Raw genomic sequence first — 57,671 nt, 5'->3', positions numbered from 1 at the left:
CCTACATGAGAACCTATTTTTAACATGTATATTCCTTTCTAACAAACTTCTTAATAAAAATTCCTATTAGATTTTCTATTAGAAATTCTTATCAAAATTCTAATTCATTTACTGCTACATTATACTCTAACTAATTTTTATAAGATGCTTATATTTTTAATATTTACTTCATTTCATACAATATAAGCATTCTTATAAAATTCTACATATAACGAAGAATAAATACATATGTCTCTTCTTTCATTGATATTTCAAATTCTTTTTCAATTCTAAATCCATCTTTTGAGCCCAATCGCTTTACAAATTCACGATTATGGGTATACAGCACCATAATGCCTTCTTTTTTTAGATGCTCTTTTGCCTTATTAAAAAATCTCTTATATAAGGTAAATAATGCCTCTTCCTCTTGTTTAAATCTTGTACTTGGCATATTAGTTATAATTTCATCAAATAAATATTCGTGTTTGAAATCAAAGAAATCACGATTGATATAATTTATGACACGTCCTGCTGCCTTTGCATTAATTCTTGCCTTATCGATGCCTTCTGCATAAATATCAAGTCCATACATTGTTTTCGCAGGTACAATAGCATCTCTTTCAATTAACATTGTCCCTACACCACAGAATGGATCTAAGACTTGTGCACCTTCTTTTAAATAATGCTTGGCTAATTCTACCGTAAGTGCTGCATTCACTGGACGAATACTAGTAGCTATGACCTCTTTTCGATATTCGAATCGATTGTCTTCTAATGTATAAAGCTTAACTAAAACATTAAATTTTCCATCTTTATTTTCAATTAATCTTAACTCAACCTCATAATTTGTTGTAGAATTAATCAAAGTTCTCTTTGACAAATGTTCAATCTCTGCACTTAATTTCTTAACGAATGCTCCCTTATTCTCAATGGATTTACTCTTTAATTCCACACGAAAATAAAAAGGTGCTTCACCTTCATGTCTCTTTAATAAAAAGTCGAAAAATTTACCTTCTACAAGTCTTTTTGCAGCTTCATGCACATCCATTGGAACAGTTTTTACTTCTGGAAGTGCAAATAAAAGTTCTTGATACGTACGAATTTCCATTATTCTACGCAGTTCATTGGTTTTAACCATTACCCCTGCTGAAAATTCTTTTCTTGGTATATTTTTTAATTGTTCTAATGTAACATGAATATGATTTCTATTTGTTAATAAAATAAGCTCAGAAGTTACATCAAAGCCAGTAAACTTATGCTTTTTACTTCCCTTCATCGTAAGAACTAATTTTGTTAATTGCTTTAATTCCTCTGTCACATGTTTTTTATTTTCTTCCGTAATTGGCTCTTTTTTTAGCTCTTCAATTCGTTTTTCAAACTCTGGTAAAAGTTCTCTATAATCAAACTCTTCCATTGCTTTTAAATAATCACTCTTTACGAAACGTTGTGTCTCTTCTTGATATGCCAAATATAACTTTGGTAAAAAGCTTGGTACTGCTAATTCACCCATTATAATTGCTGTATTTTTACGAACTTTTGCATCTTCATCCTTAAGTAATTTATAAAATATATCAAAATTTCCACCAAGGAAATATAACAAAGATTCTTTGTTATGAGTATCATTTTTCTTATCTTCCCTGAGCTCTTCTTTTAATTTTATTAAATTTTGTCTAACATCTTTTTCATCTAAAATATTCTGAAAGGTTTCCCTAATCATATGGTTTATCCCCTTTTTTATTGTATTTTTTCATTATAACTTCTTTCATTGCAAAAGTAAACCTTCTGGTGGTATAATGAATTTCATATGAAATAACGTATATAAACGGTAAGAGAAAGGAAATGCTTATGAGTTCTATCATCTATGTTTCAAATGAAAATCCAGAAAAATATCCTAACGATTATCACACAGTTGCGGATGCAATTGCCTCTATTCCTGATGATAATAAAGAGCCAATTACAATTTATATTCGTAAAGGCACATATAAAGAAAAACTAGTCATCAATAAACCTTATATAACACTTGAAGGTGAAGATGTTGAAGAAACAATTCTTACTTATGATGATTATGCTGATATGATCATGGAAGATGGAAGTAAACGTGGAACTTTCCGTACTTCTAGTGTTTTTATTGATACTCATGACTTTACAGCAAAAAATATTTTATTTGAAAATTCTGCAGGCTTTGGCAAAGATGTTGGACAAGCGTTAGCACTATATGTGGATGGAGATCGTATCATCTTTGACAACTGCTATTTTATAGGAAGTCAAGATACTTTGTTTACTGCACCACTTCCTCCTACTGCATATCAAGCTGGTGGATTTACAGGACCAAAGGAATTTGCAGAACGTATCAATGGTAGACATTATTATCATAATTGTTTTATTCGTGGTGATGTTGACTTTATTTTCGGTAGTGCCACTGCTTATTTTGATCAATGCGAAATCTTTTCACAAAAGACAGATTCCTTACCTCCTGCTATTAAAGAAGAAGATCAAAAAGTATACGGTTATGTGACTGCTGCAAGTACTGCAGAGGGTCAAGAATATGGCTATGTGTTTAATAATTGTACTTTAACCAGCAACTGCCCAAAGAAGAGTGTTTACCTTGGTCGTCCTTGGAGAAGTTTTGCTAAAACAATTTTTATGAACTGCGATTTAGGTGCTCATATTAAAGACGAAGGCTGGCACGACTGGAATAAACTAGATGCTCATGATACAATTCTTTATGCAGAATATAATAATACTGGCGAAGGTGCAAAAGCTATCGCAGAAGGAAAACGTGCTCCTTTCTCTAAACAATTAACCGATGAAGAGGCTCTTCACTATACGAAAGAAAAAGTACTTGCTGGCAATGACGGCTGGAACCCTTGCCTTTAATTTCTATTTATAATATTGAAAATCAAAAAGAGTTATTCTTTCATATTGTAACCAATGAAAGGTTACCTTATAAAAGAATAACTCTATTATTTTACTCTATATCAACGTCCACGGAGTAATCTATGTTGTCATATTTGAATCCAAACATATGATAAAAGTCTTCCCAATACCCCTGAATATCTGTATAGTCATTCACGTTCTCGGTTGTTACTTTATTCCAGTATTCTTCAACCATCTGCTGCACATCATCTTTAAGCTCATAATCATCCAAACGAATACGTCCAAGTTCATCAAGCTCTAAATTATCTTTCGTAAGGCGATCACGGAACAAGCGGTCCATCTGCTCAATACAACCTTCATGTAGATTTTTATCTTTCATTACTTTATATAAAATGCTTATGTAAAGAGGTACAATTGGTATCGCTGCACTTGCTTGGGTTACCAAAGCTTTATTAATCGATACATAAGCTTTTAATCCACACTCTTTAAAGGCTTCATTTAACTGCACAGATGTATGATAAAGATGTTCCTTAGCCATACCTATGGTTCCACCATTGTAGATTGGATATGTTAATTTTGGTCCAAGATAGGAATAAGCGATTGTAATTGCATCCTTGGCTAATACGCCAGCATCATTTAGTGCCTGTATCCATAAATACCAATCTTCGCCACCCATTACTTTTACTGTTGCTTCTTCTTCTTCCTTTGTGGCAGGCATTATTGTTGCTTCAGAGATCTCATTCGTTCTTAAATCTAAAGACTTATTCGTAAAAGGTTCACCAACGGTTTTAAGTACAGAGGAATAAGTTACACCTTCTTCATCCGTTCTTCTTGGCGCAGCTAAACTATAAATAACCATATCTACCTGGCCTAAGTCTTCTTTAATACATGCAATAGTTTCTTCCTTCATTTCTCTAGAGAAAGCGTCTCCATTTAATGATTTTGCATAATATCCGTCTTTCTTAGCTGCTTTTTCAAACGCTCTTGTATTATAAAATCCTGGGGTTGCAGTACGTTTTTCAGTTGCAGGCTTTTCAAACATGATACCAAGGGTTGCAGCCCCATAGGTGTAAGTTGCAGCAATACGTGATGCTAAACCATACCCAGTCGATGCTCCAATAATTAAGACTCTTTTGGGTCCATTCGCGGTGCCTCGTTCTTTGATATAATTAATTTGTCTCTTTACACTTTCCTCACATCCTACGGGATGTGCAGTTGCACATATAAAACCTCTAACCTTTGGCTCAACTAGCATATCAATTTCTCCTTTTTTGTATATCCTATTCGCTAGTATTCTCTTCTGATTCCTCGCTACTAGCTTCTTTTAAATCCTGTTCACTTTCCTCTTGAATCTCTTCTAAACTTTCTTCAAAGCTCTCTTCTTCAAAAATACTATCTTCTTCATTTGTCTTTTCAGAATCCTTGCTTTGTTTTTTTCCAGCTTGAACAGCCAGACCACTTAACATAAGATTGGCATCAACATATACCGTTGGACCAACTTTTTCAAGGGCTTCTGGAACGGAACTATCCATACTACCAAGAACGCATTTACCGTCTAGTTCAACATTTACTCCATGTGGTACACGAATACTAATACCGCTCATGATACTTTTACATGTTATAAATATATCTTCTGTTATGATTGCATTTCTTAAATCTAAGTCAACTCCAGACATATACGCCTTAATAAAGATGCCTTGAACTTTTTCTCCATCTAACTTAATTTCGCGTCCAGTCATACAGGCCTTATAAACTTTAACTTCATTTCCTTCGTTTTTGCCTTTTTCATTATCTTTATTCTCACGATACATTGAATAAAGCTTAAGTGCGCCATTTATGGCTATAACTGCCATAACAGCTTTAATAACTTTGTGACCTTTTGACTTTTTCTTTGTTGGAATGAATTCCATGATAGTATTCTTTTTGCAATTTTTACACATAAAATACTCCTTTCCAAAACGCTTTTAATTGTTATATTTTACCATATAATGGTGATTGCTTCAATCATTAACTTCTAGCGTTTTGGAAAAGCTCTATTATTTCTTACACCAAAATACTAGAAATCTTGCATCTTATTTGTACTTTTTATTTTATTCAGAATTTTATGAGTTATTCCGTATACTTTGGAGTCACTCCAGTAATTTTTTTCACAATAGCTGTATGATGTACCCTTAACGTACCTGTACAATCCACGTGGTCAACTTCACAATTTTCACCGATTGTTATATTGGCACCATTTATTTCTCTTACTTGTGTATTATGAATCGTTACCGTTGTTGCCTCAATTAAATCAGCCTTACTACTACTTTTTTTAGCGTTTCCAAATATAGCAAAGGATTCATTGATATTCTTTAATAAAGAATTAATCTTACTAGTTACACTACTCTTTGAATTAATTATGATTTCTTCACCAAAGATTTCTTGTGCTTTGATACAACCATCTACGTATAATCGATCTGTGGAAATTTCGGACTTCGTATACATACAACCATCACAAATGATTTCCTCTGCTTCTAATTTAGCATTCTTAGATAACTTCATTACTCCTTCAATGATTAATTTATTAGCACGAACATCATCGGATAATTCAGCCACACCTTCACACTGAATAGAATCTGCTTTAATTTTCCCTGAACTCTTAAATACACCTTCAATATCTAACTCCTTGACAATGATATCTCCTTTACTATTGCCAACTCCTTCAATTCCTATACGGTCATATTCGCCACCTGAAATACTTCCAACACCTTCAATTGTCTGTGAATGCATACTAAAACCTCCCAATTTGCTTATACTTCATTTTAATCTGATTTGAAACATCATCCATTCTTAATTCTTTCACAATGGTAAAACGTTCATCTAATATCATCTGTGTCTGATCTTGATAAAGTACTCCGAAAAATGTATCTTTATATTTCATCAACAAAAATATCATTCCAGTAGATTTAAGATTCCTTAGTTGATCCCTAAGACCAAAGATGAGATCTTTTATATCTTCAAATGGTAGTAAGCCTTCATTATTTAACTTTGAAATAATCACCATAAGAAGCAACTCTACATAATCAAATTTCTCTTTTTCAAAGCAATTGATAAATATAGGTATTAAACCTTGATTTATCTCGCTGATGGTCGTTAATACCTCCAACGAAATGCTAATTGGTGCAACTTCAGGAGATAGCATCTTTGCCAATTCTTCTAAAGAATATTTATCTTTTAACTCTTGAATAGATTGTATCCTGCTTAATATTTGCTCCCTAGGGAAAAAAGTTTCTTGCCCAGTGTACGAAGATTGTTTTATAAACCATTCTTCAGGAATTAATCGCTCTCTCTTCCACCGATAGAGTTGCCCATATGATATCCCCGTAATAGCCAGCAGGTCTTTTTTTGAAATCAGCATTTAGTACTCCCTCCTAACAATGTAACATTGTTTTATTGAAAATAGTGTAACATAACAATGTTTCACTGTCAAATATTTTTTGATAAATTTTATTAATTAAATAGAAGCAAAAACTTGGAACGATTCAGGTGTCAAATCCTCTAAGTAATCAGGACCTACAGCTTAACCAGTGGTTTATTTTCATTGGGATACAAAAAAAGGAGTAGCTCAATTTCTTGAACTTGCTCCTTTATCTTGCCTATAAATTTTTATTTTGTAGAAAAAATTCTAAAATTATATCTTCTGTTAACATTCTCTTTATAAACTCAATACTCTCTCCTGCCTCACACACAGAAAAAATATAATCTTCATCTCTCCAAGTTTCAAATGCTATATTATCCTTTGGTTGTAAGGTGTTAAGACTTATTAAATCTTGAGCGATTCCCTTTCCATTCCATTTTCCATACGCTTCTTTTCTTGTCCAGATTTTATAGAAATTTTCATTTTCTTCAATCTTAGTGTCTACAATTTCGACTTCGTCTGATGTGAAACATTTTCTCATAATATCAAATGGTGCTTTCATAATTTTTTCTACATCTACACCAATCTCTTTATTAGAAAAACCACACATGACGGCACTCCGTGTATGAGATATATTAAAATAAAATTCCGGATAACCATCAAGCATTGGTTTTCCATCTTCTTTTTTTATAAAATTAACTTCTGAATTATTAATCTTTAACTGCTGCATCGCTCTCATCTGCACAATCAATGCAGAATATAAAGATAATTTTCGATCAATATCAAAACGATATCGTAATAAACGTTCTTTCCGTTCTTTGGCTACATACTCAAGAAGTATCTCATCTTGATTATTCCATTTTTCATTTGATAATATTAATGTATCAATAAACATGATAACCCCTTGTTTTTTTATTACTTTAGTATAAACCCGTATATATGCTACTTCTTTAAATACTAATCAGTATAAGTACCTAAAAAGAGCTAAGAGGAAATAATTTTTTTACTCACCATCCAATGAATGAATAAAAATACCACTTCTTAATTTTGGTTCAAACCAGGTCGACTTAGGTGGCATTAACTGATTTGCATCTGATACTGCAAATAATTCACTAATGGAAGTTGGATACATCGAAAATGCAACTTTCATATCCGTTTTAACTCTATATTCCAATTCAGCCAATCCACGTATTCCACCAATAAAATCAATTCTCTCATCGGTTCTTGGATCTTTAATACCTAAAATCGGATTTAACAAATAATCCTGTAAAATCGAAACATCCAACTGTTTTACCGGATCTTTCTCACCTAAAAGTTCATCACTAGCAATCAATTCATACCAGCCACCATCAAGATACATTCCAAAAGTACCTTTTTTCTTAGGTTCATAAGGATTATTTCCAACAAAATTCACTTTAAAATTCTTAGAGATTTTTTCTATAAACTCATCTTTTGAATTTCCATTCAAATCATGCACTACTCGGTTATATGGTAAAATCATTAACTCATCTTCTGGAAATAAAACAGATAAGAAATAATTAAATTCTTCTTTTCCAGAATATGTACCTTGTTTTTCACGTCTAGATAAACCTACTTTAACGGCTGATGCAGCTCTATGATGCCCATCTGCTATGTAAATATGATGAATATCTTTAAAAATTTCTTTTATTCTTTGAATTATGATATCATCATCCACAAGCCAAACATTATGAGTGACGCCATCCTCTTTTGTAAAAGCATACAAAGCTTCGTTCGTTTTAACCTTTGCGACAATATTATGAAGCTCTTCATTGGATCGGTATGCTAAAAAAATGGGTCCTGTTTGTGCATTACAGGTATCTACATGACGAATTCGGTCTATTTCTTTTTCTTCTCTTGTATTCTCATGTTTCATAATTACATTATTTTGATAATCATCAATAGAAGCACAAGCAACGATTCCGGTTTGAGAACGACCATTCATAATCAGTTCATATATATAATAACATTCCTTGTTCTCTTTGATATAGGTACCATCGCTTATGCGTCCATCCAATAATTCTTTTGCTTTTTTATACACCCTTTCATCATACATATCTATATTATCTTCAAATTGAGTTTCAGGGCGGTCAATATTCAAAAAGGAAAGAGCATCTTTTTTCGCTTCTTCTTTTGCTTCTTTACGGCTATAAACATCATAAGGAAGCGCTGCTACACGTTTTGCTACTTCTTTATTTGGTCGAATACAATAAAATGGTTTTACATCTGCCATATCTTTTCCTCCTGTACGCATTAAAAAGTTTCATAATCTTCTTGTCATTCATAGATAATTCATTCAGAAACAATTTCACTCATAAATAATTTCATTCATGCATATTTTCATACATGAACAATTTCTTATATGTACAATTTCTTTCATGTACAATTTCTATCATGTACAATTTCTTTCTTACGAAATAAACTAATTTCATTTATTCTACTATGAATTAGAAAAGTTTACAATGTGTAAAACCATTTTATAACAGAATTTACTATGTAATGTGTAATTATTGAAAATTGTAGCACACGCAAAAAGGACACTTTTCAATGATTACATCACTAAAAAATGTCCTCTAAAAATCTTTTCTATTGGAAAAGTAAATATACGCAATCTGTTTTATACTACTTATTTAGTCTTCATATTTAAAATAATCAAAATCCGCTGCTATTCTGCTACCACAACCGCCATTGTTGGCATAAATTCCGACCAATGTACCTGTATGTCTCTTAGGATCATCTGGAACGCCCTCATCACATAAATAAATGCAATTCTCTAAGACACCAGCCACTTCCCAAGTGTTTCCGTCATAGCTATAATAAAATGTTCTCGTAAGTTTTTCTACTTTAACTCTTAAATATACAGGGCCTTCTTTTACCTCATTTACTTCTGCAATTAATTCTTCCCCATGATTACGGTTAATCACTAGTTGTAACTTTCTACCCTCTTCATAGCAAAGACTAAATCTTGCATAAGTAGCTGTACTATAATAGCAAGTTAAACCAGCTTGCTCTCCATTTCTAGAAGGATTAAATTCTACCTTTGTCTCAGCTGTATAACTTAATTCTTGTTCTCTTCTTAGTAAGGTATTTTTTGCTCTAATTTCATTTAACTGTCCATCTCGAGTCCATATTCTAAAATGCCCCGGACGTTCAGTTAATGACCATGAACCATTATCCGGTAAACGAACAAATTCCCACTCAAGATTTAATTCCTCTTCATTAAAATCATCAAATAAATTTCTCTCAAATTTACATTCCGGAAGGTTCGGTGCCACCTGAACTGTACTTGGTCCTTTTCCTTCATTTACAATAAACCAGCCATCCTCTGTCCATGTTACTGGGTCTAATCCAGATTCTCTACCAATGGTTGTATAGTTGCCGCAATTTGGTCTGCCTAGTAAATAATACATCCACCAATCACCATTTTGTGTTTGTACCAACTTACCATGCCCTGCTCTTTGAATTGGCGCATTCGGATCTTTTTGACGAATCACTGGATTGTATGGGCATTCTTCATAAGGTCCAAAAAGATTTCTTGATCTTGCAACATTTATACCATGACCATATCCAGTTCCACCTTCTGCCACGATTGCATAATACCAACCATCTTTTTTCATAATATGTGGTCCTTCAGGACATCGTTCACCAGTACCTGGCCAAGCTACTTTTGGCTCGCCTATAATTGTTTTGCAATCATCACTAAGTGGGTATACCGTTGCTGCTCTTGCGATCACCATATAATGTTTTCCATCATCATCAATAAAATGAGACGGATCTATACAGTCGGCCTCTAACCAGGTTGGCGCAGAATAAGGTCCTTCTGGTGTTTTTGAAGTAACCATAAGCTGACGTCTTAATACATTGTTATCTCTAGTTCCATCCCCATTTAAACGCAAGGTAGCAAAAATATAAAATGTTCCATTATGATAAGAGATATCTGGAGCCCAAATACCATGGGAATCCTTAATGTCTTCGATTGGCAGATATTCTGGATTCGTTACTGCATGCCCAATCACATGCCAATTTACCATATCTTTTGAATGAGAAATTGGTATTGCTGGGAAATACTGAAAAGATGAATTAACCATATAGTAATCGTCACCTACACGAATTACCGATGGATCAGGGAAAAATCCTCTTTGCACAGGATTGTGATACTCTCTTTGTTGACTCATAATTATCTTCCTTTCACATGGTGTATTAGTTTTATGGGTTATCATATTAATGAAATGCCCGGAATTACAAGTAAGTGCTTACAAAAGCACAATTATTACTTTTTCTAATATAACTATTACTATAACTGATTATATTCGAAATACGCTAAAACATCGTGCCATAAGAAGATAAATTTTGTGCCATTTCTTGCTTTTCGCAATAAGACTTCGAAGATAAAAAGTGTGCTAAACATTACAATCCAAAATTAAGGATAACATTCAGCACAACATGCAACACACTTTTATACTTCTTTGGGACTAGACGAACAATCATAATTCTATCTAATTTGTTACCATAAATTCAGAAATGGCATAGAAAATTTATATATATCATGCTATAATTATTTTTAAATTCCGCATAAAATAAAATCGGTACATAATAGTGTTTTTATCAGTAATTCGTTTACATAGGTATCGACCGAACGAAGCAAACTTATAGCAAGAATAAATATCTCACGTAAAATATGGAAAGATACAGGTGCAACTATGTTTAATAAAAAAAATACCCCTTCTAAAAGTCAGAAGAATAATTTAATCACTGGTGACTGGTTTTTTATGAGCCCAGAAGAAATTAATGTTAGAACTATTTATGATATTTTAAAAGACAACTATACAATGGAAATTTGGGAAGCTGCTAATATTCTAGAAATAGAATTAACAGAAAAAGAAAGTATCGATTTCGAACCATTAAAACCATACTTTAAAGATAAGGAAGGCGATGCCTTTTTAAAGAATAATCAAATTCAAACACTTTTTATGGTTACTTTTCCTCCAGAGCAATATGATACAGTCAAAAAAATTATGCAAGCTATTTTAAGTCATTGTGATGGTTTCTTTTGTGCCGATAGTGAAGATTTTACGCCTATGGTACACCGTGCTTAATATAAGGTTCTAAAAATTAGATATAAACGATAACATTCTATATTACAATAAATAGCGAATGTCATGTATGTAAACGTATGACATTCGCTATTTTTATATATATCAACCTTATACACTTACCTTTTTATCAAGCATAAATGAAGTGGCTAAGTATGAAATGACAATCACTACTAATATTGCTATATCCGTTACAATAAAATCATTGGTTGTAAATGTAATGGTTGGTATTAATAATCCATATATCTTAGATAAAATAAAATTCAATCCAAAGAAAATCGCAACGCTAACAAATCCTTTAAATTTATTGTTTGCTAAAAATGTTGCACTTAAAGTAATAGATAACATTGCAATGATTACAACGCTTAACCAATTAAGAGCTAAGAATATAAGAACTGCTATAATATATCCTAAGTCTATGTTGGCACCTAGTATTTGATTGATTAATTCATTCACCGTTTTCATTAAATTTCCCAGTTCATCATATCGTACCGTTAAAAAGATAATATTTCCGATTATGATTGCAGCAAATGCCACTCCAGTTAATAAAATCTGAGTTATCGCTGAAAGAATCTTAGCTCCAACGATTGAATACGTTGAATTTGGTGTTAAAAACAACATATAACTTTGTTTCGTTTTAAGATCATTTGAAAATGTTAAAATACTTTCAAAGGAAACAAACACAGTTGCCGCGATAGCTACAAATACGAATAAACCAACAAAAGTTGCTATTGTCTTTTCACTATCCGCTATGACTCCGTATGCAAATCCACATTCTAAGATTCCTAACGTAATAAGAATAATGATTTTTGAAAGCATCTGTTTTTTTATTTCATACTTCATTAATTTAAACATATAATCCTCCTTACTGTCGGCCGAAATATTTTTTGCAACCGACTCCTCCCCATCTAGGCATAAATTTCTTTATACAACTCAACAATAGATTTTCCACGTTCCATTCGAATACTCTCAGCTTCACCTTCTAATACAAGATTACCATTCTTAATGAAAACAGCGTTATCTATAATCTTTTCAAGCTCATCAACTAAATGACTTGATATTACGATTGAGGTATTCTCCTCTGCTGATTCTAAAATTGTATTAATGATATGTTCTCTAGCAATAATATCAATACCATTTAGTGGTTCATCCAGAAGATAAAGTTCTGCTTTTCTTGCTAATGTAGCAGCAATCTTTAGTTTCGCTGCCATACCAGAGGATAAATTCTTTGCCTTATCACTCATATTAAGTTCCATACGAGACAATAATTCCTCATAACGTCGCATGCTAAAATCTTCAAAGAAATCTTGATAATACTTTCCTACATCTTTAATTGTCATATAATTATAAAAGAATGGTTCCGTTGACATATAAGCTATCTTTTTCTTAGATTCGATTCCAATTGGATTTCCTTTAAATAAGATTTCTCCACTTGTTGGTTTTATTAAGCCAGCAACCATCTTCATCCATGTTGTCTTTCCGCTTCCATTTGGTCCTAACAAAGCATAAATCTTGCCTGCTTCCACATCAAAGCTAACATCATTCACGGCAGTCTTACTCATATAACGTTTTACAACTTTTCTACTTTCTAACATACGCTCTCTCCTTAAATATCATATTTATCGTTTAACACCCGAATTACTTCTTCCTTGGTATAGCATAAATCCTTCATACCTGTGATAAAAGTTTCTAATAATGATTGCGCCATCTCTTCTTTTAGTAACACAATCTTATTGCTATCCTCTGTTACATACGTTCCTAGGCCTCGTTTTGTAGTACAGATTTCTTCAATTTCAAGTTCTTTATAAATTCGATTCGCAGTGTTAGGATTGATTTGATATATAATTGCCAAATCTCTTGCAGATGGTAGTTTACTACCAAGTTCTAAGGTTCCATTTACAATCTGCTTTTTAATATCTTGAATTACCTGTACGTATATTGGCATATTATTATTAAACTCCATAAATCTCTCCTTCCTAAAGACTTTTACTTTTACTTTTACTTTTGCTTTTGCTTTCATGCAACTATTTCTTAGTGAACTAGTTATATAGTACACTAAGAAATAGTGTATGTCAATATATTTTTCTAATTTTTTCTATAGATTAATGAATTTATGTATGGAAGTATTTATCTTGATATAATAAACTAATAATATAAAAGGAGGGATACAGATGCACAAATCAATTTTATTTATTTTATCATTTGTTATACTTATTTCTACTGTAGCCTGTGGAAATAACACTACCAAAGAAAAAAGCACTGGTGATATGTATTCAACAATGTATGAAGCATCAGGTCTTGAGGAAAAATATTGGAACTCCTATGCAAATTGCATCAACTATATTGAAAACAATTTTCCAAATAGTGAAATTGATTTGGAGACAGTAAGTGTATTAACTCTTAAAGAGGAAGAAAAAGAAAGTGTATTTATCGTTGTAGAAGGAGTAAAAGATTATTTTGCAAATTCAGAGGATAAACACTGGAAATTTACTATTGGAGACACCTCGGGACATAACTTTTGTATATTGATATGTAATAGCAAAAATAATGATGTTATTGGGTATATCCCAATTGAATAAGTTTTTAAAAAGAATACACTTCAGAGTACTCATACCCCAAACCTTGACGTAGATCCAAAACTTTGACATAGGGCCAAAAAAATAAGTCCCTCGTTTAAAAAACGAGAGACTTATTTTTTAAGATTATATTATCTTTTATTTCTAATAACTTTACCATTTAATACATCAGTATGCTTTCCATGTTCAACCGCAACTTTTCCGTTGACAATAACATATTCAATGCCTTCTGGGAATTGTATTGGATCTATGAAAGTACCTTTATCTGCGATTGTATCAGGGTTAAAGATTGTGATATCTGCGTAATATCCTTCTTTTAATAAACCTCTATCTTTAAGGTTCATTGCTTCTGCAGCTTTAGAAGTCAATTTCTTTACAGCTTCTTCTAATGTCATTACTTTTTCTTCACGAACATATTTACCAAGAATTCTTGGGAAACTTCCGTAAAGTCTTGGATGTGGTTTTCCAGGTGCTAATAAACCATCCGTACAAGCATTCATTTCAGGGCGAGCCATAAATAATTTTACATGATCTTCTTTACCGTAAAAGTCTACCATACCAACTGCATTTTCTTCTTCCATAAGAAGATCAAATGCTGCTGTGTAAGGGTCTAAGTTACGAAGTTCTGCAAGCTCTGTAATACTTAATCCTACAGCATCTTTATTTTTCTCAGTTACAACGCTTGTAACAAAGATATTTTCAAATCCTGCAAAATCAACGAAATTATCCCAACCATGGATACCATTTTCCATATCATGACGCATTTTCTTACGCATTTCAGGGTCTTTTAAACGTTCGATAACTTTATTTGTACCGCCATCGTGTACCCAAGGTGGTAAAATAGCACCCATCATTGTGCTTCCTGCAACATATGGATATTGATCAAAACTTACAATGATTCCTTCTTCACGAGCTTGTTCTAACTGTTTTAAAACTGTATCAATCTTATCCCAGTTTTTCTTTCCAGCAACTTTAAAGTGAGACCAGTGTACTCTAACACCAGATTTTCTACCGATTTCAATTACTTCGTTCATGGAATCAACAATTGTATCTGCTTCACTTCTTTGGTGAATTACAAATACACCATCGTATTCAGCTACAACTTTACACATTTCAATGATTTCTTTGCTTTCAGAATATGCACAAGGAATATAAATTAATCCTGTGGATAAACCAAATGCACCAGCTTCCATTTCTCTACGTGTAATTTCTTTCATCTTTTCGATTTCTTCATCCGTTGGCTGACGGTTATCAAGTCCCATAGCTTCCATACGGATATTTCCGTGAGGAACTAAGTAACATTCATTGATACCAGGGCCTACGTTTTCGATCATCTTAAGATAATTATCTGTTGTTTCATAATTCCAATCGATTTCATCGCTTACGCCATCAAGACCAGCGATGTTTTTACGCCAATCTGAGATATATTTCTTTGGAAGGGGTGCCATAGAGACACCATCCTGTCCAAGAAATTCAGTAGTAATACCTTGCATAACCTTTGGCATAACGTGAGGACGTAATAATACATCCAAATCACTGTGTGAATGTGTATCAATGAAGCCAGGAGCTACAACAAGTCCCTTTGCATCAATTGTTCTTTCTACATCAGTGTCACCAATTTGACCAATTTTTTCAATTTTATCATCTTTTATCAATAAGTCAGCTTCGTATGCCGGTTTTCCACTTCCATCGACAATAGTAGCATTTTTAATTAATGTCTTCATATTATCACAGCTTTCTTTAAACTAATAATGCTTTCATTACTCCGTAGTAGCATTCACAAACTTTTGTTAACTGTTCAACTTCGATGTATTCATCTACTGTATGAGCTAAGCTTTCAAGAGATGGTCCAATACCTAATGTCTTGATACCAGCTTCTCCAGCATAGTGAGATCCGTTTGTACAGAAGTTGTATTGAGTAACTTCTGGATTAAATCCAGCGTTCTTTAATTCAGTAAGAACTGCCTGAACCCATGGTTCATCTTTATCATATAACCAACCTGGGAAGAAACGTTCTCCTTCGATCTTGTTTCCAGTGTAGCAAACTTCTTCACCAACTGCATAAGATACTTTTACTTTTAATTCTGGATCTTCAGCCATTAATTTATCAAGTAAATCTTGAATTGGTTTGATAACGGATTCTTTAGTTTCACCAACTAAAAGACGACGGTCATATGTTGCACGGCAGTATTCAGGTACTACAGATGCTCCTGGGTATGGTGCAGATTTGATATCTGTAAGTTCTAAGATACCTTTTCCAAGTACTGGGTGTTCTGTTGGAACTAAAGTTTGAATTGCATTGATAACTTTACTCATTTTATAAACTGCGTTGATACCTTTTTCTGGGTTTGCAGAGTGAGCTGGTTTACCAAATGTTTCAACAACGATTTCACCACGTCCACGTTGACCAATTTTAACGTTTAATTGGCTAGCTTCACCGATGATTACATAATCTGGTTTGAAGTTCTTGGAGATTTCACGAGCAGCAACACCTTCGAAGCATTCTTCATGAACAACACCAGCGATTAAGATTTCACCAGCAAAATCACGGTTTGTATCTTCTGCGAAGTATTTAGCAGCAGCTGTAAATGCAGAAACTGCACCCTTCATATCAGAAGTTCCACGTCCGTATAATTTACCATCTACGATATCACCTTTGAATGGATCCTGAGTCCACTTTGTTGGATCAGATACAGGTACAGTATCGATATGTCCATCGAATAATACCTTAGGACCTGGACGGTTACCTTTGATTACACCGATAACATTACCATATTTATCATATGTAACATCATCAAAACCATTTGCTTTGCAGAATTCACCAATTGTTTCTGCAGCTTGTTTTTCTTCTCCTGAATAGCTCTTTGCTTGAATCATTTTCTGAGCTAATTCGATTAATTCTTTTTCTCTGTTTGCGCTAAGCATACTTAAATCCTCCTAAAATGTAAATCTATATAATGTCGCTTTGCGGCATATTTAATAATAAAAACTACGCTTCGAAACGTGAAGATTTACCATTCCATACAACGTTACGATAATTTTCTTTGTCTGTATCACCTTCAGTGGAGATAAATAATAATCTTGAATTTTCATCAAGTCCTAATTTACCCTTTAAGTCAACTAAAGAGTCATCAGTAAGTACATTGTAGATACAACCAAGTGTTGCTGCACCACTTTCACCAGAAACAACTTTGTTATCGCCATCTAATGGACTAGCCATTACACGCATACCGTCAGCAGCTACATAGTCTGGGCAAGAAATGAATGCATCTGCATAATCTCTTAATACGTTCCAACCAATGGAGTTTGGTTCGCCACAAGCTAAACCAGCCATAATTGTATCTAAATCACCTGTTACAAAGTGAAGTTTTCCATCGTTAGCTTCTGCTGTACGATAAATACAATCTGCTTTGTTTGGCTCAATTACAACGATTTTTGGTTGATTTCCTTTGTAGTAGTTTGCAAAGAAACCACAGATTGCTCCTGCTAAGGAACCAACACCAGCTTGTAAAAAGATATGTGTAGGCGCTTCTGCCTTGCTTTCTTCTAATTGTTTAACGATTTCATAACCAAGAGTCATGTAACCTTGCATAATCCATGTTGGGATATCTTCATATCCTTCCCATGCTGTATCTTGAACAACAATCCATCCTTTTTCTTTTGCATTCTTATCTGCAAGACGAACTGCTTCATCGTAATTCATATCAGTGATGCTAGCTTCTGCACCCTCAGCACGAATATTTTCTAAACGCTCAATAGCAGATCCCTTTGGCATGTAAACTACGGATTTTTGATTTAATTGGTTTGCTGTCCAAGCAACACCACGTCCGTGGTTACCATCAGTAGCTGTTACGAATACCATATCTCCTGTTTTATCTTTTACTTCTTTGGAGATCATTTTTGTAGCTGGTAAATTTTTAATGTCTTCACCGATCTTATCTGCAATTAAACGGCCGATTGCATAAGAACCACCTAATACTTTAAATGCATTTAAACCAAAACGGTAAGATTCATCTTTTACATGGATGTCTTTAACACCAATTGCCTGTGCTAAGTTCTTTAACTCTACTAATGGAGTTTCGCTGTAAACAGGGAAGCTTGCATGGAATTCATGAGCTGTTTTAGCTTCTTCAAAATTTAAAAAATCAATGTTTGATTTTTCTTTGTTTGTTCTTGGATAAAATACACTTTTAAATGTCTCTTTCATATTAACCTCTTTCCTGGAGATTTTACAAAATAGTTATAACATTTTTTTCTCTATTTTGCAAAATCTTCTTATAAATTTGTAGTTGATACGTTTTTATTACTGTTTTTCTTTTGGTAAAATAAGATTTAAAATAATTGCTACAAAAGCAACAATTACAATTTCGCTTCCACCAAAAATTGTCCTAATAATTTCTGGACATTTTTCAAATGCACCAGGTGTTCTAGATAAACCTACTGCTAATGCAACAGCAAGACCTGATATTGATAAGTTTCTTGGAGTTAAACCAGCGCTTGATAACATTCTTACACCAGTCATTGCAATACTACCAAAAACAGTGATTGTCGCACCTCCAAGTACTGGAAGTGGGATTGTTAAAAATAACTCTGCTAATTTTGGAACTAAAGCTGTTACCATGATAATAAAAGCAGCTACAATAAATACAATTTTATCTGTAACACCTGTGGTAACAACAATACCAACGTTTTGACCACAAGTCGCATTTGGTGTACCACCAAAAATTGCACCTAAAGCACTGGAAATGTTATTTCCAATGATACCGCCTGATAATTCTTTATCTGTAGCCTTACGATTAAACGCTCCAGCAGTAGTTGCTTCAAATTGTCCGATATCTTGAATCGAATTGATAACAAAGATAATGATCATGGATACGATTGCGCCTGCTGAGAAGCTGATACCAAAGTGAAATGGCTTTGGTAATGCAATAAAGGAAGCTTCAGCTACTCTTGTAAAATCAACCATTCCTAAAATTGCTGCTACAACATAACCTACGACAAGTCCTAGCAAGGTTGCTGATACTTTAAGGATTCCTTTGCAGTATTGTGAAAAGAATAATACAGAACCCAAAGTAATAAGAGCGACAAACCAAGCTTTTGGTGAACCAAATAAATCACTACCTTCTCCACCTGCCATGTATTTTACAGCAGTTCCATAAAGAGAAATACCTACTGTTAATACTACAGATGCAGTTACGATTGGTGGAAATAAGAAACGAATCTTCTTAAATCCAAGACCAACTAAAATACCTACAAGTGCACCAATTAACTGCGCACCTAATACGCCAGACATACCGTCTGTTTTTACTACACTTGTTAGTGTTGGAATAAACGCAAATCCACTACCTATAATTACAGGAAGATTTGAGCCAATTCCTTTTCTACCTAAAGCATGAATCAATATTGCAATTGCGGCACAAAAAAGTGAAGCTTGCATCATGATTACTAAATCATCGTTACCAATACCACCTGCAGTTCCAAGAATTGTTGGAACTGTAACGCAGCCTACTACCATGGCTACCACGTGTTGTAAAGCTAATGGAAATGCTTCTCCAACACCTATCTTTTTACTTTCTTTTGTCATGATTACACCCTTTCAACCAATTGTTTGGAAGAGTAATTCCTTCATAGTGAATTACTCTTCAGTTACAATTGCTTCTTATTTTTTATAAGCTGTATGTGCAATTGGCAATGAGAATCTTCTTTCACCATCAACACGATATGCAGCATGTGCTGCAGCTGGAGCAGTAGGTACGGTACAAATTTCACCAATTCCCTTAGCGCCATAAGCTAATCCATTTGGATCATTCTTTTCTATCATGATTACTTCGATTTCTGGCGCCTGAGTTGCTCTAAGTAAGCCAAGAGTTCCATATTTAGTTTTTACATAACCATCTTCCATAACGAAGTCTTCTGTTAATCCATATCCAAGACCCATAACAACTCCACCTTCGATTTGGCCAGAGCAAGCCTTAGGATTTACAACACGACCTACGTCATGAGCAGCAACTACTTTTGTAACTTTTTTAGTTTCATCCATAATTACTACTTGCACACCATAGCCATAAGCTACGTGGCTAACTGGGTTCTTCTTATCAGATCCCATTTTATCTGTAACACCGCTATAAACACCTTCAAAAAGTTTGCCTTCTAATTCAGCTAATGTTTTTGTCTTTAATGCTTCTTTTAATTGTTCAGCAGCTTTTCTTGTAGCTTCACCAGCAAATAATGTTTGTCTAGATGCCGTTGTTGTACCTGAATCAGGTGTTATTGCAGTATCTGCACGTTCATGCACGATTAAAGATGGGTGAATGCCTGTTGTTTCACAAACCATAGCAAGCATTACATTACCAATTCCTTGACCAATACATGCTGCACCTGTAAGAATATGAACCTTACCATCTTGAATTTTTAAATTACAACGTCCGATATCTGGTAAACCAACACCGATACCTGAGTTTTTCATACATCCAGCAATACCAGCATAAGGATTTGATTCATATACATCTTTTACTGCCTCTAAACATTCAACATATGCAGTATCATCTCCTGCAATTTGTCCATTTGGTAATTCTTGTCCTGGACGGATTGCATTTTTGTAACGGAATTCCCAAGCTGACATTCCAACTAATTCAGCAAGTTCATTTATGTTTTGTTCTTGAGCAAAACAGCTTTGTGTTACACCGAATCCACGGAATGCACCACCTGGTACATTATTTGTATATACACAGTATCCTGTAATCTCTAAGTTCTGGAAGTTATATGGTCCACCAGCATGTGTACAAGCACGTTGTAATACTGGTCCACCTAAACTTGCATACGCACCACAATCGGAGATGATTGTAGCTTTTGTAGCTGTAAGTTTACCATTTTCATCGCAAGCAGTTGTAATATCAATTTCCATTGCATGACGCTTTGTATGGATATTTAAACTTTCTTGTCTTGAAAATTTAACCTTAACTGGCTTCTTTGTGATATATGCCATTAATGCAGCATGATGTTGTACACTCATATCTTCTTTTCCACCAAAACCGCCACCAACTAATTTGGATTGGCAACGAACTAATTCTGGTGCAATATTTAACATACGAGAGATTTCATGTTGCTCATCATATACGTTTTGTGAAGCAGTATACATTAAAAGGCCATCGCCATCTGGAATACCAATTGCACATTCTGGTTCCATGAACGCATGGTCAGTCATTGGTACAGAATAGTGATTTGTTACAACATATTTTGAGTTTTTAATTGCTTCATCTACGTCACCACGAGAAATCATTTCTTTTGTAAGTAGATTTCCCTTTGGATGTAACTTTGGAGCATCTTCTTTCATTGCTTCTTTTGGATCTGTAAGAGGTGTTAATACTTCATAATCCACTTCTACTAAAGAAAGAATTTCATCTAAAGTTTCTTTTCTTGTAGATGCAACTAAAACGATTGCATCACCAATATATCTTGTGGTGTCCCCTTTTGCAATTAATACATCCCAGTCAGGAATGATATGACCTGTTTTATTAAAAGGTACATCTTCCGCTGTAAGGATACGTACACAATCAGGATGAGCTAATGCTTTTTCTAAACGAATATCTTTTACGATTGCACGTGGATATGCACTACGAAGTGCTTTTGCATAAATCATACCATCTACTGTGATATCATCTACGAATTCACCAGTACCAAGTACTTTTTCTCTAGCATCAATTCTTCCTAAATGCTCACCAACTTTACCTGTGCTATTGCTTTCAGGGATTGGTAAGTTTTCTCTAAACATTTTAGCAGATAAAAGAATTGCTTCTTCTATCTTGGCATAACCTGTACAACGACAGATATTTCCCATGATTGCTTTTTTAACTTCTTCTCTTGTTGGATTTAAGTTTGTATCTAGTAAGGATTTCGCTGAGATAACCATACCTGGGATACAGAATCCACACTGAACAGCTCCAGTATCTCCAAATGCATAAGCATAAACTTCTTTTTCACGTTCGCTTAAGCCTTCTACTGTAATTACTGACTTTCCATCAAGTTTAGAAAGTGTAAAAATACATGCTCTAACTTTTTTACCATCAACTAAAACGGTACAAGTTCCACATGCGCCTTCACTACATCCGTCTTTTGCAGATGTGATTCCTAAATCATAACGTAAGAAATCTAATAATTTCTTATCTTCCTCACGTTCGTACTTAACTCCATTTACGGTAATTTGATACATTATTTCGCACCCCTTGGTCCAAGGACGTATGTTCCTTGTCTTTCTTTCACAATTGCTGCGTTATCTACAACGCATTCACCATTAACAAACACAGTTTTTGCTTGACCTTTTACTTTAAATCCTTCATAAGGTGTGTAATCAACATTTTGTAATTGATTTTTCCATGTAATCTCACCTTCATAATTTGGTGTGAAAATTACGATATCTGCATCGCTTCCAACTTCAAGAACACCTTTCTCTGGATACATTCCAAAACGTTTTGCTGGATTTGTGGAAATTAATTCGCACATTCTTGAAACATCGATATGTCCTGCATCTACTAAATATGTATAAATGAGTTGTGGACGATGTTCCACTCCTGGTCCACCATTTGGAATCTTACGAAAATCATTTTTTCCTAATTCTTTGTCGTTTTTGAAGTTAAAACTACAATGATCGGTAGCTATTGTATCAATTTCTCTATCTACAATTGCTTGAATCAATGCTTTATTATCCGTAACTTTTCGCAAAGGAGGAGACATTACATATTTCGCACCTTCAAAGTTTTCTAAGTCATAATAATGATCATCTAATAAAAGATACTGTGGACAAGTTTCTACTGTAATTTCCTGTCCTCTTTTTCTAGCATTTCTAACTTCATTAAGACCTGCTAGAGAACTTAGATGAACTACATTTACTGGATGTCCTGCTAAGGAACTAATGTAAGCTAAACGATTAATTGCTTCTGCCTCAACATAGTCCGGTCTAGAAGTTGGATGAGCGCTTGGTGTTGTCTCTCCTGCTTCAATTTTCTCTTTTGTTAAAGCATTAATTAATGTTCCATTTTCGCAGTGTACACCTAATACACCATCAATTTCTTTGATTTTTCTTAAACACTCTAAGATTTCTTCATCATTAGAAATTAAATTATCGTATGCCATATACATTTTAAAGGAAGTGATTCCTAGCTCTGGCATCGTATTCATTTCTTCTTTTACTTTATCGTTCCAATCAGTAATTGCCATATGGAAACGGTAATTACATGAGCTTTTATCTTTTGCTTTCTTCATCCAAACATCGTATGCTTCTTTCAATGTTTGACCTTTTTCCTGTGTAGCAAAATCTACAATTGTTGTTGTTCCATTAATAACTGCAGCCTTTGTTCCACTAACAAAATCGTCAGCAGTATGTGCTGCTCCAGCATCCATATCAAAATGTGTATGACCATCAATGAATCCTGGGAAAACATAGCAACCTGTAGCATCATATACTTCATCGCTTGGTTTTGCTTCAATTGTAGGAGCAATTTCTACGATTTTATCATTTTCAATTGCGATATCTGCATTCCATGTTTTTGTAGAACTTACGAGTGTTCCATTTTTTATAATCTTCATATTTACTCCTTTCGCCTATTCAAATCTATGTAACAAATCAAAGTGGATATTTACAATCCCCTTACGCTACTTGTTAAATCGAATATGGCATAAACCCGTAGATTGAAAGAATCTTATTCTATCGCTCTAACTTCTTTTTCACTGGAAGCTGTTACAAAATATGCAACAGCTTCTTTATGAAAATGATTTATATTGTGTAATCCTATAGTAAATATGGTTGTTGTTCTTTAATTGCTGTAATAAAGTTTTGAATTACTTCTGGTGCTTCTGTAATAGCACATTCTTTTACTTCGCCTTCGTAACGATATACTACAGAATCATTATTAACTGCAAAACCTTGGTTTGTACTATCTTCTAATTCCTTTTTACCTGCAAATAATGTTAAACGATCTTTGTATGGTGTACATTTATCTGGACAGAAGATGTAGCAGTTTCCGCATTCATTACAGTAATCGTCAATGTGCATCATGCGTTTTGCGCCAGCTACATTAAGTGTTGTATTGGCACGGTTTGGACAGACATTAACACAGCTTCCACATGTTACTTTACAATCTACTTTTACGTTTACATTTTCACCGAATACAGCAAGTGGTTTCTTACGTGCTACTTCTGATTTTCTGTAATTCTTATCTTCGATTGCTTCTTTTGCAAGTTTTTCTAATGCAGCTACATCAACAGTTTGATCTGCTGGGAATGCACATTCATCTAATAATGTTGCTAATTTCTTAGTTACATTGTAACCTGTTGGTTTTAATAAGATTGTAGCTACTGTAATAGGCCAGATACCTGTATTAAAGATATTCTGAATGTTGTTTGCATCTGCTCCACCGGAGAAGGACATTGGTAATTTACCATCGAAATCTTTCGCTAATTTAGCAGCTACATTAATTGTTAATGGATAAAGAGCCTTTCCTGACATGTACATGTCTTCGCCAGGTAACTCGCTATTTTTAACTTTTACATGGAAGGTATTTGATAATTTAACACCAAATGCTAAACCATTTGCTTTTCCAAGTTCTTGCATCTTCTTGATTAAAGCAACTGCATCTGCATATTGTAAATCATGTTCAAAGCCTTCTTTTTCAAATGTCATGTAGTCATAACCCATTTCATCCATTGTTTTTCTTACGAAATCATATCCTAATAATGTTGGGTTACATTTTAAGTAAGTATTAATTTTCTTATTTGTTAATAAGTGTGTAATGATGCCTTCAATTTCATCACTTGGACATCCATGCATTGTAGATAATGTAATGGAATTACAAATCTTTGGAGAAATTGATTTAATGTAAGCTTCATCTACATTTTTGAATTCGTTTACGTGTGCTAAAGCCCATTCTTCACATTCTTTCCATGTGCTTGTATGAGAAGCATCTTTTAAACCTTCAATGAAATCATCAATTTTCTTTGACTGAATTCCTTCTAAGTTATATCCTACGGACATGTTAAAGATGAATTTTTCTGGATCACCAAAACCATACTCTTTAGCGATTAATTTGATTGCATACCAACCTTTTATGTACTCTTCTAACGCTTGAGTTACATAAAGTTCAGTTGACCATTCAACGTTATAACATTCATCGTCTGCACGAATACATGGTTTTTCAACATGTAAATCATGTCCATCTAATGTTTGAACAGTTTTAAGCTCGAAGAATCTACTTCCTCCAACATAAGCTGCTACTAAGTTCTGCGCTAATTGTGTATGTGGGCCTGCTGCTGGTCCAAAAGGATTCTCTAATTTTCCGCCAAATAAATTTAAATCTTTACTTCCATCATGAGTATATAAGTTACTTACTCCAAAAACGGTATTATAGTTCTCTTTCTCAAACATAACTCTTTCCATAATTTTATGAAAAGGAATTTGTACCATAATGTCGCTCATTTTTACACCCGTAAACCTTTCTTTTTTTATCTATTTGCATTTACTCGCTGCCATAAATCAGCTGCCTGTTTTCTACTTTCTTCCATAACCTTTTTCTTATCAATATGAAGTAATTCACGATCTTTCATTAGAACTTCTCCATTACAAATTGTTGTAGTTACGGAATATCCATTCATACCAAACATTACATGAGAATTTAAATTATTCTCATCCATTGGTGTTAAAGGATCATAATCTACAAAAATAATGTCTGCTGCATATCCTTCTTTAATCTTACCAAGTGGTGTAGAGAAGAAACGATTTGCAATTTTTGCATTATTTTCAAATAACATTGTAGGAATTTCACCCCAAGCACAGTTTGGATCTTTATGAATGTGTTTTTGTAAAATGTTCGCTACTTTATAGCTTTCTACCATGTCATTTGTATAACCATCAGTTCCTAATCCAATTAAGATTCCTTTATCAAAAATCTTTAATACATCAGGAGCACCAACAGCATTACCCATATTACTTTCTGGGTTATGAACTACCATTGTATCTGTTTCTTTTAAGATATCTAATTCTTTATCATCAATATAAATACAATGTCCTGCAACGGTCTTTGGTCCAAGGATACCCATAGAATTCAAACGTTCTACCGTACGAACTCCATATTTTGAAAGGCTGTCTTCTACATCCGCCATTCCTTCTGCTATATGTACATGGTATCCAGCATCTTTAGGATTTTGTTCTACTACATAACGTAATGTTTCATCACTTAAAGTAAAACTAGCATGTAATCCCATTGTTCCTTTGATCATGTCTGTTGTATCGTTATTTGCATAGTTAATGAAGTCTACATTTTCTTTTACTGCTTTCTTCATTTCTTCTTCGCCATTACGATCACTTACTTCATAGCATAAACAGGTACGAATCTTATAGTCTTTTGCTACCTTAGCAATTTCCATTAAGCTGCCTTCTGTTTTTTTATAGCTGGCATGATGATCAAATACGGTAGTTACACCATTTTCAATACAGTTTAAATATGTTACTTCAGCACTTACTTTATCGTCTTCTAATGTTAAGTGTTCGTCTAAGTTCCACCATAAACCTTCAAGAATTTCGATGAAATTTTTTGGATTATGATTTTTAATACTTAAACCTCTTGCTAATGCAGAATAAATATGATTATGCACATTAATAAAAGCTGGCATGATGATTTGATTCTTTGCATCAATCACTTCTACATTTGGATATTTTTCTTTTAATTCGTTAAAGTCGCCTACTTCTTTAATTAGGTTTCCATCAACTAAGATTCCACCGCATTCCATATATGGATGCTCTGAATCTCTTGTAAATAATCTACCGTTTCCTATTAAAAACATTTTTCTTCCTTTCTAATCAGCAATCCTTGATAACCGGATGAAATCATCCATCGTATCTGTATCTGCTAACTCGTACCTATGGTTTGCTTGCACTACAATCATGTTTTCGAAATGAGCTTTTACCACTGTAGAACCTTTTTGTCCTGGTTGTAATTGCTTTAATTCTTCATAATACCTGTTTGGAAATATAACAGGATTTCCAACGATTTCACGATACCCCAGTCGTACCATAAAATCTTGGTGATCGTTAAAATTAAGAATTAGCTTTCTTAACGACTTCTTAGTTCTTAGTGGTTGGTCACAAGTTAAAAACATACACCCTTTTGAGTCAGTAATATGATCCATACCTATTCGAATTGTATCACTTTGTCTAGGCAAATCATGTACAATACAAGTAAGTGGATAATTCTTAGAAATCTCTTCTACTTCCTTGTATCTTGTTACTAAAATTACTTCTTTTAACATGGTATACGGTATTGTATCTAGGATGTGTTCAATGAGCGTTTTCCCATTAAAACTAGCCAATAATTTATTGGAACCAAACCTAGAACCTGCTCCACTCGCCATAACAATGCAACTTACATCAAACGTTTGATTATCTAAATTGATAACATATGCATCTTCATATTGCTTTAAATACTCGAATAACGGTTTTTCTATATCGTTCCTAAAGGTAAGAATACAATGGCTCTCATGTAATTGCTTCTTAATAAGTTCCGTATATTCGCACTCATCTTTTTTTGTTAAAACAATTTCATCAATTGAAATCCATACATTTTCATTGTTTTTCAAAAAAGATAAGACTGCTTCCATAAATACTTCTTTTATTGTCAATAAATTCGCATTTAACAAAGCGCTTAATTCTCTGCATAACGTTGATTTCCCCATAGAACTGGATCCAGTAATAAAGATATGACGTTTTCCGCTCTTTTTAAATTCTTCAATGATTTTTTCCGCATTCATGCTTCGCTCTACCGTTCTAATTTATCGTTATAACACTTATCAGCTAAATTTATGTTCCCCTTATAAATTTAATTAGTAACTGTTATGCAATAATGATGTAGAAATTTAATATCCACTTACAATCTTATTATTTCAATCCGAACTTTTGCTAAATTGATTTATGATTGTCAATGGATATCTAGTGTTGTTCCATATTTCTCGGGTCTTATAAGTTTATTAATTGATCATTAAAATATTTTAGCATTCACTTAATTCTTATTTTTCCCAATTATATATTTGGTCCAGATATCGCAACTCTTATATCAAAGATTTGTAACACCTGAACCATATTGAAACTTCCCTGTAAAATGTTTAGATATTTTTCAGATACTATTTATAGAAGTTTCTTTATAAAAGCAATTATTTTGTTAAGGCAATTACTTCAACTTCTACTAATACGCCCTTTGGTAATTCCTTTACAGCTACGCAAGAACGAGCTGGGTTTCCTGTGAAATATTCAGCATATACTTCATTGAATGCTGCAAAGTTACCCATATCTGATAAGAAACAAGTTGTTTTAAATACGTTTTCGAAAGAAGAATTTGCTTCTTCTAAAACTGCCTGTAAGTTTTTCATTACTTGAGTAGTTTGTTCTTTAATTCCACCTTCAACTACTGCTCCGTTTGCTGGATCTAGTGGTATCTGACCAGATGTATATAACACTCCATTTACTACCATTGCCTGGCAATATGGTCCGATAGCTGCAGGTGCTTTTGTTGTACTAATTTTTTGCATAATTTTGTCCTCATTTCTATGTATTTTTATAGCTTTTCTCTATGTTTTGATTATATCACTAAAATATATTTCAGTCAATTATAAATTCGCATTATTTTATTTCATTCTTTTTCCATATGTTGTATGTAAACGCCTTATTTTAAAGGAATATTTGGATAACTGTAATGAGCTTATCACATCAGTATAACGATAAAAATTGAAATAAAAAAAGCTATTGCATATTGTCTACGTTTTTATAAAACGTTCCTTGCAACAGCTATTTATTTAATTTCATCATTCATTTTATTAATGAACTTTAAGCATAACGAACAATTAATTTTCTCTTCTTCTTTTTTCATCCGTTATTTTCAGTTTATGCTTTTCTCTATTTATCTTTAATTGATCTTAAGTGCATATAAACAGTATTCTTACTTACATCCATTACTTTCGCTACTTTTACTACTGCATCTTTCATTCTAAATATCCCTTGATTGTATAGAATATTGATAATCTCCTTATTCTTAAGAGTGTTTGAAATGCTTTCATCTGACATTACGCGGTGAAATGCTTCTGTATAAGCTTGTTCAATTAAATTATCTACATCATCAGCGAAGTTTTCATTCATTACAGTAGGGGTTGTAGTATTTTGAATTTCAAAAAACGGAAATGTTTCTGAAAGAGGTGTATCCTTATAAAAATTAATACAGATTAATCCAATGATACGATGGCGTTCTCCATAAACGCTTATCGTTGTTGAACGAAGAGGTCTACCTTTTTTATTCTTTGAATCATAAGAGACATACCCATCTAAGTTTTCTTCTTGAATTTTATTTAGCATATTAAGTGCTAAATCTGTGATTGGAGCGCCTAATTTCCGCCCTGTATGATGTCCATTAATAATTTTAATTACCGAACTTTCGTAATCTTCTAAGCTATGCAATACAAATTCAAACCCTGTTCCCAAATAATCAGCTAGTCCATCCAATAAGCTACGATAAGAATTTAAAATGATTCGATCCGTAGCTGTTAATTTTATATTTCCACTCTGCATGTTCCATCACCATCTTTTTTCTTTTGGATATTATGATATCAATAGAATTCATAAAAAGCAATAACTTTTTCCAAATCGTCACAGTGATTTTAGTTCTCTCAAGTTTGATTTCAAAAAACGCATGTAAGTTCTAAATGATGTATAAAATATTTTTCAATTAACAAATTCTTTTGAATCTAGAATTCTAAACTGACATTATCTTATATTACATTCTTGCTCACATGCGTTTTAAACTTTTTATTATAATTTTATTATATATGATACTTACGTCTATGGAATTTCTTTGCAAACAAAATACATATGCACATAACTAAAATACATCCACCTGAAACAATAAGTGCTTGTTGTGTATCTTGCGAATTCGACATTCCACTTCCTTCTATATTCGAGTTGTTTCCAGGCATATTATTTGGTTTTGTGTCTTGCATATTTCCTGGTTGCTTACCCTGCATACCACCTTGCTGCCCACCAAAAGCACCTGGTTGATTGCTCTGATTTCCTTGTGTATCACTTTGCTGATTGCTTTGATTTCCTTGTATGTCGCTTTGCTGATTGCTCTGATCCTGTTGCGAATTATTTTGTTGACCATCAACTTCATTTTGCTCATTACTTTGTTGATTACTCTGCTGTTCACCTTGATTCTCTTGCAAATTTCCTTGTTGCCCAGCCGTTACTCCTTGTGTATCACTCTGCTGATTGCCAGACACTCCTTGTGTATCGCTTTTTAGACCATCAGCTACTCCTTGCGTATCATCTTGTTCTCCACTAGGAATACCTTGCATATCACCTTGTTGTCCACCAGGAAATCCTTGCGTATTGCCTTGCTGTCCGCCTGGACCTCCTTGTATTTCACCTTGCTGTCCACCAGGAAAACCTTGCACATCGCCTTGTTCTCCACCTGGAAATCCTTGCATATCACCACGGTTTCCACCGCCTTTGTTTCCACCGCCTTGAGTTCCCATGGCTTGGATACTAACACTTGATGCATCTATAAGTGCATCCTCATTATTTTCTTGTTCTTCTTCCGTAGATGGAATTGTTCCATCTAGCTGCCCTCTGATACTTTCTGCTCGAAGTAAACAAAATTCTTTTAAATTACTAACTGCAGTTTTAAATTCATCATAAGTGTAAAAAGCAGTTGGATCATTTTCAACATAAGGTGAAATTAAACTCTCTATTTCTGTAATTGTTTTTTCGAATTGTCCACTCTCAAAATATCCAGAGATTAATTCATCCAAATATGCATGATACTGTTCTTTATATTCCTCTACCTCTAGCAATTTACCAATCATAGGACGTGCCTCTAGAGTAGTACCAGATACTACAGTATCGATTGGGCGATTTACTAATGAAGTCGCATCACTACTTTGGAATCCTCCAAAAGCTAGGTTATAATCCCAAGGAAGCATAGAAAGTTTTCCATTCTTTTCATAAAGATAGTAATTATGAAGCATTGTTCCAAAATAACTATCATCATTTGCTAAGAATACATTCGATGCAATATAACGCAATACCTCATCCACATCGATATAAGTTTCTAAATCTGTACCATTGGAAAGATTTTTTAAAGCTTCTATCACTCTTTTATAATCCTCGTCCGTCGTATCAAAGACGGAAGATTCAAAAATAGTACTGTAACTGCTAATCTCGTCATCCACATAGGCAAGATCTTCTCCACCACTGCTAGAGTTCATTCCACCTCCAAAACCGCCATTTCCTTTTTGAGAAAACTCTCCGTTTTGAGGGAATTCACCATTTTGAGTAAACCTTCCTCCTTGAGGGAATTGGTCTGTCGATTGATTTTCTTTATCTGTTTGTGGATTTTCTGACTGATTCTTCGAATCTAATGTCTCTCCTTGAGTTCCCGACTCTTTTTCAGAATCTGATGCTTCTGTTTGAATTCCCGACTCTTTTTCAGAATCTGATGCTTCTGTTTGAGTTTCTGACTGCTTTTCTGAGTCAGATGTTTTCTCTTGAATATCTGTGCCAGCTTCCGTTGAAAGGCCAGTCGGATTATCAGATTCTGTCATTACAGATGTGTCCGATGGAGCATCTGTTTTATTTCCTTGCGTTTCACTTTGAGCTTGCCCTGTACTATCATCCACTGCATTTGGTAGTTCAAAATTCATATCTGCTTTATCAAAATTTTCTTTATTTCCGCCCATACCAAGGGAACCTTCTGGCTTATATAAATTTCCATAGGAACTTCCGAAATTTCTTTCTGCAAAAGATTCTTCCATGCCTTCTAATGCAAGATATAATCCCCAGTTTTCACCGTTTACTGAAATACTTGCATAAGCATATAGAGAACTAGGAACCCCTAAATAACTCATGATATCATATGAAATATATTCTTTCATGTAAGTAGCATCAGACATTAAATTATTTAAAACTAGTTTATCCAACCCATTGCATGTCTGATTATCTACATAGTGATCAAATTCCACTTTAAAACTATAACGGTCTGTAGTGTCATCCGAATACACCTGAGAAAGACTTGTATTACCTTTTGGACGAATACCAACATTTTTATAAGTTACTCCATTTACTACGATGTCGCAAGTATAGTATTCTTCGCTAATTGCATTATCTAGCATATCTTGCCAATCATCTTCATCCATTTGGATATCCACAGTCATTATTTTAGTTTTATCAAACAGTTCATCCTCATAGGAAAAGTTAATAGAAGCCTCTTCTAGTTTAAAAATCTCCGGAAAGTACACCAATACCAAGGAAAAGATGAGTGCTATAACGATACCAAGAACCGCAATACGATTCACAATTTTCTCCTTTTTCATTAGTTCACACCCTTTCTTCTATCTTGATTAGCCCATGTAATCTCCGTTATAACTTACTAATACAACATTTGTTACTCCCTTTTGAGCAGAGATATGATTCACAAATTCTGTCGTCATATCTTTTAAACGAACTTCAACTGTTAATTCTATTCCTTGCTTAGAAACTGTTTTTGATTTTACTACCTGTTTCTTTACATTGTCTTTTAATTCATCAAGTACAAGCTTTTCAGCTGCATCATTTTCACAATTAATTACCATAATATATGGGTTGTCAGATGGTTTTTTATTTACAAATATCATCATGATAAGTCCGATTAATACAGCACCCATAACTGCTAGAGGAATCATTCCCGCACCTAATACGATACCTGTTGCAATTGCCCAGAATAAAAATGCAATATCAAGTGGCTCTTTAATGGCTGCTCTAAAACGTACGATAGAAAGTGCACCAACCATACCTAAAGAAAGAACAACATTTGAAGTTACTGCTAAAATTACAAATGTTGTAATCAATGTCATCGCAATTAAGGACACCCCAAAACTTGTGGAATACATAACTCCATTAAAAGTTTTCTTATAAACATAGAAAATAAAGACTCCTACTAAAAACGCCAATACCATAGCGATTACTGTATCCATTAAACTAAAAGATGTTATATTCTCCGTGAATTTTGATTTAAAAATATCATTAAAAGTAGTTGTCTGACTTAAAAAACTTAGCATAGTAATTTCTCCTTTTTTATCCGAATCTTCGACAAGCTGCATATTTTGAAAATGCAGCGCCAGAACGTTCATTCACTTGAATACACTGTGCAATTATTTCTGGCAAAAACGCATCATATTTCACTTCCATCAAAATACCATTTTGTGTTCCTGCCTCAATTCCAGGTATGTTCTCATTCAAAAAATCTCTGTTATATAAACCACTTTTTATATTGGTATCAAATGTTATTCTTACATTTCCAGTCTTGTAAATATAAGGTTCTCTAACATATTCAACTACGACACGAGGCTTTAATAGTTGATACTTCATCTTGGAATAAAACTCAACAAGCAGAGCTTTTTTACTATCCTTTAAAAATTCAATATCTCCATTTAAAATTCTTTGCACCTCTTCTTTTGTAATTGCTTGTGATTGCTTATTTCCAAGACCACCAATTTTAGTTTTCTTTTCAAGATGAATTACATTTAGATCATCGTTATAATATCGTATTCTAAATTTTTCACGCATATAAACGCCGTCTAATTTCTCACGCAACGCTTTATCGTTATAATTATCAAAATACAAACTACGAATTCGATAAGTTCCTTATTCGCCTGCATTCCGATCATACTCAGCGATAGCTTGTAATCGGCTTCGTATGGCTAAATATTCACTATAACGTATATCGTGCTTCGTTTCGTGACGTAGCTTTAATTCATTCAAGACACATCCTCCTTTATCTCTAACTCGCAAACCGCTATATTAAAGATAAATAAAATTTGTGTAAAATTAATGTGCTAATTGTGTAAATTTAGTGAAATATTAGTGAATCTATTTACATACAAGACATTCCTATCAATTTATAGTATAATTATACCAAAACTGCATTGAAGTTTTTATTATGCTCCCGTATAATATAAGCTAATCCTGTATTACAAACTATGAATACAGATGCAAATAATGTATAGAAATACAAAATATAAGATTTGAAACTAAAGGAGATACCGATGAATACAATAATGTTTGACTTAGATGGTACATTACTTCCTATGGATCAAGAAGCTTTTATTAAATTATATTTCAAGAATTTAATAATGCATTTTGCACCAAAAGGCCTTGCAAAAGATGCTCTACTAAACGCAATGACTATAGGGACAAATGCAATGCTTGCCAATGATGGCAGTACAACAAATGAAAAAAGATTTTGGAAATCCTTTCAAGAAAATATGAATGTTAATGTATTAGAAATGGAACCAGATTTTTATAATTTTTATGAAACTGGCTTTCAAGAAGCAAAGAATGCCTGTAAAACTTCTGAGTATGCAGCTAGATGCATAAAAAAATTAAAAGATAAAAATTATACAATCGTTGTTGCAACAAACCCATTATTCCCTCCTGTTGCTACTCTTTCTCGTATTGCTTGGGCTGGGTTAAATCCAAACGATTTTGTTCATATCACCACTTATGATAATTCCTCTTACTGTAAGCCTAATTTAGGTTATTATACTGAAATATTAAAAACAATTGGAAAATCACCTGAAGAATGTTTAATGGTTGGTAATGACGTAACAGAAGATATGTGCGTAAAAGAATTAGGAATTGACACATATTTAATCACCGATTGTCTTCTTAATGCAAATAACTTACCATTTGATGAACATAAATATGGATCATTTGAAGATTTTGAAAAATTCATTGATAGTTTACCAACGGTTGAATAATATTTGAATTTTATTTTCCATTTGAATGATAGAATAAAAAAGAGTAGCGCAACAAGTGATTTCTACTTGTTTCACTACTCTTTTTTATTCCACTGCTCTTTTTTTCAATACTCTTTTTATCTCATTACTCCTTTTGTCTCACTACTTTTTATGTCTCAAAACTACTCTTTTTTCTCTAAAGAAAAATAATTTATTAATTAGTAGCAAAGATTCTCTTATGTATTATGTTCTAAATCAATGAAATATTTTTCCATTTAGTATTGCTCTATGAAAAAGAGAAGTAAATCTAAAAATTGATTTTCTATAAAACCAATTTTTAAAATGAACTTCTCTAACTCAACTTTATTAATTATCGATTTCTCTCATTTGTGATTGTTAAAAGTTTTTTTGATATCAATGTTTCTTTATTTAAGAAGCGTACATCACCACCAAAACGAACTTCAATTAGATAAACATCAGAATTATCATACACTTCGCCTCTACCAAAGTACTTATGAATGACAATATCATGTTCTCTTAATTTCTCAATGCCTGCACGCAAAGCTCTCTTCTCTTCGCTTTCCTTGCTTACAATTTCTTTCTTAGCTTCTAATAGCTGATTTTTTGTATATACAACTGCTACTCTTGGTTCTGCAATCGACTCTTTTGTTACTGCAAATTCTTCACTTGCCGGTAACTCTTTGTTTTTCTTTGTATTTCCATGTGCACTCGATTGCTTTGCATCTACATGTGTATTAGATTTCTTCGCTTTATTCTTATTATGATTCTTCCCCTTCTGGTGATTCGTATCACTATTATCTTCCCTAGAAGTAGTAGATTTACCAAGTTTTAAATTCTTTAATTTTTCTAATTTATCAGATAAGTTCACTTCAACATTGGACGCTTCATCCTTCTTCTTATGTAAAATAGCGGCTCCTAACACACCTAAACCAAAGACAGCTACAAGAACTACAGCAATATAAGTGGATACTTTACTATCATAATCTAAACCACTTTGGTTAGAATTATCACTAGGTAAAATAGTTGGCTCTGGAGTTACTGTCGGTAAATCCGTAGGTGTTGGCATTGGTGTCGCCGTTGGCTCTGGTGTTGCTGTTGGCTCTGGTGTAATTGCAGTACTTGTTTTTTCTATATAAGTGCTAGTTGCATAACCAGTAAGTTCTTCACCATTTCTCTCAAATTTGATTTGATACCAAGGCTTAGAACCCACCATTTCTTCACCTATAATTAGAACCTCTTCTCCTCTTTGTAGACGCACACCTTCACCATTTTGGGTTACTCTACTGCTATTTTCACCAGCTTTTTCTCTAACGTTTACACGACCAGTGACCTTTCCAACATACCCAAGAATATCTGGCTCATTTATAGTTGCTGTTGTTAATAATATCTTTGGTGTCTCATTTATTTTTGCAAAAGCAGTAATATCTGCTGAAAACAATATCATAGATAAACAGGCACATAAAATGCAGCCTTGTAATACTTTTGATTTCTTCAATCGTTTCTTATTACTCATACCTTCCTCGCTTTCCTACAGATATATCGCATTAAAATTTATGCTGACAAAAGGTGCAACCTTTGCACCGTAATATGACTATATTGTATCAGCGGTTCTAGAATATGTCAAAAGATTTATCCCTCAAATTTCTTTTTTTTACATCGTTTTGTACTCTGAAAGAACTATTTGTAAAAGAAACTATTGACTAATCATATATGTAATAAATTGAGATGCGGTTCTTCCAGATAAGCCACCATGACTTAGCTCCCACATATTGGCTTGTCTTAATAATTCTTCCTCTGAAATACCAAAATTATCATACTGCTTTGCTAATTCTTTTACGATTTCAAAATACTCTTTCTGTGTTGGTTTCGAATAATTAATTGAGATACCAAAACGATGTACAAGGGATAATTTTTCTTGCATAGTATCTGAACGATGCAATTCATCTTGTGACATATCCGAACGATCCGACCAAGTTTCTCTAATTAAATGTCTTCGATTTGACGTTGCATAGATTAAAACGTTCTCTGGTTTTACTTCCAAGCCACCCTCAATCACAGCTTTTAAATACTTATACTCAACTTCAAATTCTTCGAAAGAAAGATCATCCATATAAATAATAAATTTATAGTTTCTATTTTTAATATAAGAAATAACCGTAGATAAATCCTCGAATTGATGCTTATAAATTTCAATCATTCGTAATCCCATTGAATAATACTCATTTAAAATAGCCTTAATGCTCGTAGATTTACCTGTCCCGCTATCACCAAACAACAATAAGTTATTCGCTTTTTTCCCCTCAATAAATGCTTTTGTATTATCTAACAACTTCTTCTTTTGAATTTCATAACCAACTAAATCTGTAAGTCTAACATCATCTGTATTCGTGATTGGTATTAAATTAACTTCATTGTTTTCTCTTTTTACGCGAAATGCCTTATTAAGTCCAAATACACCAACACCATAATCCTTGTAAAATTTAGTTACTATTTTAAAGATTTCCTCTTCATCTGCTGCCGCTTCAATACGATCACTTAGTTCTCGTACCTTCTCACTTACATTCTTATTGTATCTTTTTCCATTTTTAACTATCGCCCTGTAATCTGAGATCATTTGAAAGCAATTAATTTCTAGTTCTTGTTCTATTTTAGAAAAGTCATAATCAAATAATGCCTTAAATACTTTAAAATCACCCTTAGCTAGATAATTTACACTCCCTTCTTGTTCTCCAGTCTTTTCACAAGTGATACTAAACGGATTTTCAACACTGGCTAACAAATATGCCAAATAGTTATGCCATAAATTCTTATCAAATCCATACTCTGTCGCAACATCAAGCAAACGATGAATCTCTGTATAAATCGCAGAAACAGTATCCTCTTTACTTGCATTTCCTTTTTCAAATTTTTCAATAGCATTAGCTAAGCAAAATAAGATGCTATCTTTATCAATATTCTTATATATAATCAATTTTGAAATTAATTGGTACATTTATGATACCTCCACTTTATAGACTTTAAAGACTTTATTAACTTATAGACCTTATTAACCTATAGATCTTATAATCTTATAGACTTTATAAACTTATAGATCTTGTAAACTTTATAGACTTTTTCTGAATTTCTCCCAATGTAATCAAAGAGTTTGAAAACACCTATAATGTTTCCAAACTCTTCTTTTATCATTATTAATAAAACTTGTCACTAGGATTAAGATTACATACGATCTGGTGCTTCAAATCCAAGTAAATCAATACATTGTTCTAAAATATGAAGTACTAAAACGATAAGTGCAATCCAATCTGCTTGTTTCTTCTTATCTTCTTCTGCAATAATTTTATTTTCATGGTAAAAACTATTAAATGCATTTGCTAAATCATAGATATACGCACAAATTTTATGTGGTGCTAATTCAGCTGCTGCATGTTCCACCATATCATTGTACTTAGAGGCAACTAACATTAAATCAAGTTCTGATTTTGAACGTTCACGGTTTTTATTTTCTTCAAAATATTTAAAACTACCGTCAACTCCCTCATCGGATACCGTTTGATATTTTGAAAGAATGGATTTAATACGAACCATTGTATAAAGAATATAAGGGCCAGTATCTCCTTCAAAGGAAGTAAAACGATCAATATCAAAGATATAATCCTTGGAGGCTTGATTGGATAAATCTCCATATTTAAGAGCGGCAAGACCTACTGTCTTAGCGATTTCTCTAGCTTCACTTTCCTCCATTTCACGGTTTTCCATCATCTTTTTATAAACTTCTTCATTGATACTATCAATGAGGTTCTCAAGACGCATTGTACCGCCTTCTCTTGTTTTAAATGGTTTTCCGTCCTTACCATTCATAGTACCAAAACCTAAGAAACTTAAATTCGTATCTTCTGCTACCAAGCCTGTCTTTCTTGCACAACGGAATACCTGTACAAAGTGAAGTTCTTGTCTTTTATCAACGACATAGATAACAGAATCTGGATTAAATAATTTTCTTCTTTCAACTAAAGTTGCTAAGTCTGTTGTTTGATAAAGGGCAGAACCATCCGATTTTAAAATAATACATGGAGGTATTTCTTTTGTATCCGTCTCTTCCTTAACATCAACAACCAACGCACCTTCACTCACTTGTGCAAAGCCTTCTTTCTTTAAATATTCCACCATATCAGGAATATAAGGCTGTGCATCGCTTTCTTTTTTCCAAAGATCAAACTCTACACGAAGGTTATCATAATTTTTCTTTAAATCTGCAATGGATACCGCTAAAATATGATTCCAAAGAGCTGTATAACCACGATGTCCATTTTGTAATTGATGTGTTATGTTCTTGGCTTCTTCTTTAAAATCCTCATGCTCTTTTGAATAAGCACTTGCAAATGGATAGATTTCTTCTAATTCAGTAATTGTAAATGGAGCTTCTTCTGGATATTCTCCAGTATATGCATCATCAAAATATACTAAATCGCTTTTTCTCTTCTTAAGTTCTGCAATAATTAAGCCCATTTGAAGACCCCAGTCTCCAAGATGTGCATCACCAATTACATTATTTCCTGCGTATTTAAGAATTCTCTTAATACTTTCTCCAATAACAGCAGAACGAAGATGTCCAATATGAAGTGGTTTCGCTACATTTGGTCCACCAAAATCTACAACAATTGTCTTTGCATCTTTAGTAGGTTCAAAACCAAGATTTTTATCTTCTGCCATATCCTTTAGATACTTTGCTATGAACTCAGGTTTTAAAGAGATATTAATAAAACCTGGCATAATAGCAGTCATCTCTGCAAACATCGGATTATCTTTACACTTTTCAACAATCTCATTTGCTATCATAATTGGCGCTTTTTTATATTGCTTTGCAGCTGCAAGCGCACCATTACATTGGTACTGACACAAATCAGGTCGATTTGATACGGTCACGTTTCCATATTTATCTTCATAGCCAGATGTAACAAATGCATCTGTTACAACTTCTGTGATATGATCAATTATTTTTTTCATAAATGCCTCCATCCAAAGTTATATCTAGTTTTACACTAGTCCTACTTTATCACAATTTATTTCTAATGTAAATATTGAAGGAATCACCTTTTGCATTAAATTACATAGATTCATCATTATTATGCAAATACTACTTTTTATTATTAATGTATCTATATTTTTTATTTATTCCATAATTTTATTATTACTGTCATAGTACTTATTATAGTGATATCTTTATTAAATAATCACGCTTAAAAGCAATATTAGCTAAATATAACAATATCGGCAACCGCCACCAAGGAAAACTCTTAATTGCGATTGCCGATATTTTATCATTTTTTCATTTTTAATTAGTCTGGCATAACAATTGCTGCAATAATATAAGCAATAACTCCAGCTCCAAAACATCCAAATAAAATCCATAACAAACGTACTACAGTAGGGTCAATATTAATATATTCTGCAATTCCACCACATACCCCACAAATTTTTCTATCGACATGTGATTTAACTAATTTTTTTTGCATAAATATCTTCCTTTCATTCTTTATTCTTTATTCTTTCTTCTTAACACCATCTTCTTTAACACTATTAAAGATGTGTTTACCTATCCTATCTTACGTAAAGTTCAATCTTACCGATCCCACATTCTAATCGAAATTCCCCAACGGAATTATTATTACGAATGGTTTTATCTGTAATACCTTTATAATCCTTATCATTAATTATAACATGACCAATACCACAGTCAACTGAATAATTATAATTTTCTTCATTTCCGTTTATATCAAGAAACACACTACCCACGCCAGTTTCAACCGTACAATCACGCTTTATACTACCAGATATTTTAATCTCACCAACTCCGCCCTCGACGTTTACATCAGTAGCTTCCATGTCGTGTACTGTTAAATTTCCAGCTCCATTTTCAAAACCTACATAATTTATTGCTTTTACCTCATCAACCTCCATCGTGCCCGCACCTACCGAAAATTCAACATTATCGCCGCTTATCTTTTCAGCATACAATGCACCAGCTCCGAGTTGGATTTCTATCTCATTTCCATGAAAATCTTCCGGAATTGTGATGGTAATTTTAGATGATTTAAAATCGTTATATTGAAATCCGAACCAATTTGTAGATACTGGAAGATCAATTCCAAATAGTTTAATACGATTAACATTATCAAAATCTTCTTCAATAACCCAAGTTCCATTACTTACATAACTTTTATAACCATCTTTAGGCATATTTTCGATACTTACATTAAAATTGTCACCAGATACAATCTTAACATCAGCATAAGATAGATCAAAATCAAGAGCGATTACATCTTCTACTGTATCATCCAATTCATACGTATAATCAGAATACGTGTGAACACTGTTTCCTCCAATAGAATACGCTAAAATAACAATTAAAATACCTAATGAAATTGTAATGCAAGCTAGGCCTAAAAACACTTTACTAATTGATTTCACGCGGCAACACCTCCCATTTTAAATGGTGCTTTACATATACCTACAAATCCTCTAACTAATGAAGGTATTATCTTAACACAAACTGTTGTTAAGAGAGCAAACAATAATCCTATTCCAAAAACAAGTAATCCACCACCAAGGAGCAACATTCCAGCAACTGGTACTATAAATATGTTTACAAGGCCTAATATAAATAAAACAACGCCCGATAAGATACAAGCAAAAGCTGCTGCGCCAAAACCTATAACTAGCCCAAATGCTGTTGCACCAAGTCCAATAAAAACTCCAAATAAAGCACATAGGACTGGTAATCCTACTGGTATTGCAAAGATGCAGATAAGAATGATTGCACCTGCACTAAGTCCCTTTTTTCTTGGAGCTTCATAATCTCTGTTTCCTTGATTTTGATAAGAGGATTGTTGATAATTACCTCTAGTATATCCATTATTATACTGATTCGTATTCTGGCTTTGATTATTCCAATTTTGATTGTTCCAGTTCTGGTTATATTGACCTTGATTTTGGTTATTCCAGTTCTGGTTTTGCTGAGTGTTTCCATGGTGAAATTGGTTATTATTATGCTCCCTATTGTCATTGAAATCACTTTCTTGATTTCTTGTATCTTTTTGATCATTTTCTAACAAGACCTTATTATTTTCAATTATGGATGATTTATTTTCGTTTAAATCATCCTTGATATCTTTGGTATCCATGACTTCAAATGGATTTGTTTCATCACCAGAATGATATCCTCTTTCTGTAAATTCCCCACGTTCATTATTCTGCGACATTTCCATCTGAATGCTTTTCGCAACTTTTGCTGGGCTACCTAATTCTGCAATTACCTCTGCTTCTTTGTCTACACCAGCATCTTCAAAATAATCTTCATAATATTGCAACGCTTCCGTCCGTTCTTCTGCCGCAATATCTACTAACAAGGATTCTAATTCTTTCATAAATTCCTGTCGATTCAACTAAACCACCCCCTTAAAAATATTACTTATTTTCTTCGAATAATTTTTCCACTCTTCACAATATAATTGTAGTTGTCGTCTTCCTTGTTCCGTTACTTTATAATATCTTCGATTTCTTCCTGCTATCTCCATGTCATATACTTCTAAACAATCATCTTTTTGTAATCTGCGTAGTACTGGATACAGTGTAGACTCTGAGATATCGATTGCTTCTCTTACATCTTGGGTAATTTTATATCCATAAGTGCCTTCTGGTTCTCTTGATACTGCTGCAAGTACAATTGCATCCAGCAATGCCGAACCTGTATTAAAAACCATGTAATCAACTCCTTCGCATACAATCATTTATATTCATCTCCTACGATAATATATAATATTATTTTGTTAATAATACTATACAGCATATAATATTATGCTGTCAATATGATTAATCTATTTCTAATTATTCTCTAATTTTTTATTATAATACAATATAGCCTTTTAAATAAGAAACTAAAAAAAGAAAGAGTCACACATGATCTAATCAATCATTGTGTAACTCTTCCTATGCAAGTTATCATTAATATTATTTTTTCTATTTTAAAAAATTCGTTAATAAAATTTAATCATGCGCAAGTATTAGCCACCAAGGTAAGCTTTTTTAACCTCAGGTGAATCCATTAATTCCTTACTGCTTCCATGGCCTTTAACGTTACCAACCTCTAAGACATATGTTCGATCTGATATCGACATTGCCATAAAAGCATTTTGTTCTACAATAACTACTGGAATATTCATTGATTTCTTAATTTTAATAATTGTGTCAAACATCTCATCTACGATTAATGGTGATAATCCTAAGGAAGGTTCATCAAACATTACAAGCTTTGGTTCACTCATTAATCCTCTAGCAATAGCTAGCATCTGTTGTTCGCCACCTGACATACAACCAGCGAGCTGATGCTGACGTTCCTTTAATCTTGGGTAAATTTCAAACATTTCCTCAAGTTTTTGGTTCATTTGGGATGAAGAATACTTACGGCTATACGCTCCCATCACTAAGTTATCTTTTACTGTCATTTTAGGAAAAACTTCACGGCCTTCTGGTATGTAAACTAGCTTTTTTCCAACAATAACGTTTGTTTTTAAGCCACTGATCTGTTCTCCGTTAAAAAAGATTTTCCCTTTTGCAGGCTTATTAACTCCCATGATTGTTTTCATTAAAGTAGATTTTCCTGCACCATTTGAACCAATGATGGAAACTATTTCGTTTTCACCCACTTCAAAACAAACATCAAACAAGGCCTGAACTTTTCCGTAATACACATCTATGTTTTCAACTTTTAGCATTCTATCACCTCTTTACTTCTTTTTAAATTGGCTACCAAGATACGCCGCAATAACTTCATCATTATTCTGAATTTCTTTTGGTGTACCTTCTGCTATTTTAGAACCAAAATTAATAACTGTAATATAATTGGAAATGTTCATAACAACATCCATATTATGTTCAATTAAAAATAAGTCAACACCATCGTCAAACACTTTTAATAATATCTTGACAAAATCAACTCTTTCGCTTGGATTTAACCCTGCTGCTGGTTCATCTAAAAATAATAATTTAGGAGATGTCATAATTGAACGGCCAAGCTCTGTTAACTTTTGCTGTCCGTAAGCTAGATTCTTAACTGTTTCATCTCGATATTTATACATGCCTATGTAATCAAGAACTTCCAAAGCTCTTTCTTCTGCTCTTTTTTCTTCTGTCCTAGCTGCTTTTGGATTTACTAAAAATTTCAGTATATTATCTGTCATCTGTGCTTGCATACCAACCATAAGGTTTTCTTTTACTGTCATTGAGCCAAATAACTTAAGATTCTGAAATGTTCTTCCAATATTTTTACTTGCAATTTGATGCAATACCAAACCACTAATTACTTCATCACCAAATTTAATTGTTCCAGAAGTCATTGGAAATGCGCCAGTACACATATTAATCGTAGTACTTTTCCCAGAACCATTTGGACCAATTAAGGAGTGTATGGTTCGCTCTTTCATCGTAAAGGAAAGATTATTTACAGCTGTCAGACCAGCGAATTTTTTTGTTAAATTTTCAACTGTTAATATATTAGCCATTTATCTTCTCTCCTTTCTTTGTTACCTTTTTTTGATTAAAGAAACTAATCACTCCATTTGGTCTAAAAAGAATAATTAGTAACACTATAATACTAAATACGATCCAATACCAATTACCAAGAAAACGAAGCTTTTCTGGTAGTATAGTACATACAATTGCACCTAAAATACCACCTGGTACAGAACCGATTCCCCCTAACATCATCATAACAATAAACGTTGTTGATAAATCAAAGGTAAATACAGAAGGAGTAATAAATTCCATATGTACTGCATATAAAGATCCTGCAACGCATCCATAAATAGCAGCTAAAGTAAATGCCATAATCTTTGGCTTGGCAATATCAATACCACATGCTTGTACTGCTTCGTAATTATCACGAATCGCTTTAAATAATCTTCCCCATTTTGAGTATGTAATTCGATATGCAATAAGAGCCATAATAATAACGAAAATTAAGAACAAGTAATAAACATATAATTTATTTTTTATTACGAAATTTCCAATTGAAAATGATGGGATATTACGAATACCCATAATACCATTTGTGAATTTTGCATTACTTATTAAAATACGAACGATTTCCCCAAATCCAATCGTAGTTAAAGCCAAATAAACCCCTTGAATACGTAAGGATGGAAATCCTAAACCAACTCCGATAACGACTCCCATTATAATAGAAGCAATGATTGTTAACCAAGGAGATATTCCTAATTTTGTTGTTAACAATGCTGTTGTATACGCGCCAACTGCAAATATTCCAGCTGTACCAAGATTCATCTGCCCCGTTAAACCAGTGATAAAGTTTAATCCTAATACCACAATAATGTTGATGAGCGCCATTATAAAAATACCTCTATTATAATTATCTGTTACTAAAAGTGGGACTACGATAGCAACAATAATTGAAATCATTGTAATAGATATTTTTTTCATTTTATCAGTCATCTTACCCCTCCTTAAGCCTTATGTCCAAGAATACCGCTTGGCTTAACCAATAAAAATACAATTAATAAAATAAATGATACTGTATCCTTGTAAATACCAGGTACTACCAAAGTACTTAAAGATTCGAGAACGCCGATTAAAATACCACCAATAATACCACCTGGCAAATAACCGAAGCCACCAACAACACCAGCAGCAAATCCTTTTAATCCGATCATTCCTGTCATATCACCTTTTAGTTGGAAAAGAGGAATAATTAAGATACCAATAATGGCACATATTACAGCGGAGATACCCATAGTAATTGCAGATGATCTATCTACGTCAATACCCATAAAAGCTGCTGCTTTTTTATTTTGTGATACACATCGCATTGCTGTACCAACTTTTGTTTTATTTAAGAATAACTGAAGAATTGCAACTAAGATTGCAGCAACTGCGATAATAATTATGTACGTTTTACTAATAACTAATTCACCAATTTGAATGGTTCCTTGAAGCCAATCCACCATAGGTATTGGATTATTACCCCAGATAATACGAACACCCTCAGTAATAATTCGACCTAACATTATAGTTCCAGTAACTGAAAATACCAACGGCATATTTCTTAACGGTCTCATTAAAAAGTACGAAATAGCAACACCAATAAAGAAAGTTGTAACCAACATTAATATTACCGCTATCGGTGTATCCATATGATTTCTAACAACAAACTGTGCTCCAAATATGTAGGCTCCAAGTAAAATTAATCTTTCATGTGAGAAATTTAATAATCCTGATGCATTCCATATGATTGTATACTCAATACTAACCAATGCATAGATAAAACCCATTGCTAATCCGCCTATGATCAGCTGTAAAATAATTTGCCCCATCGCTTACCTCCTCTTTGTATCCAACAAAAGCTTAGACTTTGTTGGATACAAATATTATTACTTTTTGATTAATATCCACTTTCTTTTAATTTCTCAACTAAAATAAATATACACTTACCATCCTCTTGTTTTTGCGCTTGAATGATTGAAGTTTCATGTACTAAACATCCATTTTCATCTGTAGCTAAAGTTCCAAGTGGCGCAACGAAATCTTTCATCTCATACATCGCATTTTTAATTGTTTCTCTGTCAGCAGTACCACCGTTTTCAATTGCTTGCATTAACATTTTAAATGCACCATAATAACTAGCAGACCAGTCACCAAGAGGCTTAACCCCATAAGCTTTTTGATATTTTTCAACAAATTCTGCAACTTCTTCGGATGGATCTTCTGCAGTGAAATCGGATGCAGCATACTTTCCATCTGTAACTTCTGCTGGAAGAGAATCAAGAACATCCTGTCCACCAAAACCTGAGTTCATAATAACTGGCTTATCAAAACCAAGTTCTGTTGTCTGTCTTGCAACAATAGGACATACATTTGAAGACCATGCAATAAGAGCATCTACATTTTCTTTTTTCATTTGCATGATTTGAGAAGTTAAATCCTGATCCGTAGCATTATGATTCGCTTCTACATATTCAATGTTGTTGTCCTCACAATATTGAACCATAATATCTCTTCCACCTACACCAAACTCGTCGTTAATATATAAAATACCAATTTTCTTTGCACCTAGAGTTTCCGTAACAAATTTTATAGCTGAATTAACTACTACAGTATCGTTACATCTAACCTTGAACATATATTCATTTCCTAGATCTTTTAACTGTGCAGATGTACCACCTGTAAAATAAGGTAACTTATAATCTTGTACTGTATTAGAAACAGCTGTTGCATTTGTTGAAGTATGTGGTCCAAATACTGCAACAATATCTTTATTGGATCCCATTTTATTCATCATATTAATCGCAGTTGTTTGATCACTTTGATCATCTTCAATTACTAACTCAACCTCTTTACCAAGAACACCACCTGCTTCATTTATCTCCTCTGCCGCCAAAGTTATGGCATTCTTCATGTAATCTCCTCTACCAGCCATAGTACCAGTAGCTGAATATATTACCCCAATTTTTATTGAATCATCCGAATTACTAGTAGCATTTGAATTGCCGTTAGAACAACCAACCAATCCTAATGTCATAGCACCAATTAATAAACCCGCAATTACTCTTCTCTTCATAAGTTTTTCTCCTCCTTAAGTAACTTAATCTTAATCTGTACTCTTCTCTTAGGGGAAAACCAATTTTTGAATTATTCATCTTAGTTTCCCTATTTCTTTTCAGATGCTATATTTAATATATTAGTTATTTTATGTACTCTCTTTATTGCACAATGCTTTTTACATTTTATGTAGAATATTATGTTGCATTTTTAACAACTAATATATTAATTTATGTTATTAATATAGCATATTTCACTCCATTTAGTCAATAAGTATATTATACTAATGTGTAAATTGTACAATTTCTCTAAAATATTAGTCAAATTCCTTATAACTTTCACTATCTGAATTTATTTCCAATAAACTTTGATATATCAGTGCTGTAGTTCTTTACATTAACATCGCAAAACATGATTCACTCAGTATATTTTTTTAAAGTATTTCGAACAGCCCCAGGACCCGATACTAATTCAGCAAAATAAGCTTCAACCTTTTCTCCCAAACCTACTTCATATAAGTTAACACCAAATATTTTTTCATTTGACAAAATAGGTTGTAACTTCTCATGGAAATCAATTTTACTTCCTGGTTCAATCCCTTTAAGATAAGGCATAACGTTCTCTAGCATAGGATCTGAGCTTGGAGTAAATTTCTTTCCATTATCATCAATAGCCATTAGATATCTACACCAAGCAGCTAAAGTAAGAGGAATCAATTTCAAATCAGATACATTTAAATGCTCACTCTTTTGATAAGCCTTAATGGTTTCACCAAAACGAATTCCTAGTTTTTGAGATGTATCTGTAGCAATTCTTTGAGGTGTATCTGGAATGAATGGATTTGGGATACGCTGTTTTAACACTTCATCAATAAAATCTTTCGGACGAATAATTCCTGGATCAACCACAACTGGTAAGCCTTCTTGATACCCTATGATTTCAACTAATTTTTTAAGCTCTAAATCCTTCATCTCATCTGCAATCAAAGTATAATCTAATAAGCATCCGAAGATAGCAAGAGCTGTATGTAATGGATTTAAGCAAGTGCATACTTTCATCTTCTCAACCTTATCTACAGTCTCTTTATCCGTAAAAATAACTCCAGATTCATCTAAGTTAGGTCTTCCATTTGGAAAGGCATCTTCAATTACTAAGTATTGTGCTTCTTCTGCATTTACAAATGGAGCAACATATGTATTTTTACTTGTAACAATAGAATCTACATCATTAAATCCAGACTTTTTAAGCATTTCTTTAACGCTATCATCTGGTCTTGGTGTAATTTTATCAATCATACTCCATGGAAAAGCAATTAAGTTAGGGTCATTAATATAAGTTAAAAATCCTTCTTCTACCAATCCTTTTTCCACCCATGCTTTTGCATAAGCTACTACCGCTTCATATAACTTCGTTCCATTGTGAGAACAATTATCCATACTTACTAATGAAAGACCATACTTTCCAGCTTGATATCTTTGATACAGTAAGGCAGCTATTTTTCCAATATAGCTAACAGGCTCTTTCGGACCATTATTAAAATCTGCTGCAACTAGATCAAGAAAACTTCCATTTGAATTGTATAAGTTATACCCCTTTTCTGTAATCGTAAAACTTACCATTTGAAGAGAAGGAGCACTAAAAATATCTTTTAACCTATTCCACTCTTCCTCATTTTCAGGATTCACCGTTAATGATTCTGCAATACTTGCTACCACTGTTTTAGCAATTGTGCCATCCGCTTTTAATGTAACCAAAACACTAAGATTATCATTGGGTTTGTACATTTTCTCAATTATTTCATAGTCAAAGCCCTCTGCGACAATAATTCCTGTGTTAGCCTTACCTGCATTTAAAATATTTTGTTGCACATTTGCAGGAAATGCACGAAAAATATTACCTGCTCCAAAATGAATCCATGTCGGCTTCTCAATCGTAGTTTTCTTCATGGCTTCTACATCAAACTGTGGTAAAGAAAATCCAGCCTCTTCCCATAGTTTTCTGTCTTTCAAAGACTCACTTGTTAACCTCATAATCTGCCACCTTTCTAATAAAATACCTCCAGTATCCATAGAAGAATAATCCTCATATCATACTGGAGGCTTATTTCAGAATATGTCTCACTACTATTTATCTATTTTATCTAATGTCTCCCATATTCCATTAATATACGTCGCTCCTAAAGCTCTGTCATATAATCCATATCCTGGTCTACCTGTTTCACCCCAAATCATTCTTCCGTGGTCCGGTCTAATGTAACCATCAAAACCATTCTTATGCAATGCTCTTACGATAGCAACCATATCTAAGCTACCGCACTCTGAGAAATGTGCAGATTCTTCAAATCCTCCTTCTAACAACTTAACATTGCGAAGATGTACAAAATGTACACGTTTCATCGCAGAATACTTGTCCGCTAATAGTACCATGTCATTTTTACTTGAAGCGCCTAAGGAACCTGTACATAAAGTAAGACCATTATATTCACTATCCACCAAACCAAGCATGCGATCCAGATTTTCTTCTCCCGTTATTATTCTTGGTAAACCAAAGATACTCCATGGTGGATCATCCTCGTGAATTGCCATCTTAACATCTGCTTGTTCAGCAACTGGTATTATTTCTTTTAAGAAATACTCTAAGTTTGACCACAAGTCTTCTTCTGTAATTTTGGCATATTCATCAAATACTTGCTTTAAAGTTTCCTTTGTATAACTAGAATCCCAACCAGGAAGAGTTAATTCTCCAGTAAGTGGATCCATTTTTTCAATTTGCTCTGCATAATACACCAACGCTGTAGAACCATCTGGAAGCTCTTTGTCTAATTGAGTTCTTGTCCAATCAAACACTGGCATAAAGTTATAGCAAATTACTTTAACACCTGCTTCACCAAGTCTTCTAATATTTTCTTTATAATTTTCAATATAACGATCTCTTGTTGGTTTTCCTAACTTAATATCTTCATGAACTGGAACACTTTCAATTACTTCAAATGCTAATCCAGCTTCTTCTACTTGTTTCTTTAATTTTGCAATACTTTCTCTGCTCCACACTTCTCCTACTGGAACATCATATACCGCTGTTACAATTGTGCTCATATTTGGTATTTGACGAATCTTCTGTAAAGTTACAGCATCATCTTCCCCATACCAACGAAATGACATCTTCATTCATTCGTTCTCCTTTACTTCTTTTATTTTATATAATATCTTTTTATTGCATTTTTAATCTTCAAACTGAAGAACTATTTTTAACACATCTTGTGGATGCTCTTTGATCATCGTAAATGCTTCCATTATATCTTTATAATTAAATACTCTTGTTTTTAATAGTTCAGGATTTAATGTACCATCTTCAAACCCAGCAATTACCTCATCAAAACAATCATTATTTAATCTTGAACCAACAATCGTTAGTTCTTTCTTTGTAATGTCTGCCATAGTAATTTCAGAAGGTTGATTTCTTAGTCCAATAACCACTACTCTACCTGCTGGACTTGCTAATTGTACCGATTGTTCAAAGGAAGCTGGAACACATACCGTATCTACAACTACTGGCACACCTTCACCACCTGTAAAACTTGCGATTCTTTCTTCTAAATTTTCTTCAGAAACAAGAACAATCTCATCTGCTCCCATGCTCTTTGCTTTTTCCAAACGCTCTTTTACTAAATCTGTCATCATAACAGTTGCACCATTTCTTTTTGCAACTTGCATTGCACAAATACCAATTGGTCCGCATCCCATTATTAATACCTTATCTCCTTGATGTATTTGCGCTCTATTATTTATCTCCACACCAATCGTATATGGTTCTACAAGACCTAATAAAGTATTATCAAAGTCTGTATGAAATTTATGAAGATTTTTTTCACTTGCAACAACATACTCAGTAAATCCACCGTCTCTATGTACACCAGTTACTTCTAGTGTAGAGCACACATTATGGCGACCAATCTTGCACGCATAACAATGCCCACAACTAACAACTGGATCAACAGCAACCTTATCCCCCACTTTAACACTAGTTACTCCTGTACCAATTTCTGTTACAATCCCACCAAACTCATGTCCAATAATTCTAGGATAAGTAGCTAAAGAATTTGTTCCATTCCATATACCAATATCAGAACCACAAATACCGCCAGAAGTAACTTTAACTATAACATCGTCTGGTTTGGTAATCTTAGGATTCGGAACATCAACAATTTCTACCTTAAAAGGTTCTAAAACTTTAATCGCTTTCATTTGTATTCTCCTTTTCATCTGATATTTTATAGTTTTAAATCCATATGAGCACTCTAATATATTAGTTAATGATAAATTCTTTTATATTTATATATTTATTCTATTGATATTTCAAAAACCTTTTTAATTCAGCGCTCAAATATATTATTATTTTTTATCAACTGATATATTAGTTGTTGATGTTAATTTATCACAACTGTAAATTTTGGTCAATGTACAAAATAGATATCATTTTTTTAAAAATTTATACATATTGCACAAACTTAAAACGGTGTTTTTTTACTATATTTTAATAATATAACAATTTTTCTTATGTTTATTGAATGTAATATTTGATTTATTTTATATAGTATGATATGATAATTTCAGCATCTAACAAATAAATCACTGATATATCAATTAAGAAAGGATTTATGATGGATATAAAACTTCAAAGTAAAAAAGAAAAAGAAAACAATAGAGAATATGCATATCGAATACTTCATAGTAACATTATGACATTACAACTTCCTCCTGGGTCTATTTTAAATGAAGGTGAATTATCTCAGTTACTTTCCGTAAGCAGAACCCCAGTTCATGAAGCGATCATTAAATTACAATCTGAATATCTAGTTAATGTGTACCCACAAAGTGCTTCTAAAGTGTCTTTGATTAATGTTGAATTTCTTAAAGAGGGATTGTTTTTACGTTCCATTATAGAACCTGCCATTATTAAAAAAATAGCTGGTTTAGTAAGTTCACAGGGATTGCTTCCACTACAGGAAAATCTAGAACAGCAATTATTGGCAATTAGCTCAGAAGACCCAATTAATACTTTTTTTAATTTGGATGATGAGTTCCATCACTTAATATACGATTTAGCAAACAAGCAAAATACATGGTATTCTGTAAAAAGCGTATGTTCACATTATGATAGAGCAAGATATATTGACGCAATTTTTAACAAAACGGACCTAAAAGACATTTATAATGAGCACAAAAAAATATATCATTATGTACTTATGGGTATCACTCAAGAAGTAGAGTTTGACCAGTTTTATAAAAATCACTTACACACTTTTGATAAAGGATTTGATAAATTAATTGAACATTATTCTCAATATTTTATTATATAAAAATCATATAATAAAAGGGACACAATCAAGTATCTGTAAAGCATATTCTTATAATACAAAAAGCTATCATAAAATAGATATATTCACTCTATTTTATGATAGCTTTGATAGTTCATCTTATATTTTCACACGGAATCTTTAATCTCTATTCTTATTTACCAGCACATTAAACTTAACAATATCTTGTATTAGCTCTTTATCTAACTCTTCATCATAAGGGATTTGAATCGCGCCCTTTGACGTCTTGTATGGTTTCAACCTTTCTTCAAACTTAACAATGGCTTGTTCTCCTGGATAAATTCCAATATGTTTCTTATTCGCTGCAAAATGTATTACATTTCCATTTAGATAAAAGGTTGGCATCTGCCAACTTATCCTCTCCGACAAATCGGGTTCTGCTTCTAAAATAATATCCCTTAGCTTAAAAAGTTTTGATTGAATATCATCCGAATAGCCGTTGATATATTCTTTAATTAGCTGACTTCCTTCATTCATAATCCTTAACCTCCAATCATTATTTTTAACCTTTATAAATTAAGTATTAATATAGTAACCTTCCTAAACCCTTTTCACATAAATACTTCTCTAAAAATTCTACATTCTCATCAAAATAAGACCTGGCTTGATCATACGCCCAGCAACAGTTCTCAAGACAATCAGCGATTAAATAGAGATATAATCTCTCATTAAATGCCTCTTGTAGTTCCATAACACTTTTGTAACCTTCCATAAATGCGTTCCGTAAATTCAGATTACCTAGTAATGTCTTCCGGTATAGTTGAACCAAATCCAATTCAGTATTCCAATATTTTGATTTTTCAAAGTCAATAATTGCTGATATATTGCCCTCTTTCACCATAACATTTCTCTCATCAAAATCTCTATGACAGTATCCAAATGGTATATCATTCAAGGTAATATATTCTATTTCTTCTGTAAATATTTTATAAGCATCCTTAAAAATTTGTTTTGTACTATCTTGGCAATTCAGATTCATTAAGATATTATTGCAAGAGGATACCTGTTCCATCCATGTTTTTTTATAATCTTTAGGAATATTAGAACGATTATTATGTAGAGCTCCAAGATATTCACCCATCTCTTTATATATTGCAGAAAGATTAGGTGTATTATTCAATTCTTTTATTAATGTCTCACCAAAAACCTTTTCCATAATTAAATAATCATGATTATCTAACCGACCATAGGAAAGAACTTTGGCAGTTGGAATTTTACTTTTCTTAGCGATTTGATAAGCTTCCAGTTCTTTTTGCAATCGATAATCTACATAATATATCTTTATTACCTTCTCAACATTATCCTCAAGAAAACTATAAACAAAATGGCGATTCAAGTCATGATTACCAATTGCAGTAACTTCACTTGAATTTATATTCAATTTTTTAAGGAATTTATAAATATCGATATCCATAATAGCACCTGCACCCGTAAATTAGTATAAATCATTTTAACTGTATATATTTTACTATTTTATTCCATATACTTCAAGTCTATATTTGAAATATCTAATGAAATAGAATGAATAAGCTCATAAAAGATCAAAGAATGTGCAAATCACATTCTCGTTATAATAAAAAAGACCTATAAAATGACTCTACTATTATGTCAATTTATAAGTCTTTTCATTCTAAGCATTAACCGAAAACTATTTGAACAATAAATAAAATTGCAAGAAATCCTATATTAAAAATACTAAATAAAAACATAAATTGCTTTGTTGCCTTTGGATGACATTTTTTTAATTCACTAAAGGTTATTAAACTTGCCAAAGAAGCAATCAAAGTACCGCAGCCACCTATATTTACAGCAACTAAAAGCGTATTATAATCAAATGTAAATTTTGATAGGAGAACCGCTGCAGGAACATTACTAATTACTTGGCAGCATAATACTCCAAATAATAACGGATTTATAGGAAGAACTTTTTCAAAAAACATCTGCACTTGTGGTATTCTTGCCATATTTCCTGAGAAAACAAAAAACGCACAAAAGGTAAGTAAAAGTGGGTAGTTCACTTCTTTTATTGCCTTCTTATCCATAAGTAATAAAACAATGGTAATCAGTACCGCTCCTATTACATAAGGAATCACACGAAAAACAATAAGAATGGAACAAACAAACAACAAACAATATATGATGATTCTTTTATAATCTATTTGATAATTACTTTCTTCTTTTAAAGATAACTTCTCTGATTTCACAAACATGCAACAAATTATAATTAATATTGCAGATACAACAAACGGAAGAAACATAATTCCAAAAAATTCCCCCGTTGGAATTTGAAAATAAGAATACAGGTATAAATTCTGAGGATTTCCAAAAGGTGTTATCATCCCCCCTAAATTTGCAGCCATATTTTGCATGATAAAGGTAAATGCTAAGTACTTTCGATTGTTTGTACTATCAAGTATAAAAAATCCTAAAGGTAAAAAAGAAAGCAATGCCATATCATTTGTAAAAAGCATAGATGCAACAAGCGTAATTAATACTACACCTAGGATTGCATTTCTTGTATTATGTAATCTTAAAACAATTTGTCTTGCTAATATTTCAAAAAAATGGACGTTTTTCAACGCACCAATTACTGCTAATGTACCATATAGACAAGCAAGTGTTCGCATATCAAAATATCCTAGATATTCCTTATCTAGTGGAACAAAAATGCAAGTAATCAAAGCTGCAATCATAGAGATTACAAGAACGGCTTGCGTTTTTATTACATTTTTTAATGTCTTCATTCTAAAAATTTTGCCTCCTTTAAACCCATTCATATACTTCATTTGAATAACCTTAATTATTCTACCATTTTCTAGGCAGAAAACAACAAAATTTTTAGGTAAAGTATCTACATTTTCCTTTTCTTTTGGAATAGGTTTGAAATTCAAATTTCTCTATGCTATAATGTTTTGGATAATTGCTTTCATCGTTGTATAGATACGCATGAAATGTAATACTCTAAGGCTATATAAATAATGAAAGAAATGAAAAGGAGATTATTATGGCAGAAAAAAATCCAATCGTTACTATTGAAATGGAAAATGGTGATAAGATTGTTGCTGAACTTTATCCTGAAGTAGCACCTAATACAGTAAATAACTTTATTTCACTTGTTAAAAAAGGTTTTTATGACGGGTTAATATTCCATAGAGTTATAAATGGTTTTATGATTCAAGGCGGATGCCCAGATTGCAACGGTACTGGTGGCCCTGGCTACTCTATTAAAGGTGAATTCTCACAAAATGGATTTGAAAACAACTTAAAACATACAGAAGGTGTTCTTTCCATGGCACGTGCTATGATGCCTGATTCCGCAGGTTCTCAGTTCTTTATCATGCACAAAAATTCTCCACACTTAGATGGTGCTTATGCTGCATTTGGTAAAGTAACAGAAGGTATGGACGTTGTTGATAAAATCGCTGTTGTATCTACTGACTGGTCTGATCGTCCAACACAAACACAACGTATGAAGAGTGTAACTGTAGATACTTTCGGTGTTGAATATCCAGAACCAGAAACAGTTTAGTTTTAAATTATTTTTATCCATTTAATAATGGATATACCAAAGGATGTTGTATATGCAAACTTCTAACAGTTTGCATAATACAACATCCTTTTTTTAATATTCCTTACTATTCAATAATATTTATTAGTTATAATTTAAATTTAAATTTCTTTAATTTCAATATTAATTGACATGCTCTTACAATTATGATACAACGAAAATATGAAAAAAAATACATACTTATTTAAAAATACAAACTTTCGGAGGCATTCTGATGTTTACACTACTTATTATCATCTATCTATCCTTTATAAGTCTTGGATTACCAGACTCCTTACTTGGTTCCGCTTGGCCTGTAATTCATAAGGATTTATCAGTCTCTTTATCACTCGCTGGTGTTATCTCTATGATTATTTCTTGTGGAACTGTAGTTTCTAGTTTTCTAAGTACAAGAATTATTAAGCGATTCGGTACAGGTGTGACAACTGCAATCAGTGTCGCAATGACAGCAGTTGCATTAATTGGTTTTAGCTTATCAAATTCATTTTTTCTGCTTTGTCTATGGGCAATCCCTTTAGGTCTTGGTGCTGGTTCTGTAGATGCTGCATTAAATAATTTTGTAGCAATGTATTATAAAGCCAAACACATGAATTGGTTACATTGTTTCTGGGGCATTGGTGCAACGTCTGGACCAATCATTATGTCTTTCGCATTAAAAAATAATTCCAATTGGCATACAGGATACCTAACAGTAGGTATCATACAAAGTATCCTAGTTGTTGTTCTTGTTATTTCTTTACCCCTTTGGAAACGCACTGTTTCCATGAATACTAAGACCGACACGAACGATATTTTAGCTATATCATTTAAACAATTAATTAAAATACCTAATGTAAAAGTTGTTCTTCTCTCATTTTTTTGTTATTGTGCACTGGAGGCAACGACTGGTTTGTGGGCAGGTAGCTATGCAGTCTCCATACATAACATTCCTACAAAAACAGCAGCAACATGGACATCTTTATATTATTTAGGAATCACCTTTGGTAGATTCATATCTGGATTCATATCAATGAAATTTGAAAATAAACAATTAGTTCGTATGGGACAACTTTTTATTTTAGCTGGAATTCTATTATACTTTCTCCCACTACCAGTTTGGAAGATACCAATTGGTCTATGCCTCATCGGTTTTGGTTGTGCACCAATATACCCAAGCATGCTTCATGAAACTCCAAAACTATTTGGTTCTAATCTTTCACAAGCTATGATGGGCGTTCAAATGGCATTTGCATATATCGGTACTACTTTTATGCCACCCTTCTTTGGACTAATTGCAGGTAATATCAACATCATTCTATTGCCAGTATATCTACTTATAATTATAGGGATTATGATATTTTGTACAGAATATACGAAT

50 protein-coding genes and 1 pseudogene (2 of these 51 only partly in view) are annotated in these 57,671 nt (G+C 33.0%); 7 read left to right on the top strand and 44 right to left on the bottom strand.

What is annotated here, in order from left to right:
* Both BN4220_RS11200 and BN4220_RS11195 read right to left on the bottom strand, forming a co-directional pair.
* Positions 1-26, bottom strand: partial view of a deoxyribonuclease IV gene (locus BN4220_RS11200; protein WP_066716106.1) — the 5' portion only. The gene continues 877 nt to the left of window position 1, outside the view; the window shows 26 of its 903 coding nt (coding positions 1-26); the start codon lies at positions 24-26; the stop codon falls past the left edge of the window.
* Positions 27-202: 176 nt separating this feature from the next.
* Positions 203-1,696 (bottom strand): TRM11 family SAM-dependent methyltransferase, encoded by a 1,494-nt coding sequence (locus tag BN4220_RS11195; protein ID WP_066716104.1) that lies wholly within the window; start codon positions 1,694-1,696, stop codon positions 203-205.
* 128 nt (positions 1,697-1,824) lie between these two features.
* Here BN4220_RS11195 and BN4220_RS11190 point away from each other — a divergent pair, with 128 nt between their 5' ends.
* A complete protein-coding gene (locus tag BN4220_RS11190; RefSeq protein ID WP_066716103.1) occupies positions 1,825-2,856 on the top strand; it encodes a pectinesterase family protein in 1,032 nt (343 codons plus the stop codon).
* A gap of 91 nt (positions 2,857-2,947) precedes the next feature.
* Here the strand turns inward: BN4220_RS11190 and fabV are convergent, their stop codons facing one another.
* From fabV to BN4220_RS11155, 7 genes are all read right to left on the bottom strand, one after another.
* Positions 2,948-4,111, bottom strand: coding sequence for an enoyl-ACP reductase FabV (fabV, locus tag BN4220_RS11185; protein ID WP_066716102.1), 1,164 nt, complete (start codon positions 4,109-4,111; stop codon positions 2,948-2,950).
* 25 nt (positions 4,112-4,136) lie between these two features.
* Positions 4,137-4,796 (bottom strand): LiaF domain-containing protein, encoded by a 660-nt coding sequence (locus tag BN4220_RS11180; protein ID WP_066716101.1) that lies wholly within the window; start codon positions 4,794-4,796, stop codon positions 4,137-4,139.
* Between the two features lie 169 nt (positions 4,797-4,965).
* On the bottom strand, positions 4,966-5,625 hold the full coding sequence (locus BN4220_RS11175) for a hypothetical protein (protein ID WP_066716099.1): 660 nt from the start codon (positions 5,623-5,625) through the stop codon (positions 4,966-4,968).
* 1 nt (position 5,626) lies between these two features.
* Positions 5,627-6,253 (bottom strand): DUF4004 family protein, encoded by a 627-nt coding sequence (locus BN4220_RS11170; RefSeq protein WP_066716097.1) that lies wholly within the window; start codon positions 6,251-6,253, stop codon positions 5,627-5,629.
* Between the two features lie 238 nt (positions 6,254-6,491).
* Positions 6,492-7,148 carry a 4'-phosphopantetheinyl transferase family protein gene (locus BN4220_RS11165; protein ID WP_066716095.1) on the bottom strand — a complete coding sequence of 219 codons (657 nt, stop codon included), beginning with the start codon at positions 7,146-7,148 and terminating at the stop codon, positions 6,492-6,494.
* 108 nt (positions 7,149-7,256) lie between these two features.
* The gene (locus BN4220_RS11160) at positions 7,257-8,504 is read right to left on the bottom strand and encodes a DUF1015 domain-containing protein (RefSeq protein WP_066716093.1); all 1,248 of its coding nucleotides are present in this window, start codon (positions 8,502-8,504) and stop codon (positions 7,257-7,259) included.
* A gap of 397 nt (positions 8,505-8,901) precedes the next feature.
* Positions 8,902-10,446, bottom strand: a complete 1,545-nt coding sequence (locus BN4220_RS11155) for a glycoside hydrolase family 43 protein (protein WP_066716091.1) — start codon at positions 10,444-10,446, stop codon at positions 8,902-8,904.
* A gap of 525 nt (positions 10,447-10,971) precedes the next feature.
* Here BN4220_RS11155 and BN4220_RS11150 point away from each other — a divergent pair.
* Positions 10,972-11,367 (top strand): hypothetical protein, encoded by a 396-nt coding sequence (locus BN4220_RS11150; protein ID WP_066716089.1) that lies wholly within the window; start codon positions 10,972-10,974, stop codon positions 11,365-11,367.
* Positions 11,368-11,475: 108 nt separating this feature from the next.
* Here the strand turns inward: BN4220_RS11150 and BN4220_RS11145 are convergent, their stop codons facing one another.
* Genes BN4220_RS11145 through BN4220_RS11135 form a run of 3 tightly spaced genes read right to left on the bottom strand, consistent with a single transcriptional unit; the run spans position 11,476 to position 13,327 of the window.
* Positions 11,476-12,219, bottom strand: coding sequence for a hypothetical protein (locus tag BN4220_RS11145; RefSeq protein WP_066716087.1), 744 nt, complete (start codon positions 12,217-12,219; stop codon positions 11,476-11,478).
* Positions 12,220-12,272: 53 nt separating this feature from the next.
* Positions 12,273-12,959, bottom strand: a complete 687-nt coding sequence (locus tag BN4220_RS11140) for an ABC transporter ATP-binding protein (RefSeq protein WP_066716086.1) — start codon at positions 12,957-12,959, stop codon at positions 12,273-12,275.
* Positions 12,960-12,970: 11 nt separating this feature from the next.
* On the bottom strand, positions 12,971-13,327 hold the full coding sequence (locus BN4220_RS11135) for a GntR family transcriptional regulator (RefSeq protein WP_066716085.1): 357 nt from the start codon (positions 13,325-13,327) through the stop codon (positions 12,971-12,973).
* 208 nt (positions 13,328-13,535) lie between these two features.
* On the opposite strand from BN4220_RS11135, the gene BN4220_RS11130 reads away from it, so the two are divergent.
* Complete coding sequence (locus BN4220_RS11130; protein WP_066716084.1) at positions 13,536-13,943, top strand: hypothetical protein; 408 nt, start codon at positions 13,536-13,538, stop codon at positions 13,941-13,943.
* A 128-nt stretch (positions 13,944-14,071) separates the two neighbouring features.
* On the opposite strand, the gene BN4220_RS11125 is transcribed toward BN4220_RS11130, so the two are convergent.
* From BN4220_RS11125 to BN4220_RS11060, 14 genes and pseudogenes are all read right to left on the bottom strand, one after another.
* Positions 14,072-15,664, bottom strand: a complete 1,593-nt coding sequence (locus BN4220_RS11125) for an N-acyl-D-amino-acid deacylase family protein (protein ID WP_066716083.1) — start codon at positions 15,662-15,664, stop codon at positions 14,072-14,074.
* A 16-nt stretch (positions 15,665-15,680) separates the two neighbouring features.
* The gene (locus tag BN4220_RS11120; RefSeq protein WP_066716082.1) at positions 15,681-16,865 is read right to left on the bottom strand and encodes a YgeY family selenium metabolism-linked hydrolase; all 1,185 of its coding nucleotides are present in this window, start codon (positions 16,863-16,865) and stop codon (positions 15,681-15,683) included.
* A 64-nt stretch (positions 16,866-16,929) separates the two neighbouring features.
* Positions 16,930-18,147 (bottom strand): diaminopropionate ammonia-lyase, encoded by a 1,218-nt coding sequence (dpaL, locus tag BN4220_RS11115; RefSeq protein WP_066716081.1) that lies wholly within the window; start codon positions 18,145-18,147, stop codon positions 16,930-16,932.
* A gap of 96 nt (positions 18,148-18,243) precedes the next feature.
* The gene (locus BN4220_RS11110) at positions 18,244-19,524 is read right to left on the bottom strand and encodes a uracil-xanthine permease family protein (protein ID WP_066716080.1); all 1,281 of its coding nucleotides are present in this window, start codon (positions 19,522-19,524) and stop codon (positions 18,244-18,246) included.
* A 75-nt stretch (positions 19,525-19,599) separates the two neighbouring features.
* Positions 19,600-22,149, bottom strand: coding sequence for a selenium-dependent xanthine dehydrogenase (xdh, locus tag BN4220_RS11105; RefSeq protein ID WP_066716078.1), 2,550 nt, complete (start codon positions 22,147-22,149; stop codon positions 19,600-19,602).
* Entirely contained in the window at positions 22,149-23,522 is a 1,374-nt protein-coding gene (gene hydA, locus BN4220_RS11100) for a dihydropyrimidinase (protein WP_066716076.1), read from the bottom strand. Before hydA ends, xdh begins: the two co-directional genes overlap by 1 nt.
* A 202-nt stretch (positions 23,523-23,724) precedes the next feature.
* A complete protein-coding gene (locus BN4220_RS11095; protein ID WP_066716074.1) occupies positions 23,725-25,407 on the bottom strand; it encodes a selenate reductase in 1,683 nt (560 codons plus the stop codon).
* Between the two features lie 26 nt (positions 25,408-25,433).
* Positions 25,434-26,771 carry a putative aminohydrolase SsnA gene (gene ssnA / locus BN4220_RS11090; RefSeq protein ID WP_066716073.1) on the bottom strand — a complete coding sequence of 446 codons (1,338 nt, stop codon included), beginning with the start codon at positions 26,769-26,771 and terminating at the stop codon, positions 25,434-25,436.
* A gap of 12 nt (positions 26,772-26,783) precedes the next feature.
* On the bottom strand, positions 26,784-27,734 hold the full coding sequence (locus BN4220_RS11085; protein WP_066716071.1) for a nucleotidyltransferase family protein: 951 nt from the start codon (positions 27,732-27,734) through the stop codon (positions 26,784-26,786).
* Between the two features lie 399 nt (positions 27,735-28,133).
* On the bottom strand, positions 28,134-28,508 hold the full coding sequence (locus BN4220_RS11080; protein WP_066716068.1) for a RidA family protein: 375 nt from the start codon (positions 28,506-28,508) through the stop codon (positions 28,134-28,136).
* Positions 28,509-28,872: 364 nt separating this feature from the next.
* On the bottom strand, positions 28,873-29,538 hold the full coding sequence (locus tag BN4220_RS11075; RefSeq protein ID WP_066716066.1) for a helix-turn-helix transcriptional regulator: 666 nt from the start codon (positions 29,536-29,538) through the stop codon (positions 28,873-28,875).
* A 251-nt stretch (positions 29,539-29,789) separates the two neighbouring features.
* Entirely contained in the window at positions 29,790-32,336 is a 2,547-nt protein-coding gene (locus BN4220_RS11070) for a CotH kinase family protein (protein WP_066716064.1), read from the bottom strand.
* A gap of 27 nt (positions 32,337-32,363) precedes the next feature.
* Positions 32,364-33,059 carry a DUF4956 domain-containing protein gene (locus BN4220_RS11065; protein ID WP_066716062.1) on the bottom strand — a complete coding sequence of 232 codons (696 nt, stop codon included), beginning with the start codon at positions 33,057-33,059 and terminating at the stop codon, positions 32,364-32,366.
* 16 nt (positions 33,060-33,075) lie between these two features.
* Positions 33,076-33,762: pseudogene (locus BN4220_RS11060) on the bottom strand (polyphosphate polymerase domain-containing protein).
* 284 nt (positions 33,763-34,046) lie between these two features.
* Here BN4220_RS11060 and BN4220_RS11055 point away from each other — a divergent pair.
* On the top strand, positions 34,047-34,760 hold the full coding sequence (locus BN4220_RS11055; RefSeq protein WP_066716059.1) for an HAD family hydrolase: 714 nt from the start codon (positions 34,047-34,049) through the stop codon (positions 34,758-34,760).
* A gap of 349 nt (positions 34,761-35,109) precedes the next feature.
* Here the strand turns inward: BN4220_RS11055 and BN4220_RS20495 are convergent, their stop codons facing one another.
* The 15 genes from BN4220_RS20495 to BN4220_RS10985 form a co-directional block, all read right to left on the bottom strand.
* Positions 35,110-36,273, bottom strand: coding sequence for an SH3 domain-containing protein (locus tag BN4220_RS20495; RefSeq protein WP_066716057.1), 1,164 nt, complete (start codon positions 36,271-36,273; stop codon positions 35,110-35,112).
* A gap of 180 nt (positions 36,274-36,453) precedes the next feature.
* Positions 36,454-37,752, bottom strand: a complete 1,299-nt coding sequence (locus tag BN4220_RS11045) for an ATP-binding protein (RefSeq protein WP_066716055.1) — start codon at positions 37,750-37,752, stop codon at positions 36,454-36,456.
* Between the two features lie 224 nt (positions 37,753-37,976).
* Entirely contained in the window at positions 37,977-39,764 is a 1,788-nt protein-coding gene (argS, locus tag BN4220_RS11040; protein ID WP_066716053.1) for an arginine--tRNA ligase, read from the bottom strand.
* Between the two features lie 332 nt (positions 39,765-40,096).
* Complete coding sequence (locus BN4220_RS19830; RefSeq protein WP_082812266.1) at positions 40,097-40,273, bottom strand: PspC domain-containing protein; 177 nt, start codon at positions 40,271-40,273, stop codon at positions 40,097-40,099.
* Between the two features lie 85 nt (positions 40,274-40,358).
* Positions 40,359-41,228: a DUF4097 family beta strand repeat-containing protein gene (locus BN4220_RS11035; protein WP_066716051.1), complete on the bottom strand. Its 870-nt coding sequence runs from the start codon at positions 41,226-41,228 to the stop codon at positions 40,359-40,361.
* Positions 41,225-42,202 carry a DUF1700 domain-containing protein gene (locus tag BN4220_RS11030; RefSeq protein WP_066716049.1) on the bottom strand — a complete coding sequence of 326 codons (978 nt, stop codon included), beginning with the start codon at positions 42,200-42,202 and terminating at the stop codon, positions 41,225-41,227. The genes BN4220_RS11035 and BN4220_RS11030 overlap by 4 nt, the downstream gene beginning before the upstream one ends.
* Positions 42,203-42,520: a PadR family transcriptional regulator gene (locus tag BN4220_RS11025; protein WP_066720884.1), complete on the bottom strand. Its 318-nt coding sequence runs from the start codon at positions 42,518-42,520 to the stop codon at positions 42,203-42,205.
* A gap of 300 nt (positions 42,521-42,820) precedes the next feature.
* Positions 42,821-43,531 carry an ABC transporter ATP-binding protein gene (locus BN4220_RS11020; protein ID WP_066716047.1) on the bottom strand — a complete coding sequence of 237 codons (711 nt, stop codon included), beginning with the start codon at positions 43,529-43,531 and terminating at the stop codon, positions 42,821-42,823.
* A gap of 12 nt (positions 43,532-43,543) precedes the next feature.
* Positions 43,544-44,317 carry an ABC transporter ATP-binding protein gene (locus BN4220_RS11015; RefSeq protein WP_066716044.1) on the bottom strand — a complete coding sequence of 258 codons (774 nt, stop codon included), beginning with the start codon at positions 44,315-44,317 and terminating at the stop codon, positions 43,544-43,546.
* Complete coding sequence (locus tag BN4220_RS11010) at positions 44,310-45,266, bottom strand: branched-chain amino acid ABC transporter permease (protein ID WP_066716043.1); 957 nt, start codon at positions 45,264-45,266, stop codon at positions 44,310-44,312. Before BN4220_RS11010 ends, BN4220_RS11015 begins: the two co-directional genes overlap by 8 nt.
* Before the next feature lie 11 nt (positions 45,267-45,277).
* On the bottom strand, positions 45,278-46,144 hold the full coding sequence (locus tag BN4220_RS11005; protein WP_066716041.1) for a branched-chain amino acid ABC transporter permease: 867 nt from the start codon (positions 46,142-46,144) through the stop codon (positions 45,278-45,280).
* Positions 46,145-46,212: 68 nt separating this feature from the next.
* Positions 46,213-47,388 carry an ABC transporter substrate-binding protein gene (locus tag BN4220_RS11000; protein ID WP_066716039.1) on the bottom strand — a complete coding sequence of 392 codons (1,176 nt, stop codon included), beginning with the start codon at positions 47,386-47,388 and terminating at the stop codon, positions 46,213-46,215.
* Positions 47,389-47,785: 397 nt separating this feature from the next.
* The gene (locus BN4220_RS10995; protein WP_066720881.1) at positions 47,786-49,399 is read right to left on the bottom strand and encodes a mannitol dehydrogenase family protein; all 1,614 of its coding nucleotides are present in this window, start codon (positions 49,397-49,399) and stop codon (positions 47,786-47,788) included.
* Positions 49,400-49,492: 93 nt separating this feature from the next.
* On the bottom strand, positions 49,493-50,536 hold the full coding sequence (uxuA, locus tag BN4220_RS10990; RefSeq protein WP_066716037.1) for a mannonate dehydratase: 1,044 nt from the start codon (positions 50,534-50,536) through the stop codon (positions 49,493-49,495).
* A 54-nt stretch (positions 50,537-50,590) separates the two neighbouring features.
* Complete coding sequence (locus BN4220_RS10985) at positions 50,591-51,613, bottom strand: zinc-binding alcohol dehydrogenase family protein (RefSeq protein ID WP_066716035.1); 1,023 nt, start codon at positions 51,611-51,613, stop codon at positions 50,591-50,593.
* Positions 51,614-52,026: 413 nt separating this feature from the next.
* On the opposite strand from BN4220_RS10985, the gene BN4220_RS10980 reads away from it, so the two are divergent.
* Positions 52,027-52,728 carry a GntR family transcriptional regulator gene (locus BN4220_RS10980; RefSeq protein ID WP_242867785.1) on the top strand — a complete coding sequence of 234 codons (702 nt, stop codon included), beginning with the start codon at positions 52,027-52,029 and terminating at the stop codon, positions 52,726-52,728.
* Positions 52,729-52,866: 138 nt separating this feature from the next.
* Here BN4220_RS10980 and BN4220_RS10975 read toward each other — a convergent pair whose 3' ends face one another.
* The 3 genes from BN4220_RS10975 to BN4220_RS10965 all read right to left on the bottom strand — a co-directional run bounded on the left by BN4220_RS10975 (position 52,867) and on the right by BN4220_RS10965 (position 55,490).
* Complete coding sequence (locus tag BN4220_RS10975; RefSeq protein WP_066716032.1) at positions 52,867-53,223, bottom strand: iron chaperone; 357 nt, start codon at positions 53,221-53,223, stop codon at positions 52,867-52,869.
* Between the two features lie 46 nt (positions 53,224-53,269).
* Positions 53,270-54,160: an aminoglycoside phosphotransferase family protein gene (locus BN4220_RS10970; RefSeq protein ID WP_066716030.1), complete on the bottom strand. Its 891-nt coding sequence runs from the start codon at positions 54,158-54,160 to the stop codon at positions 53,270-53,272.
* Positions 54,161-54,383: 223 nt separating this feature from the next.
* On the bottom strand, positions 54,384-55,490 hold the full coding sequence (locus BN4220_RS10965; protein WP_066720878.1) for an SLC13 family permease: 1,107 nt from the start codon (positions 55,488-55,490) through the stop codon (positions 54,384-54,386).
* 260 nt (positions 55,491-55,750) lie between these two features.
* Here BN4220_RS10965 and BN4220_RS10960 point away from each other — a divergent pair, with 260 nt between their 5' ends.
* Together BN4220_RS10960 and BN4220_RS10955 are read left to right on the top strand one after the other, a co-directional pair.
* The gene (locus tag BN4220_RS10960) at positions 55,751-56,275 is read left to right on the top strand and encodes a peptidylprolyl isomerase (protein ID WP_066716028.1); all 525 of its coding nucleotides are present in this window, start codon (positions 55,751-55,753) and stop codon (positions 56,273-56,275) included.
* A 253-nt stretch (positions 56,276-56,528) separates the two neighbouring features.
* On the top strand, positions 56,529-57,671 hold the 5' portion of the coding sequence (locus tag BN4220_RS10955; protein ID WP_066716027.1) for an MFS transporter. The gene runs 30 nt beyond the window's last position; only the first 1,143 of its 1,173 coding nucleotides appear in the window; the start codon lies at positions 56,529-56,531; its stop codon lies off the right edge, out of view.

The sequence above is a fragment of the Clostridium sp. Marseille-P299 genome, from assembly GCF_900078195.1.
Lineage (GTDB): Bacteria > Bacillota > Clostridia > Lachnospirales > Lachnospiraceae > Lachnoclostridium.
This window is presented reverse-complemented; position numbering and strand designations above follow the sequence as displayed.

What these genes read in the sequence shown, in the direction of transcription:
- BN4220_RS11055 (WP_066716059.1), top strand. Translation starts at nt 34,047, where the DNA reads ATGAATACAATAATGTTTGACTTAGATGGTACATTACTTCCTATGGAT.
- fabV (WP_066716102.1), bottom strand. Translation starts at nt 4,111, where the DNA reads ATGCTAGTTGAGCCAAAGGTTAGAGGTTTTATATGTGCAACTGCACAT.
- BN4220_RS11000 (WP_066716039.1), bottom strand. Translation starts at nt 47,388, where the DNA reads ATGAAGAGAAGAGTAATTGCGGGTTTATTAATTGGTGCTATGACATTA.
- BN4220_RS11155 (WP_066716091.1), bottom strand. Translation starts at nt 10,446, where the DNA reads ATGAGTCAACAAAGAGAGTATCACAATCCTGTGCAAAGAGGATTTTTC.
- BN4220_RS10965 (WP_066720878.1), bottom strand. Translation starts at nt 55,490, where the DNA reads ATGAAGACATTAAAAAATGTAATAAAAACGCAAGCCGTTCTTGTAATC.
- BN4220_RS11190 (WP_066716103.1), top strand. Translation starts at nt 1,825, where the DNA reads ATGAGTTCTATCATCTATGTTTCAAATGAAAATCCAGAAAAATATCCT.
- BN4220_RS11130 (WP_066716084.1), top strand. Translation starts at nt 13,536, where the DNA reads ATGCACAAATCAATTTTATTTATTTTATCATTTGTTATACTTATTTCT.
- BN4220_RS11170 (WP_066716097.1), bottom strand. Translation starts at nt 6,253, where the DNA reads ATGCTGATTTCAAAAAAAGACCTGCTGGCTATTACGGGGATATCATAT.
- BN4220_RS19830 (WP_082812266.1), bottom strand. Translation starts at nt 40,273, where the DNA reads ATGCAAAAAAAATTAGTTAAATCACATGTCGATAGAAAAATTTGTGGG.
- BN4220_RS11120 (WP_066716082.1), bottom strand. Translation starts at nt 16,865, where the DNA reads ATGCTTAGCGCAAACAGAGAAAAAGAATTAATCGAATTAGCTCAGAAA.
- BN4220_RS11150 (WP_066716089.1), top strand. Translation starts at nt 10,972, where the DNA reads ATGTTTAATAAAAAAAATACCCCTTCTAAAAGTCAGAAGAATAATTTA.
- BN4220_RS10985 (WP_066716035.1), bottom strand. Translation starts at nt 51,613, where the DNA reads ATGAAAGCGATTAAAGTTTTAGAACCTTTTAAGGTAGAAATTGTTGAT.
- xdh (WP_066716078.1), bottom strand. Translation starts at nt 22,149, where the DNA reads ATGTATCAAATTACCGTAAATGGAGTTAAGTACGAACGTGAGGAAGAT.
- ssnA (WP_066716073.1), bottom strand. Translation starts at nt 26,771, where the DNA reads ATGTTTTTAATAGGAAACGGTAGATTATTTACAAGAGATTCAGAGCAT.
- BN4220_RS11075 (WP_066716066.1), bottom strand. Translation starts at nt 29,538, where the DNA reads ATGCAGAGTGGAAATATAAAATTAACAGCTACGGATCGAATCATTTTA.
- BN4220_RS10995 (WP_066720881.1), bottom strand. Translation starts at nt 49,399, where the DNA reads ATGAGGTTAACAAGTGAGTCTTTGAAAGACAGAAAACTATGGGAAGAG.
- BN4220_RS11180 (WP_066716101.1), bottom strand. Translation starts at nt 4,796, where the DNA reads ATGTGTAAAAATTGCAAAAAGAATACTATCATGGAATTCATTCCAACA.
- BN4220_RS11125 (WP_066716083.1), bottom strand. Translation starts at nt 15,664, where the DNA reads ATGAAGACATTAATTAAAAATGCTACTATTGTCGATGGAAGTGGAAAA.
- BN4220_RS11165 (WP_066716095.1), bottom strand. Translation starts at nt 7,148, where the DNA reads ATGTTTATTGATACATTAATATTATCAAATGAAAAATGGAATAATCAA.
- BN4220_RS11010 (WP_066716043.1), bottom strand. Translation starts at nt 45,266, where the DNA reads ATGACTGATAAAATGAAAAAAATATCTATTACAATGATTTCAATTATT.
- BN4220_RS11160 (WP_066716093.1), bottom strand. Translation starts at nt 8,504, where the DNA reads ATGGCAGATGTAAAACCATTTTATTGTATTCGACCAAATAAAGAAGTA.
- hydA (WP_066716076.1), bottom strand. Translation starts at nt 23,522, where the DNA reads ATGAAGATTATAAAAAATGGAACACTCGTAAGTTCTACAAAAACATGG.
- BN4220_RS11070 (WP_066716064.1), bottom strand. Translation starts at nt 32,336, where the DNA reads ATGAAAAAGGAGAAAATTGTGAATCGTATTGCGGTTCTTGGTATCGTT.
- BN4220_RS11080 (WP_066716068.1), bottom strand. Translation starts at nt 28,508, where the DNA reads ATGCAAAAAATTAGTACAACAAAAGCACCTGCAGCTATCGGACCATAT.
- dpaL (WP_066716081.1), bottom strand. Translation starts at nt 18,147, where the DNA reads ATGAAAGAGACATTTAAAAGTGTATTTTATCCAAGAACAAACAAAGAA.
- BN4220_RS11135 (WP_066716085.1), bottom strand. Translation starts at nt 13,327, where the DNA reads ATGGAGTTTAATAATAATATGCCAATATACGTACAGGTAATTCAAGAT.
- argS (WP_066716053.1), bottom strand. Translation starts at nt 39,764, where the DNA reads ATGAAAAAAATAATTGATCATATCACAGAAGTTGTAACAGATGCATTT.
- BN4220_RS10980 (WP_242867785.1), top strand. Translation starts at nt 52,027, where the DNA reads ATGATGGATATAAAACTTCAAAGTAAAAAAGAAAAAGAAAACAATAGA.
- BN4220_RS11005 (WP_066716041.1), bottom strand. Translation starts at nt 46,144, where the DNA reads ATGGGGCAAATTATTTTACAGCTGATCATAGGCGGATTAGCAATGGGT.
- BN4220_RS11145 (WP_066716087.1), bottom strand. Translation starts at nt 12,219, where the DNA reads ATGTTTAAATTAATGAAGTATGAAATAAAAAAACAGATGCTTTCAAAA.
- BN4220_RS11175 (WP_066716099.1), bottom strand. Translation starts at nt 5,625, where the DNA reads ATGCATTCACAGACAATTGAAGGTGTTGGAAGTATTTCAGGTGGCGAA.
- BN4220_RS10970 (WP_066716030.1), bottom strand. Translation starts at nt 54,160, where the DNA reads ATGGATATCGATATTTATAAATTCCTTAAAAAATTGAATATAAATTCA.
- BN4220_RS11020 (WP_066716047.1), bottom strand. Translation starts at nt 43,531, where the DNA reads ATGCTAAAAGTTGAAAACATAGATGTGTATTACGGAAAAGTTCAGGCC.
- BN4220_RS11110 (WP_066716080.1), bottom strand. Translation starts at nt 19,524, where the DNA reads ATGACAAAAGAAAGTAAAAAGATAGGTGTTGGAGAAGCATTTCCATTA.
- BN4220_RS11025 (WP_066720884.1), bottom strand. Translation starts at nt 42,520, where the DNA reads ATGGTTTTTAATACAGGTTCGGCATTGCTGGATGCAATTGTACTTGCA.
- BN4220_RS11065 (WP_066716062.1), bottom strand. Translation starts at nt 33,059, where the DNA reads ATGCTAAGTTTTTTAAGTCAGACAACTACTTTTAATGATATTTTTAAA.
- BN4220_RS10975 (WP_066716032.1), bottom strand. Translation starts at nt 53,223, where the DNA reads ATGAATGAAGGAAGTCAGCTAATTAAAGAATATATCAACGGCTATTCG.
- BN4220_RS11085 (WP_066716071.1), bottom strand. Translation starts at nt 27,734, where the DNA reads ATGAATGCGGAAAAAATCATTGAAGAATTTAAAAAGAGCGGAAAACGT.
- BN4220_RS10960 (WP_066716028.1), top strand. Translation starts at nt 55,751, where the DNA reads ATGGCAGAAAAAAATCCAATCGTTACTATTGAAATGGAAAATGGTGAT.
- BN4220_RS11140 (WP_066716086.1), bottom strand. Translation starts at nt 12,959, where the DNA reads ATGTTAGAAAGTAGAAAAGTTGTAAAACGTTATATGAGTAAGACTGCC.
- BN4220_RS11015 (WP_066716044.1), bottom strand. Translation starts at nt 44,317, where the DNA reads ATGGCTAATATATTAACAGTTGAAAATTTAACAAAAAAATTCGCTGGT.
- BN4220_RS11195 (WP_066716104.1), bottom strand. Translation starts at nt 1,696, where the DNA reads ATGATTAGGGAAACCTTTCAGAATATTTTAGATGAAAAAGATGTTAGA.
- BN4220_RS11045 (WP_066716055.1), bottom strand. Translation starts at nt 37,752, where the DNA reads ATGTACCAATTAATTTCAAAATTGATTATATATAAGAATATTGATAAA.
- uxuA (WP_066716037.1), bottom strand. Translation starts at nt 50,536, where the DNA reads ATGAAGATGTCATTTCGTTGGTATGGGGAAGATGATGCTGTAACTTTA.
- BN4220_RS20495 (WP_066716057.1), bottom strand. Translation starts at nt 36,273, where the DNA reads ATGAGTAATAAGAAACGATTGAAGAAATCAAAAGTATTACAAGGCTGC.
- BN4220_RS11095 (WP_066716074.1), bottom strand. Translation starts at nt 25,407, where the DNA reads ATGAGCGACATTATGGTACAAATTCCTTTTCATAAAATTATGGAAAGA.